Here is a 57671-nt window from a genome sequence, read left to right on the forward strand (position 1 = left end):
GGCGTAATCACACCCACCGTTCTCCGCAGCAAGCAGCGTTGTCAGTTGCCGCAAATACTGCCCTACGTTCTCCGACTGAGATCCCAACAGGGCCATCAAGCGGGACTCCACACCATCGGCCGAACCGCCTTGGCCAATTCTTTTATGGGCAAGATGCGCCAAGCTGCGGGCAAACGGCTGATCGCACTGTATGGGGTTCAAGGCATACAACCCGGCCGCCAAGTAATACGCTCGCCGACGGGCATCCCGATAGGGTTGTTCACTTCCCATAAAAGGCTCTACATAGGGAAATGCCCTGGGATAGGTGCCTGGATCAAATGACAGACTACGCCGCAGGGCCGCCATCGCCCCCCTATCACGTGGTCGAACACCCTTACCAGGAACTGTTTCTCCAACGGGCTCGCCATTTAGACGCTGCAAATGACGAACGAAGCTCCGTGCATGCTCACTCATGAACCCTCCCCTGTTGATCCACACCAGGGCTCACAGGCGCAAAGTCCCGAAGCTGCCGCCGGATAGCACTGAAGAAATACGGCGCCTGCCGAGCCTGCTCCCGCAACGCGTTCGGCGTGAAGCCCTGGTTTTTTTGCAAAACATTCCACATATGCTGTCCTGTCTGCCGCAGGGTATTTCCCCAGGTCGTCCGGGCCTCATCTACGAACCCTTCTTGCAACAAACGCAGCACTCTCGGCAGAGAACGCTCCACAGTTGAAAAGAAGCCAGCGGCATATTGCCCTACATCAAAACGCTGACGGGCGACAGCCTGACGTTCACGTGGCTCACCTTTGGGCATGGCATTGCCGATCAAACGTACGGCTACCGACCGTAATGCACCATATAAGGCATCCGCAACCTGCACAAAATCAAGAAAATCCCGGACATCGGCTTCGCTCAGCAGCAATTTCTCAGGCAAGATAATTTGTTCAAGACGCCAACGCAGCAGCTTGGCCTGATCGCTGGCCAAGCCGGCCACCCATACAGGCTGATAGGGGTTACCCATCGGGGCTTCCGCACGCAAGGTTGCGGCATATTCGAGTACGGAGGGTGCCTTACCGCCCTCTGCACCAACCGCCGGAAGTAATGCTGGTAGGTCACGCCACAACGCACGACCCCCAGTAAAGGTCAGGCGAACCAAACCCAGGGCGCCTTTCCGATACGCCGCCATAGGATCAGGTGCTTGGACATCCTCATCTAAAGCCACGCCCGCCCCAAAACGCAGCCAGCGAACCAAGCCATCGGGCTCGCGCAACAAAAGAACCGAGCGGGACACGTGCGTATAGCGATCATTAGGCCCCGTTGCCAATGTTGGGGCTGCGGCCAGGTCTTTGGTGGTAAGTGCGAGCCTTTCCCAGCAAGGAAGATCGTCGATGGCCCGATCCACGGCAGGAGCATGCAAATTCAGACATAAGGTCTGCCATAACATCGGGCCCACGGGAATGACGGCCGCGGTATTGGCCAACGGCCCTGCCTTATCTGAAGAACGAAAAACCTTAACCAGCCCGCCGGGAACAAAAGACTGATATTCCAGCAGCAAATTGACCGCATCTGCAGGGGTAATGGTTGTTGGCATCAGATCGCAGGCATGATCAAACACGATGGGGGTGTTACCGCTGGCGCTGGCTAGATCGATCTGCGTCCACGGCTTTACCTTGTCACGGGTTTCCTCTGCCTGCGACAAAACTGCGACCTGCATGAACGGAAAATCGGGGTCGAAGAGATTGAACCGCGAACGCCATTTTTCTAGATACAAGACAATCGCATCCGCTGGCAGGCCATCCCGATGCCAATTGAAACGATCGCGGACAGTCCAGCGCCCGGATGAACAGCTCAAGGCTCGATGCACGATGGCCAACAACAGCCGTATGACGCCCACCATAGTCGGCGGCCTGGAACAGGCCAAAGCAGCGATGTCTGATTGACGTCGAAACACATCCAACAGGCCAAGGCTGACAACCTCGCCCGAAGTCAACCGCACTGGAATCCAGCGCTGCTCCAAGAGACTGAAGTGATCCAATGCCAAACCTCCCAATGGAAGTACTGCTCGCCATAAGGAACAATACATTCATTATCGACGCTCAATGCTCCTCTGGCAGAAAGACTGTATCACACTTATAAAGCTTAGTTGTTGGGGAAAAAAATTACTAAATTATTCTTGAATTAAAATACATCAAATTATTTCAAAATCGATATGGCTACGTCGATATACTGCGTATACCCTATTTGGGCCCCCTTATTTCATAGGGATGAACCGCTTAGGTGTTGGGAAGTCATCTCACCTACAGCTTGTTCCCCACATTAGTGGGGATGACTAGGACTCAAGTCATATATGAGCCCCAACTTTTCGTCGAAGCACACACGTAGCCCCGAAACAATACAACTCCCTTCGCGCAACAGTAGGGGATACATATCACGCAACCATGGATGTTCCACAAAACAGGCTGGCGCTTCCTGCTCTCGAAAGCTCTCCACCAATTCTCTACGAGATACCTTGATCTGGCGTGCATACAGCATTCGGGCAACGTCGTCACCCAACACCGTGGACGAATCAAAACACTGACCATCCTGGCCAATGCGCCAACCAGCGAGCGTTTCCCACAGTGGAATCAGAGTGACAGACTCGGGGCCAAGTCGAGTTTTTGCTTCGATCCCCCTTCCCTGGCCAGCCTCATGGCCTTGCAAACGATCGGCATAAGCACTGGCTGGATCCTCGCGCGGATCCAGTGCCACATTTTTTGCCAGCTGGCGTTGATACTGAAGCTCGCCGAGATGCTCACCAAGAAGCTTGTCTTCCGCTCGCTCACTGAGTAGGAGATTCCAGTCATCAGGAAGCGACTCTGCCATGTCGTATACCGATTGAACATATCGATCAATGTCCAAGGGCAATTGCAAAACCGGCTGCTCTTTCAAAAACTCCCAAGTTCTCAAAAGAATCAAAGGGTCATAAACATACATCCACTTGGTTTCTTTGAGTTCTGGGAGGCGATCTCGCACCAGACCCGCTACCCGTAAACAGACAAACTCATGCTGTTTAGGCCGGGCGCGAGCATGCCGGTGCAAGCGCCCGGCACGCTGCAACAACAGATCGATCGGCGCCAAGTCGCTGAACATGAAATCAAAGTCCAGATCTAGACTCTGCTCAACAACCTGTGTGGCAACCAACAAGGCCTGCTGTGGGCGCTGGCCATTCACACCAAAAAGATTCAGTACCTGCTGCTCAATCGATACTCGTTGACTGGCAGGGAACCTCGCATGAAACAACATCAAAGTTACTTGGCCGAAACACCTCTCCGACAGTATTTGATATAAGGCTTGGGCACGATCCACTGTATTGACAATGATTGCTCCGCAGCCACCGTCCTGCAGAAGACTCAGACCCTCAACAGCAATCGCTTCCAAATCTTCCGGAACAGACGCCAAATATAAAGAGAAGCTGCGCTGCGCTTCAAACTCGCGGCTCTGGATGCCGCTTTCATCCGCCAGAGTGACACATGGATAACTTCGTACGGGAACTTCCACCTGATTGTTGTCGCACCATGCGGCCAAAAACTCTCGCTTACGCCTAGCTGGCAAAGTAGCGCTCATCAAGATGACTGAGCTTCCCAACTCCCGAAGCCAGCGCAGCAAAGTGACGATCAAATCAGAGGTATACGTGTCATATGCATGAACCTCATCAAAAATAACAACCCGATTTGCCAGCCCCCATAAACGAACGAAATGATGTTTCACCGGTAACGCCGCATATAGTGCCTGATCAACGGTACCGACTCCATACGGCGACAGCAGGGGCCGCCTGCGCTGCCCAAACCACGCAGAGGCTGACAAACTTTCGGCGGCAGAATCATCGACCCCCTGTGTACGTTGTATATCTACCAAACGTAGATGCGCCAAATCGTCATTTAGAAATGCCCCACCGTGTGCCAATTGAACATCTATATGCCGCTCGGCAAAGGCTTCCAGAAATTTCAATGTCCTCTCGAACATGGCGTTGCCTGTTGCCTGGGTCGGCATTGCAACATACACACCACGATGCTGATTTTGTCGTTGTAAGCGTAACGCTGCCAAAAAGGCTAACTCCGTCTTGCCCTCACCCATTGGGGCCTCGATAATCAACAGCGACGAACCGCGCGACTGTTGCAATAACTGATCGCCAACAATCTGAAGCGGTCTTGGTGAAATATTCTTTCGACCCGTTATACGCTCCAGTAAGCGATCAAGCGACTGGTCGTCAGCCAATAACGGCTGAAAATCCGACCAACCTATTTCTTTCAACGCCAGCCGGGCAAGCTCATGCGAATATTGAAAATAGGCACCCAGATCATCTTTACGCTCGCCTAGCGGAAACCATTCTGGGTTGGAGGCAATCCAATCCACGGCACTCGTCAAGCCTGCCAGCCAGTTGATGAAGGCGAATGACAGCGTATCAACACTGGGGTGCCGAACCGGCGCCAGCACTGAAAAGTAGGTATCCAGCAACGACTGTCGGGCTTGCTCCCAAGAAGCGGGTTCGCGGAGCGGTGTACTGCTATTGATCTCTTGCTGTAAAAAATGCCACCCGTGGTGCGCGCTAACAGCCCTCACAGAAGTCGATAACCAACCTCCCGCCAAAGGCCATATTCCGAAGAGCGGCCTCCCAAGCAATGCGGCTGTCGCACACGAATGCCTGTCCACTCGGCACGCAGAGGCCGGAAACTGAAACCCGGCTTGCTCATCTGCACGCATTCCTTGAGGCCATTTGGCCTGGAAACCAGGGATCGCCTTACCAAAATCATGCAAACCGACCATACAAGCCAACCAACGTAGTGCCTCATCAGGCAACATACCCAATTGGCCAGATACCCACAGCATCGTCGAAGGAGGCTCCAAAGCCAAAAGAGATTCAGTGGTCGCTGCAACATCCAGCATATGAGCCAACAAACCATGCCCGCCAGACTCACCGCTCTTCGCCCAAAGCGTGCGAACTTGAGTTGCAAGCTCTGAAAAGTAAAGCATGCGTGGCCTCCTCAATTCGGCATCTTCTAAGAATGAATAATCGCAATATATTTCCATACAAATAGGAGAAGCAACCTCACGCCATCGCATGGCCTACCCAACGGTAGCATCTATACCAACGTCGCCAACGCAGCTCAGGGCGTCGACATCCTGCCTACCGAACCGTACATAAGGTGATCTTTCCGCCATACGGAGAACACGAACATGATGTTCGAAGAAGATGAGGTAGCTTACAGTTCACCTCCGCATACGCGGAGAACACGAGAAATGGCGCACCTTGGCCATGCCAAACGCCGGTTCATCTCCGCATACGCGGAGAACACACGGCGGGAAGTGATCCATGGGCGACCTGGAGCGGTTCATCTCCGCATACGCGGAGAACGCTGATGACCAGTCGGAGAAACACTCCAAACAACCGGTTCATCTCCGCATACGCGGAGAACACCAGGGCCCCAGCTCGAGTTCGCCCGGGGCCGGCGGTTCATCTCCGCATACGCGGAGAACACCGGGGAAACGACTGCATGCCCTTGATGGGGATCGGTTCATCTCCGCATACGCGGAGAACACGATGAGCTCATGACCTACGCCACCGTCCTCGACGGTTCATCTCCGCATACGCGGAGAACACGCCTTAAGCGAATCAATAGTCGGGCCTAACGTCGGTTCATCTCCGCATACGCGGAGAACACCCGGATACCGATCATCGAGATTGAGTGCCATGCGGTTCATCTCCGCATACACGGAGAACACGCTGGCAGCCCTGTCACCCGCTGATCTGCGTGCGGTTCATCTCCGCATACGCGGAGAACACCGTTGGGTGTCATTTTTCCGGCGTCCACGGCGCGGTTCATCTCCGCATACGCGGAGAACACGCAGGGCACTGGGGATTTCAAGACGGATTCAGCGGTTCATCTCCGCATACGCGGAGAACACCGATCGCGGCCGCGGCGATCGGTTCGACCTGCCGGTTCATCTCCGCATACGCGGAGAACACATTCGGCCCCAGGTATCGGAATCCTCATCCGTCGGTTCATCTCCGCATACGCGGAGAACACCACCCCCGCAGACGAGTTAGCTGAACGATGGGCGGTTCATCTCCGCATACGCGGAGAACACACGCATGCTTCATAGCTGAGGATATTGTGGATCGGTTCATCTCCGCATACGCGGAGAACACGCGAACAAGATCACCGACGAATCCTGGTACTACGGTTCATCTCCGCATACGCGGAGAACACCTCTATGGCCGCCGGCTATGCGGGGCTGGACAAGGTTCATCTCCGCATACGCGGAGAACACATCCAACAAGGACACAATCGTGGCAGTAGTATCGGTTCATCTCCGCATACGCGGAGAACACGCCCGGGCCATGCGCCGGCCGTCCGACCTCGGCGGTTCATCTCCGCATACGCGGAGAACACAGGTAGATAGTCACGAACTCCATACCCAGGATCGGTTCATCTCCGCATACGCGGAGAACACGTGGCATACATCCTTCATGCGACGCTCTGGCACGGTTCATCTCCGCATACGCGGAGAACACCAACTGGTGACGATCGATGCGGAATCAAGCGTCGGTTCATCTCCGCATACGCGGAGAACACACATCATGTCATTCCACATTGAAAAACCTCTGTGGTTCATCTCCGCATACGCGGAGAACACGCGGTGAGCTTAGGAAGGGTGATTTCCGAAACCGGTTCATCTCCGCATACGCGGAGAACACACCATCGGAGCGGAAAAGAGAATGGGACGTTCCGGTTCATCTCCGCATACGCGGAGAACACGTATGCTCAGCCGTCCGGAGAAGGTGGGTATCCGGTTCATCTCCGCATACGCGGAGAACACCATAGACATCTGAAAAGAATCACCTGGAAGCACGGTTCATCTCCGCATACGCGGAGAACACACGAGCATGTTCGGCGTACCGTAGATATCAAACGGTTCATCTCCGCATACGCGGAGAACACGTCCTGATGCCAGGTTGCAGCGTCCGGAGTATCGGTTCATCTCCGCATACGCGGAGAACACTCTAAACATAAACCATTGATCTAACTAAAAAAAATAAGCATACAAAATTCTACCGATTTTTTTGTTAAAGAACAGCCGCCTAATGTCACAGGAAAAAAGCCCCTCGGCTTTCCTATGGCACATTCACAATGATATCTTTAGCAAAACGACTAGGCTACTTACAACAACTACCTTGGCACACCGATCCCGCATCGGACAATGATACTGCCTTACCCATACCAATCGGTACACCCTCTATTCGAAAAAGGCCTCCTGCGCCCACCCTCGCCATGAACGATAATACTGTCTGCTTCACCAATTTACACACATAGATTCCCCCGCATGGCCACCCCTGACCTTTCCAACCACACCCCCATGATGCAGCAGTACCTCAAGCTGAAGGCGCAAGCCGGCTCGTACTTGCTGTTCTATCGCATGGGCGATTTCTACGAGATGTTCTACGACGATGCGCAGCGCGGGGCGAAGCTGCTGAATCTGACGCTGACCAAGCGCGGTACGTCCAACGGGGCGCCGATACCGATGGCGGGGGTGCCGGTGCATGCGATGGAGCAATACCTGGCGCGGCTGGTGGCGCTGGGGGAATCGGTGGCGATTTGCGAGCAGATCGGCGACCCGGCGGCGAGCAAGGGGCCGGTGGAGCGCAAGATCGTGCGCATTGTGACGCCGGGCACGCTGACGGACGAGGCGCTGCTGCCGGCCAAGGCCGACCGGATGATCGCCGCGGTGCACGTGGCGCGGCACAACAAGACGCTGCGCGCGGGGCTGGCCTGGATGAATCTGGCTAATGGCGAGTTCAAGGCGACCGAGTGCGCCGCGGATATGCTGGATTCGGAACTGCACCGCGTGGCTCCGGCGGAACTGGTGTGCGGCGAAAGCCAGCGCACGGCCGCGGCGGGCGACGCCGACGGCATGGCGGTCAGCACGATTCCGGATTGGCATTTTGAGCTGGACGGCGCGCGCCAGGCGCTGCAGCAGCATTTCGGCGTAGATACGCTGGACGGCTTCGATCTGGCAGGAATGCCGCTGGCGACCAGCGCGGCGGGGGCGCTGCTGCGTTATGTCAGCCGCACGCAGTCGCAAACGCTGTCGCATGTGCAGTCCATTAGCGCGGATCGCGCCGGAGCGTATGTGGTGCTGGATCCGGTCACGCGCAAGAATCTGGAGCTGACCGAGACGCTGAGCGGCGAGGAAAGTCCGACGCTGTTGTCGACGCTGGATCATTGCGAAACGCCGATGGGCAGCCGATTGCTGCGCCGCTGGCTGCATAATCCGCTGCGCGACAATGCGGCCGTGCTGCAGCGCCAGGAGGCGATCCGTGCGCTGCTGGCGGCCCCGGGCCCCGAGGCGGCGCTGGAAGCCGACCCGCCGTTGGACGCGCTGCGCCGCCAGCTGAATCGCTATCCGGATATCGAACGCATTGCCACGCGGGTGGCGCTGCGCTCGGTGCGCCCGCGCGAGCTGGCCAGCCTGCGCGATGCGCTGGGCGAGCTGCCGGCGCTGGCCGAGACGGTGCGCGATGCCTTCGCGCCCGTGGGCAAGCTGCAGCAGTTTGCGGCACAAATGCAGCTGGCTCCGGCATTGCATGCTCTGCTGCAGCAGGCTATTGCCGCCGAGCCGGCGCTGCTGGTGCGCGACGGCGGGGTAATCGCGCCGGGCTACGACGCGCAGCTCGACGAACTGCGCCAGTTGGCCAGCGACAATGGCGAATTCCTGGTCGAGCTCGAGGCGCGCGAGCGCGCCCGCACGGGCATCGGCAATCTGCGCGTGGAATTCAATCGCGTGCACGGTTTCTATATAGAGGTATCGCGCGGCCAGGCCGATAAGGTGCCGGACGACTATCGTCGGCGCCAGACGCTGAAGAATGCCGAGCGCTACATCACGCCCGAGCTCAAGAGCTGGGAAGACAAGGTGCTGTCGGCCAAGGACCGCAGCCTGGCGCGGGAAAAGGCGCTGTTCGACGAGCTGCTGGATCAGTTGGCTCCCACGGTGCCGGCGCTGTCGCAATGCGCGGCGGCGCTGGCCGAACTGGACGTGCTGGCGGCGCTGGCGGAACACGCGCGGCAGAATGAATGGGCGGCGCCGGAACTGTGCGAGGCCAGCGAGATCGCTATCGAGGCGGGCCGCCATCCTGTGGTGGAGCGCAGCATCGAGCGCTTTACGCCGAACGACTGTGAACTAGGCCCGCAGCGGCGCATGCTGTTGATCACCGGCCCGAACATGGGCGGCAAGTCCACGTATATGCGCCAGGTGGCGCTGATCGTGCTGCTGGCGCGCACGGGCAGTTTCGTGCCCGCCGCCAGCGCGCGCATCGGCCAGATAGATCGCATTTTCACGCGCATCGGCGCGGCCGACGATCTGGCCGGAGGCCGCTCCACCTTCATGATGGAGATGACCGAGGCGGCCGCGATCCTGGCCGCCAGCACGCCGCAGAGCCTGGTGCTGATGGACGAGATCGGGCGCGGCACGTCGACTTACGATGGCCTGGCGCTGGCCTGGTCGATCGCCCATCGGCTACTGACCCACAACCAGGCGCTGACGCTGTTCGCCACGCATTATTTCGAGATCACGCGCCTGCCGGGCGAGGCCCCGTACGCGGCCAATATCCACCTGGCGGCGGCGGAATCGCCCTCGGGCATTGTGTTCCTGCACCAGGTGCAGCCGGGCCCAGCCAGCCGCAGCTACGGAATCCAGGTGGCGCAGCGCGCCGGCATCCCGCCGGCGGTGATACGCCGCGCCAGCCAGGAACTGAGCCGGCTGGAGGCACGCGGCGCCCCCACCCCGCAGCTGGATCTGTTCGCCGCGGCGGCCTCGCAGGAACAGGGCGAGGAATCGTCCGAGGCCGATACGTCGGGGCAGGAACAGCGGGAACCGGCCGCCGATGCGCTCAGGACAGAGCTGACCGCCATCGACCCCGACCAGCTCACGCCGCGTGAAGCGCTGGACGCGCTCTATCGCCTGCGCAATGAGTATCTGTGATTCGGGACATAGAATCCGACATGCTTCCGACACGGCCTGACACACCCCTCGCATGGCCTGACATGGCTCGACAAAATCCTGCGCCTGATCCGATGCCGTCCGCGCGGCCGGCCGCCACGGTGGTGCATAGCGAACGGCGCAATACCGCCGGCGTTCCGCCGCAAATCCGCGAAGCATCTCGTTGCGACATCTCTCACTCATGAACATCAATCGCCCCCTCGCCCTGCTGGGTGGGCTTACGCCGCAAGCCTTCATGCGGCGCTACTGGCAGCGCCGGCCGCTGTTGATCCGGCAGGCCATACCGGGCTTCCACCCGGGGCTGTCGATCGCGGACATACGCGCGCTGGTGCGCCGCGAAGAGGTGGAATCGCGCCTGGTGTGGCAGGACACGGCGGGCTGGCACATGAAGCACGGCCCGTTCGCCCGGCTGCCGGCCATGCGCCGCCCAGGCTGGACGGCGCTGGCGCAAAGCGTGGATCTGCATGACGACGCCACGGCCGAGCTGATGCAGCGCTTCCGCTTCATTGCGGATGCCCGGCTGGACGACGCGATGATCAGCATCGCCTCGGAGGGCGGCGGTGTGGGCCCGCACTTCGACAGCTACGACGTGTTCCTGCTGCAGGCCGAGGGCCGCCGGCGCTGGCGCATTGGCAGCCAGCAGGATCTGGACTTGGTTCCCGGGCTGCCGCTGAAGATATTGCGCGACTTTCGCCCCGAGACGGAATACGTGCTGGAGCCCGGCGATATGCTGTACCTGCCGCCGCACATCGCCCACGAAGGGGTGGCGCTGGACGCGTGCATGACGATATCTGTGGGTTTCCGCGCCCCTACCCTGGCCGTGCTGGCCCGCGGCATGCTGGAGGCGGCGGGGGATCAGATCATGGCCCGCGCAGGCGGCGACGGCGGCCTGTACGGCAACCCGCCGCTGCCCGGGCCGGATCTGGGCGGCCGTTTCCGCGATGCGGGCACGGCCGCAACGACCAGCCCCGCGCGCCTGCCCGACACGCTGCTGCGCGCCGCCTGCGAAGCGGTTCAGTGCGTACGCTTGGACGAGGCGCTGGCGGCCCGCTATCTGGGCATGTGGCTGAGCGAGCCGCCGCAGGCGGCGTACTTCGAACCGCCGGACGAGCCGGTGGAACTCGAGCCCGCCCGGCCCGCCACCGGCCGCCTGGAACTGGACCGCTGCACGCGCCTGCTGTATCGCGGCAGCAACATGTTCATCAATGGCGAGCTGGCGCCGCTGCCAGCCAGCGCGGTGCTGCGGCGCCTGGCCGACGAGCGTCGCCTGCCCCTGACCCCGGCCCGCCTGCGCGCCCTGGGCCCGGAACGGCGCGAAATGCTGAACGAATGGCTGAGCGAAGGCTGGCTGCACTATAGGGATTAGGGCAAGTTTGGCGCAGACGTTTACCGCCTTCCCACAGCGCCCGTTCCGCGCAGTGCTTCGCAGACTGCAAACACCTGAACCGCAAGTGCGCCGAAGCCTATAGCCGCCCAGAAGAGGTCGCATGGCCACAAAAAGGCTACTCCTGGGCGTTTTTATTCATGCTCGCCGCGGCGCCATCGCGGCCGCGTTTCGCGCCTCGGATGACAGGCCCACACGGCCACAGAGCATCCCGGCGGGCCATATACCCCGCGCAGAATAAACTTATACGCGCATAAGGAAATAAGCATCGCATCGTTCGTTTGAACGGCACACCTCCCTAGAATTAGGGCTACCCCTGATTCTCTCTGCGAGCGACCGATGCTAGCGCCTTCTTATCTGCCCGAAGCCAAACACAATCTGATCAACGAATTGCTGGAAGGGCTGGATCCTGGCGCCCTGAGCTGGCTGTCCGGCTACTTCGCCGGCGTGGCTCAGGGGCGGCAGCCCGCGAAGGCGGCCGCCAGCGTGGCAGCGGTGCCCGCAGCGGCCACGGCCAAGCGCCTGACGATTGTGTATGGCAGCCAGACCGGCAATGCCAAGCGGGTAGCCGAAGCCCTGGCGGAACGTACACAGTCCGTAGGGCTGAACACGCGGCTGGTGCGCGCCGACGGCTACAACACGCGCGAGCTGAAAGACGAGCAACTGCTGTATATCGTCATGAGCACGCAAGGCGATGGCGACGCGCCCGACGACTCGCGCGCCTTCACTGAATTCCTGGCAAGCAAGCGCGCCCCCAAGCTGCCGCAACTGAAGTATGCCGTGCTGGGCCTGGGCGACTCCAGCTACCCCATGTTCTGCGGCATGGCGCAGTCCATCGACGCCCGCCTGGCCGAGCTGGGCGCCCAGCGCCTGCAGGAAGTGGGCACCGCCGATCTCGACATCGACACGGTGGCGACACCCTGGCAGGATCACGCCCTGGAGCATGCGCAGAAGGCCCTGAAGCAAGGCGAAGCCACCACGGCCACCGTTACCGCGCTGCGGCCCAAGCCGGCCAGGGTTTCGCGCGATCAGCCGCACCTGGCCGAACTGCTGCTGAACCAGCCCATCACCCACGGCGGCGACAAAGACGTGCGCCACCTGGAAATTTCGCTGGAAGGCAGCAACCTCAGCTACCAGCCCGGCGATGCCCTGGGGATCTGGCCGACGCAGTCCGACAGCCTGGTGCAAGCCGTTGCCGCGGCATTCGGCCTGGATCTGGACGAGACGGTAGAAATCAATGAAGTGCGCCGCCCGCTGCGCGAGTGGCTGGGCAAGTACCGCGAACTCACGGTGCTGACCAAGCCCTTCCTGCTGGCGCATGCCCAGTTCACTGGCAATGCCGAGCTGCAAAAGCGCATCGCCGCCCCCGAAACGCTGCGCGCGCTGCTCGACAACTACCAGTTGCTGGATCTGATCAAGGAATATCCCGCGGCCTGGGAAGCGGCCCCGCTGGTGCAGGCGCTGCGGCCGCTGGCCCCGCGCATGTATTCCATAGCCTCCAGCCAGGCGGAAGTGGGCGCCGAGGTGCATCTGACCCTGGCGCACGTACGCTACGAACGCGACGAAGAAGAACGCTGGGGCTGCGCCTCGCATTTCCTGAGCGACCTGGAAGAAGGCGGCAAGCTGCCGATCTTCATCGAGGAAAATCCACGCTTCCGCCTGCCCGCCGACCCGGCGCGCGACGTCATCATGATCGGGCCGGGCACCGGTGTGGCGCCGTTCCGCGCCTTCGTGCAGGAACGCAGCGCGGCCGGCGCCTCGGGACGCAACTGGCTGTTCTTCGGCAACCCGCACTTCGATTCCGACTTTCTGTACCAGACGGAATGGCAGCGCGCACTCAAGGATGGCGACCTGCACCGGCTGGATCTGGCCTTCTCTCGCGACCAGTCCAAGAAAGTCTATGTGCAGGACAAGCTGCTGGCCGCAGCCAGCGATGTCTACCAATGGCTGCAGAACGGCGCGCATCTTTATGTGTGCGGCGATGCGACACGCATGGCCAAGGACGTGCACGCGGCGCTGCTGCAGGTGGCCGAGACCGAAGGCGGCCTGCAGCCCGAGGCCGCGCGGCAATGGCTCGACGGCCTGGCCGCGGAAGGCCGCTACGCGCGCGACGTGTATTGAACGCCGGCAGGCGCGCAAGCACAGCACAGAGCGTGCCGGCCTTGCGCGCCTCAAGACACACAAGACATAAAGACGTTGAAACATTGCGACGTCAGGACATACACACATGAACGTACGGAACGCATAAGTGTACGGACGCATATCGACTGAATCAGGAACACAATGAGCGGTAATCTTTCCCACCTCGAACACATCAAGGCGGACAGCAATTTTCTGCGCGGCACCATTGCGCAAGGACTCGCAGACCCGGTAACCGGCGCCATCAGTGAAGCCGACACCAAGCTGCTGAAGTTCCACGGCAGCTACCAGCAGGACGACCGCGACGTGCGCGACGAGCGCCGCCGCCGCAAACTCGAGCCGGCCTACGGCTTCATGATCCGCGCCCGGCTGCCGGGCGGTGTGATCAAGCCTGCCCAGTGGCTGGCGCTGGATCGCATCGCCACGGAATTCGCTACCCGCGGCCTGCGCATCACCACCCGCCAGACCTTTCAGTGGCACGGCGTGCAGAAGCGCAATCTGAAGAAATTCATGCAGGGCATCCACGACGCCATGGCCACCACCTTGGCCGCCTGTGGCGACGTCAATCGCCAGGTGGTGAGCTCGGTGAACCCCCTGCTTTCCAGCCAGCACGCCATCGTGCAGGAATGGACGGAAAAGCTGTCCGCGCATTTCCTGCCGCGCACCCGCGCCTATGCGGAAATCTGGCTCGACGGCAAGAAGGTCGAGGACGTGGGCGGCGAGCCCGACGAAGAGCCGATCTACGGCAGCACCTACCTGCCACGCAAGTTCAAGATCGGCATCGCCATCCCGCCCGTCAATGACATCGACGTGTTCGCCCAGGATCTGGGCCTGATCGCCATTATCGAAGACGGCCGGCTGCTGGGCTTCAACATCGCGGCCGGCGGCGGCATGGGCGCCACGCACGGCGACAGCACCACGTATCCGCGCCTGGGCAGCCTGATCGGCTTCATCGAGCCCGAGCGCATCGTCGAAGTCGCCGAGACCATCGTCAAGGTGCAGCGCGATTTCGGCAACCGCAGCGAACGCCAGCACGCGCGCCTGAAGTACACCATCGACAGCCGCGGTGTGCAGTGGTTCAAGGACGAGGTGCAAAGCCGCCTGGGCTACGAGCTGCAGCCCTTGCGGCCGTATCGTTTCGAACACAACGGCGACCGCTACGGCTGGATCGAAGGCGAAGACGGCCGCTGGCATCTGGGCCTGGCGATCGAGGCCGGGCGCCTGCTGGACAACGGCGACTATCGCCCGCAAACCGGCATGCGCGAGCTGGCCAAGATCCACAAGGGCGAATTCCGCCTGACCTGCAACCAGAGCCTGGTCATCGCCGATGTCGCGGCCGAAGACAGGGCGCGCATCGACGAGCTGGCGGCGCAGTACGGGCTGGACGACTACCTGCGCGACAGCGGCATACGCCGCCACGCCATCGCCTGTGTGGCGCTGCCCACCTGCGGGCTGGCCATGGCGGAAAGCGAACGCTACCTGCCGGTGCTGCTGCCCAAGCTGGAAGCCTCGCTGGAACGCCACGGGCTGCGCGACGCGCCGATACTGTTGCGTCTGTCGGGCTGCCCCAATGGCTGTTCGCGGCCCTACCTGGGCGAGATCACCCTGGTCGGGCGCGCGGTGGGCCGTTACGACCTGCGGCTGGCCGCCGACTTCATCGGCCAGCGGCTCAATACCCTGTACCGCGAGAACGTAGCCGAGCCGGAAATTCTGTCCTGCCTCGACGAGCTGTTCGCCGCCTATGCCGCCGGCCGCCAGCCCGACGAGAAATTCGGCGACTTCCTGATTCGCACCGAGGTCATACCCCCCCCCACGCAGAACCTGGTGCCCATCGTGCTGGAAACGATATCGTGAACCTCTTTCCCCTGTTCACGCAGCTGCGCGGCCGGCGCGTGCTGGTGGTGGGTGGCGGTATCGTCGCCCAGCGCAAGGCGCAGAGCCTGGCCGCGGCCGGCGCCGACGTGCTGGTGGGCGCCACGGCTTTTACCGAAGAGCTGGAGAAAATGGCCGCGCACGGCGCAGTACAGCTGCAGCGCGGGCCGTTCGAGCCCGCATGGCTGGACGGCGCATGGCTGGCCATCGCCGCCACGCAGGATCAGGCCGTCAACCGCGCGGTGGCCGGCGCGGCCGAAGCACGCCGCATCTTCGCCAACGTGGTCGACGATGCCGAGCTGTCGAGCTTCCAGGTGCCTTCGGTGGTGGATCGATCGCCGCTGGTAATCGCCATCTCGTCCGGCGGCACCGCCCCGGTACTGGCGCGGCGCGTGCGCGAGCGCCTCGAGACCCTGCTCGATCATTCCCTGGGGCCCTTGGCCACCCTGGCCGGCAAGTATCGCGCCGCGATACGGCGCCAGCGCCCCAGCCTGCGCAGCCGGCGCGAATTCTACGACTGGCTGCTCGACGGCCCGGTGGCAGCCGCACTGCGCAGCCGGCACGCCGCGCAGGCCGAGCACGAGCTGCAGCGGCAGCTGGAACGGCATCAGCCGGCGGTGCCGGGCAAGGTGATACTGGTGGGCGCGGGCCCGGGCGACCCGGGCCTGCTCACACTGAAGGCCCTGCGCGCCTTGAACCAGGCCGACGTGATTCTGCACGACCGACTGGCCAGCGAGGAAGTGCTGGCGCTGGGCCGGCGCGACGCGCTGCGTATTTCGGTGGGCAAGACTCCGGGCGAAGACCACGAGGCCACCCAGCGGCGCATCCACGAAACAATGCTCGAGCACGCCCGTACCGGCGCCTGCGTGGTGCGCCTGAAGGGCGGCGACGCCTTTGTCTTCGGCCGCGGCGGCGAAGAACTGGAATTCCTGCGCGCCCATGGCGTTGCCTACGAGGTGGTGCCCGGCATCACGGCGGCATTGGCCTGCGCGGCCTACGCGGGCATACCGCTGACGCACCGCGACCATGCGCATTCCGTTACCCTGGCGACCGCGCACGCCAGCGCGCGCGGCGACGCCGCGGCCTGGCATGCACCGGCAGGCCGGGGCCAGACACAGGCCTTCTATATGGGCGTAAGCCAGCTGCCCGGGCTGCGCACGCGCCTGCTGCAGCAAGGCCGCAAGGCCGACACCCCCTTCGCCCTGGTCGAAAACGGCACACGCAGCCAACAACGCGTGCTTTGCGGCAAGCTGGACGAATTGGTGGAACTGGCCCAGGCCCATGCCATCCAGGCCCCTGCGCTGCTGCTGGTGGGCGAAGTCGCGGCCATGGCGCCACGGCTGCACTGGTACGGCACCTTGATAGAAGGCAATACCGCGGCACTGGCGCGCGCCGCCTGATTCCATTTCAAATCAATCGCGCACTTTGTGTTTAGAAATGGAATGACACAGGCTTGCAGCACCAACGCAAACGGGCCGGGATTACCCCGGCCCGTTTGCTTGCACGGACTGCGCTTGTGCCGCCTTATTTCATGTGATTGCCCAGCACCGTGACAATGCGCTGCGCGGTCGGGCTGTTGTCGCGCTGGCCGTTCTTGTCGAGCACCGTGACCGTAGACCCGGCCCCTTCCTGCGCCACGTGGATACGGTAGCTGGCGGCCTCGGTAGTGTCCTTGGCGCCGAACATGCGCGTCAGGAAATTGCTTTCCTCGAGCTTGCGGCCGGTGTCCGTATCGAGATAACGGATGAAATAGTCGCCGCTGGAACGGTCGCGGTCGACGACCGAGAAGCCGGCCGCATCGATGGCCACGCCCACCCGGCGCCAGGCGCGATCGAATGATTCGTTGAGCTTGACTTCGGCCTGGCCGGTCGGCGCCTGGGTCACGGTCGGCTGGCTCGGGTCTTTCTCGGCCTGGGCCACCAGGGTACGCGCCTGCTTCACGTCGGTGCCCATGAAAACCATCAGACGAGCCAGCATGGCTGCATTCAGGCCCTGGTCTTCTTTGCCGTACACCCATTTGAAGGCCGCGCCGTCCGCCGTCGGGGTTTCGACCATGTGCTCGTGGCTGATGTAGACCTCGGTCTTGCCGTTGACGCGCTCGATGCGGGTGCGGAAGCGGTCGCGCTCGCCGCTGTCGTAGACCTGGTCGATAATGCTGCCCAACGCGCTGCGGATCCAGCTTTCTGGGATCTTGGCGCGGTTTTCGGCCCAGTCGGTCTGGATCAGGCCGGCCTTCGGATCCTGCGAACGGATGGTGAAGCCTTCGTGGCCCCAGAAATCGACAACCTTGGGATATACGTTCTGGGCGGGCTGGTCGATTTCCAGCCAGCGCAGGTCGCCGTCGCGCATGACCTGCACGCCGTTGGTGGCGGGCAGGATCTTGTCGCTGGGGCCCAGCGCCTTTTGCGCCTCTTGGTTCTGCTGGTACTGGCTATAAGTGGTGGTGCCGGCCGGCGCCTTGTAGTGGGCGTCTTCATTGGCCTGGGTGAGATCGGGCGGGATGCTCAGGGGCTGCCCCGCCACCGTGCTTTTGTAGTTGACGGACTCTTCGTTGCCCACGACCTTCTTGATCTGGGCGCAGCCAGACAAAACCAGCAGGCCGGCGGCCATGGTCATGCCAACGGCGTAGCGTTGTTTCATGCGCATATTCATCATGTTCAGATCAGGCCCACTTCTTTCAAGGAGGTGCGCAGCAGCGCGTGATACTGCTCGCTTAAGGAGGTTAGCGGCAGCCGGTAGCCGAGTTCCGTGAGCCCCATTTCGGCCACGGCCCATTTCACTGGAATGGGGTTGGACTCGACAAACAATACTTGGTTCAAATGCGCCAGCCGCGCATTGAGTTCGCGCGCCTTGGGCACGTCGCCGTTGATGGCCGCCATGCACAGTTCGTGCATCAGGCGCGGCGCCACATTGGCCGTGACCGAAATATTACCGCGCCCGCCCAGCAGCATGAGCGCGGCGGCAGTGGCATCGTCGCCGCTGAACACCTGGAAGTCGGCGGGGGCATCGCGCAGCAGCAGCGCGCCGCGCGCGATATTGCCCGTGGCGTCTTTGATGCCGATGATGCCCGGTACCTGCGCCAGGCGCAGTATGGTTTCGTTGGAGATGTCGGCCGAAGTGCGGCCCGGCACGTTGTACATGATGCAGGGCAGTTCGGTGGCCTCGGCCACCGCACGGAAATGCTGGTACAGCCCTTCCTGGCTGGGCTTGTTGTAGTAAGGCACCACCGACAGGCCCGCCTGCGCGCCCACCGCCTGGGAATGCCGCGCCAGGTGTATGGCCTCGGCCGTGGAGTTGGCGCCGGTGCCGGCAATTACCGGCAGGCGCCCGGCGGCGTGCTCGACCGCAATGCGGATCAGTTCCGCATGCTCGTCCATGTCGACCGTGGGCGACTCGCCCGAGGTGCCCACCACCACCAGCGCGTCGGTGCCCTGCTCAGCATGCCAGTCTATGAGTTTGCGATAGGCATCCAGATCCAGACTGCCGTCCGGGTGCATGGGGGTTACCAGGGCCACCATACTGCCCTGAAAGCGTGGAATTGCCGTATCCGTACTTGCCATGATGGGAACCATCTCCTCGGGCCGCCAGCAGGGGCGCGCACCGTCAAAACACCGTCAAATTGAACCTAACGTGCAAGTTTACCGGATTAGGGCCTGTTCACGCCAAAACTTATAGGAACCAGCGGATGACGGCCTGGCCGAGCGCCAGCAGGGGCTGCAAAAAGGCCCACAAGGCGCCGGTGATCATCAGCAGGATGATGATCAGCATGCCGTAGGGCTCGATGCGGGAATACTGCCAGGCCATGCGGCCGGGCAGCAGGCTGAAGACGATCCGTCCCCCGTCCAGCGGCGGCAGAGGGAATAGATTCAAGGCCATCAGCACCAGATTGATCTGTATGCCGGCTATGGTCATCTGCACCCAGAAGTTGTCCTGTGTAGCGCCGGACTCGGCCAGCAGGCGCAGGCCCAGGGCCCATATGACCGCCATGACCAAGTTCGACGCCGGGCCCGCCAGCGCCACCCACAACATGTCGCGCTTGGGGTTGCGCAGCCGCCCCCAATCGACCGGCACGGGCTTGGCCCAGCCGAACAGCAGCCCGCCACCGCCCAGCAGTTTGGAGCTGAACAACAGCACCAGCGGCACCACGATGGTGCCGATCGGGTCGATGTGGCGCACCGGGTTCACGCTGATGCGCCCGGCCAGATAGGCTGTCGGGTCGCCGAACAAGCGCGCCACGTAGCCGTGCGCGGCCTCGTGCAGCGTAATGCCGAACAGCATGGGCAGAGCGTAAACCGTGATGGTCTGAATGAGAGAGTCCATGAATTCCCGGTGCGCGGCGGCGGCCGATATCGGCGCCGTCGGTATATGAGAAAAATTCGATGAGAAAGTTCAGTCCAGGCCCAGGGCCGCCAGATTCCCCTGCCCGCGGCGCACCACCTGGGGCGCCGCGCCGGTAAGATCGATGACCGTGGTCGGCATGAGCGGGCACGCCCCGCTGTCGATGATCGCCGCCAGCTGGTTGCCGTAGCGCTCTCGGATCTGCTCGGCGTCGTTAAGGGGTTCGTCCTCGCCCTCGGGGATCAGCGTGGTGGACATCAGCGGCGAGCCGGCCTGCTCGATCAGGCCCAGGGTCACCTTGTTGTCGGGCACCCGTATGCCTATGGTCTTGCGCGAGGGGTGCGACACGCGCCGCGGCACTTCGCGCGTGGCTTCGAGGATGAAGGTCCAGGGGCCCGGCGTGGCCAGCTTGAGCAGGCGGTACTGGCGGTTGTCGACCCTGGCGAAATGGCCGATTTCGGCCAGGTCGCGGCATAGCAGGGTCAGGTGGTGGCGGTCGTCCAGCCCGCGCAGGCGCCGCAGCGCATCGGCGGCCGCCTTGTCGTCGAGACGGGCCAGCACGGCATAGCTGGAATCGGTAGGCACCGCCACCAGGCCGCCATCGGCCAGCAACTGACCCGCCTGACGCAACAGGCGCGACTGGGGATTGTCGGGGTGAACTACGAAAAATTGTGCCATGGAACGTATCCTAACATCATTATTGGAGCGTTCCAGTGCTGCGAGGTTCCGCATCGGGTTTGCCCGCAGGCCGCGGCCTTCCGGCCGGATTCCACTATCTCACGTCTATAATAATCAGTTGCAAATCAAATATATCTGACGGGGGACATAAGATTGCGGAGCGCCTCCGGCCGCCCGCAACGCGCTGCGCCTAATGGATCCGCAAACCGCTATCGTCCTGGCCACGATGATGATCCTGGCCAACAGCTGTGCACTTGCCCTGGTGCGACGCCGGCTGCTGGCCGCTGTGCGCCCCGCGGCGGACGCATGGCAGGCCGGGCTGTTGTACCTGGCGGCGGGCTGCCTGACGCTGCTGGCCCATGCCCATCTGCCCACGGTCGTACTGCTGCTGGCATCCAACGCGCTACTGATGTCGGGCCTGGCCTGCTACTGGCGCGCGCTGCGCCGTCTCTACGGCCAAGCGCCGAATGACAAGGCGCTGCTGGTGGCGGTGGGCGTGGCCACGCTGGGCATCCTGGTGTTCAGCGCCTGGCTGCCCAGCCCCAAGACGCGCATCTTCATCTCCACCCTGACCTGGATCTACATCCTGGTAGGCAGCTGCGTCACCCTGAAGCGGCACGCCGGCGAAGACGCGACGGCGGCCCGGCTGGTGCTGATGGCCCTGAGCGCCATCGTGGCCGCCTTCTGCATACTGCGGGCGGTCTACTTCGGCCTGTCGGTTCTGGCCCCCTCCTTCGACGTCACCGACGACACCAACTTCATGAACCGGCTCACGCCACTGGTCACTGTCCTGCTGCCGGTGATCGGCTCATCGATGTTCATGCTGATGTGCCACGATCGCGGGCGCCAGTTGTCCGTCGCGCAGGCCGGCGCCGCCGGCAAGCACGAAGCCGAGACCCTCAGCTACATAGGCCACGATCTGCGCGCGCCGCTGGCAAGCATCGTCGGCTATACGCGCCTGCTGCGCGAGACTGGTACCCCCGAACAAGCCGAGCACCTGCGCGCCATCGAGCGCAGCGCCAGCTATCAATTGACGCTCATAGACGAGATACTGGAATTCGCCACGCACGAACTCAAACCGCTCGACATCCAGCGCGCGCCCGTAGAGCTGGCCGGGCTGCTGGAAGACGTGGCACAGCAGGCCTATGTACTCAGCCTGCAGCATGACAATCGTTTCGAACTGTTGGCGGAAAATGCGCTGCCGGCCCGGGTATCGACCGACACGCGGCGCCTGCAGCAGGTGCTGCTCAACCTGATCTCGAACGCCGCCAAATTCACCCGCGGCGGGCTCATCAGCCTGACGGTAAGAGCCAGCGAAGGCCAGGACGAGGCAACACTGGAATTCACCGTGGCAGACTCCGGGCCCGGCATAGATCCGCAGCTGCAGCCCTCGGTGTTCGAGGCCTTCGTACAGGCCGAGGCGCGGCCCGGCAGCGCCGGGCTGGGCCTGTACATTGCCCGCAGCATCGTCAAGAACCTGGGCGGCGACCTACGGCTGGAGAGCCGGCCCGGCGCCGGCAGCCGCTTCAGCTTCGCACTGCCGGTCAAGCGCTTGTCGCGCGCAAACGTGGCTCCCAATGCCCTGCGCCAGGCGTTCCAGCAGCCCAGCGCGTCGGCCCAGACGGCACGCGCGCGGGACAAGGCCAGCATGCCGCCGCTGGAAGTTCGCGAAGACCTGGCCCGGCTGGCGCGCGCCGGCGGCCTGAGCGATATCGAGGACTGGCTGCAGCGCCATTCGGAAGCGGAATCCGGCCACCAGCACGCGGATTACTACGAGGCGGTGCGTACGGCGCTGCAAAGACTCGACTTCCAACGCATCGAATCCATAGCGCTGGCGGGCATGAATTAGGGCCTGCCCACAGAACATGCTAGAATCACGATCTCTTTGGCGCAGCCCCCGGCAGTCCGGGCATGGCGCACTAGGGCAGTGGTGACCGTAGCTCAGTTGGTAGAGTCCCGGATTGTGATTCCGGTTGTCGTGGGTTCGAGCCCCATCGGTCACCCCAGGAATACACAGCTTTCCATGCACGTGCGGGCTTATGCGCATTCCCGTGCACGGAAACAGAAACAAATATACAAGCATTGAAGCAAAGCCGGCCTTGCGCCGGCTTTATTGTTTCTACGGCCTGCCATGCCGGGCCGCTCCGGCCGGCTTTCCGGCCGCTTTCTATATATACTAGCCGCACTTGCCGCCCTATACCTTGTCGTGGCTGCGCATCTCGGGCGCCGCGACAAGCCGCCGGGCCGCGGCAGGCCGTTGCCGAATCCCGCCACTGCCCATTGACGCGCAGCCATGACCTCGACGCACCTGTATACACTGCACGACCTGATCGTACGGCATTGGCCGCATGTGGTTTTCGTGATCAGCGTGGTATCGGGGGCAGCCGCCGCGATCCACGCGGCCATGAACAAGAGCGACGTGCGGGCCGCCATCGCCTGGGTGGGCGTGATCCTGATGTCGCCGATCTTCGGCCCCCTGCTGTACCTGGTGGCCGGCATCAACCGCGTGCGTCGCGACCGCATATCCCAGCAGCGCGACAGCTCGCTGAAGGACTACACCAACCAGAAGGCCATCCCGGTCGCCGACGTGGCGGAAGACTCCGGCACGCAATTCATGTCGATGCGCACCCTGGGCGACCGGATCAGCGGCTTCCCGCTACTCGACGACAACCACATCCGCATCCTCAACGGCGGCGACGAGGCCTACCCTGCGATGCTGCGGGCCATACGCGCCGCACGCCGCACCATCGGGCTGCAAACATACATCTTCGACGACGACCGCAGCGGCCGTGAATTCGTCGATGCGCTGGCCGAGGCGCACGCCCGCGGCGTGGAAATCCGCGTGCTGATCGACGCGGTGGGCTCCAAATATTCGCGCCCCCCCATCATCCGGCTGCTGCGCAAGAAGGGCATTACCGCTGCCCTGTTCATGACCAACCCCCTGGGCATGAAGATGCCCTACGCCAATTTGCGCAGCCACCGCAAGATCCTGATCGTCGACGGCCGCCACGGCTTCACCGGTGGCATGAACATCCGCGAAGGCTTCGTCTCGGCGCTGGCCGGACGCAACGTGGCCTCGGACACGCACTTCCAGGTCGAGGGCCCGGTGGTGCTGCAGCTGACCTCGGTATTCGCCCACGACTGGGAATTCACCACCCACGAAACGCTGCCTTACGCCGTATGGTGCAGCGACGAATTGAAAAACGTGCCGCAGCCATCGGTGCCGGCGCGCTGCGTACGCTCGGGCCCCGACCGCTTCATCAACAGCACGCACAATATGCTGCTGGGCGCCTTCGCCGTGGCGCAGCGGCACATCCGCATCCAGTCGCCCTACTTCCTGCCCGACCAGATACTGCTGGGCGCCTTGAACACCGCCGCCCGGCGCGGCATACAGGTCGACGTGGTGATACCCGGGCACAACAATCTGCGGCTGGTCGACTACGCCATGACGGCGCAGCTCGACCAGATCATCCGCAACGGCTGCCGAGTATGGCGCGCCAGCGGCAATTTCAACCATTCCAAGCTGATCACCATAGACGGCGGCTGGTCTTACGTCGGCTCGTCGAACATGGATCCGCGCAGCCTGCGCCTGAATTTCGAGCTCGACATCGAGGTCTACAGCCACGAGCTGGCGGCGCAGATCGAACTGATGATAGACAGCGAGATCGAACGCGCCGACCCCTGCTCGCTGGCCGAGCTGGCCGCGCTGCCCTTCCGCAAGCGGCTGCGCAACAAGATCATCTGGCTGGCCAGCCCGTACCTGTAAGCAAGACAGGCGGCCGAGGGCGGCAGCCCGTGTTCAGGCAGGCGTATGATGACAGGGCCGCCGCCCGGCCATGGTTCACCACCGCGCCGCGCATAGATCCTGGAGCCCCGCATGACAGCCGCAACACCACCCGCCCCTGATACACAGCCCACCGACTGGCACGACGAGACCATCGCCCTGCACGGCGATGCGGCGCTGGCCCAAGATGCCGCGGTAGTAGCCCCGATCCATTACAGCGCCACGTTCCGGGCCGACTCGCCGCAAGCCTTCGCCGCCATGGCCAACGCAACGCGCCCCACCGGCCTGTACACCCGCTACGGCAATCCGGTGTACAAGCGCGTCGAGGCCATACTGGCCGAACTCGAAGGCACCGAGACCGCGCTGCTGATGGCCTCGGGCATGGGGGCGATCAGCACCACGGTGCTGGCCCTGGTGTCCAAGGGCGACCACGTCGTCGCCCAGCAGCGCCACTACATGAGCACGACCAAGCTGTTCGAGGAAGTGCTGCCGCGCTTCGGCGTGGAAGTCAGCATCGTCGAACAGACCGACACCGCGGCCATCGCTGCGGCGCTGCGGCCCGAAACGCGCCTGGTCATGCTGGAAACGCCCGCCAACCCGACCCTGTCGCTGACCGACCTGGCGGCCGTGGCCAAGCTGGCGGCGGCACGCGGCATTCTTACCATCGCCGACAATACCTTCGCCTCGCCGCTAAACCAGAAGCCCCACGAGCTGGGTATAGACATTGTCGTGCACAGCGCCACCAAATACTTCGGCGGACACCACGACATCACCGCCGGCGCCGTCTGCTGCTCGGAAGAACACGCCGAGCTGATCTGGAAGATGCACGTCACGCTGGGCGCGGTGCTCTCGCCCATGGACGCCTGGCTGCTGCTGCGCGGGCTGCGCACCCTGCCGCTGCGCATGGAACGCATCAACGCCAATGCACTGGCCCTGGCCGCCTGGCTGGAGCAACAGCCGCAGGTCGAGCGGGTGCACTACCCGGGCCTGCCCAGCCACCCGCAGCATGCGCTGGCGCTGCGGCAGATGAAGGGCTTCGGCGCCGTCATCGCCTTTTCCATCAGGGGCGGCTTCGACGCCACCAGCTCATTCGTCGCCTCGCTGCGGCTGGCCACGCACGCGGTCAGCCTGGGCGGGGTCGAAACCCTGGCGGTGCACACCGCCGCCATGTGGGCCGGCACCATGACCGAGGCGCAGATGCAGGCCGCCGGCATAGAGCCCAATTTCGTGCGCATGTCGGTGGGTGTGGAACATATCGAAGATCTCAAGGCGGACATAGGCCGCGCCCTGCGGGCAACGCAAGCGGCCTGAATCCGTCATCACGACACGGGGGAACAAGCAATGACTGCAAACCAGGGCAAGGCGCCGGCGGCGACCATGAAGGCCGCGTGGTACGAAGGCAGGGGCGCGGCGCGCGATGTGCTGCATGTCGGCGAGCTGCCCAGGCCCGAGCCGGGGCCGGACGAGGTGCTGGTGCACCTGCACGCCAGCGGCCTGAACCCTTCGGACGTCAAGTCGCGCAGCGGCCGGGGCTCGCGCCCCAACACCTATGCGCGGGTCATCCCGCACCAGGACGGTGCCGGCGTCATCGTTTCGGTGGGATCGGAAGTGGACGGCGCCAGAATCGGCCAGCGCGTCTGGATCTACGAGGCGCAGCTCGGCCGCGCCGAGGGCTGCGCCGCCGAATACGTGGCGCTGCCCTCGCGCAACGCCGTGGCACTGCCCGATCACGTCTCGTTCGAAGAAGGCGCCTGCCTGGGCGTGCCCACACTGACCGCGCACTACTGCGTCACGGCCGACGGCCCGGTCGCGGGCAAGCACGTGCTGGTAACCGGCGGCGCCGGCGCGGTCGGCAACTATGCCATCCAGTTCGCCCGGCTGGGCGGCGCCACGGTGTACGCCACAGTGCGCACCGAAGAACAGGCACAGGCGGCCCGGGAGGCCGGCGCGCACCACGTCATCTTCCGTCTCGACCAGGACGTAACCGGGCGTATTGCCGAAATCAGCGGCGTGCTCGATGGGCGCGCCATCGATCGCATCGTCGACGTGGCCTTCGGCGCCAATCTGGAAACCAGCCTGAAGGTGCTCAAGCCCAACGGCGTGATCGCTTCTTATGCCTCCGACCAGGTACCTGCGCCCGCCGTGCCCTTCGGACGGCTGCTGGCGCTGAACGCCACCGTGCGCTACGTGCTGGTGTATGTCATGGATCGCGCCGCCCACGAGCGCGCCATCGCGGCGGTTACCGAGGCCTTGCAGAAGCGCCAGCTGCGCCACCACGTCGCGGCGCGCTACAGCCTGGAGCAGATCGTCCAGGCCCACGAGGCGCAGGAGTCAGGAGCGACCGTCGGCAAGATCATCGTTTTGCCGGAGCCGGGCTCAGTATGATTTGGGCAGGCCCAGCACCTTCTCGGCAATGAAGCACAGGATCAGCTGCGGCGAAATCGGCGCGATGCGCGGCAGCATGGATTCTCGCAAGTAGCGCTCGACGTCGTATTCCTTGGCATAGCCCATGCCGCCATGGGTAAGCACCGCCGTCTCGCAGGCGTGAAAGCCCGCTTCCGCGCACAGGAATTTGGCGGCGTTGGCCTCGGCCCCGCAGGGCCGGCCCTGATCGTACAGCCACGCCGCTTTCTGGTACAGCAGCGTGGCCGCCTCCAGCTCGACCCAGCGCTCGGCCAGAGGATGCTGCACCCCCTGGTTCTTGCCTATGGGGCGGTCGAACACGATGCGCTCGCCCGCATAAGCGGCCGCCTTGCGCAGCGCCGCGCGCCCCAGTCCCACAGCCTCGGCCGCCAGCAGCACGCGCTCGGGGTTCATGCCGTGCAATATGTATTCGAAGCCGCGGCCTTCCTCGCCGATCAAATCGCCAGCCGGGATTTCCAGGCCGTCGATGAACAGCTGGTTCGAGTCCACTGCCTTGCGGCCCAGCTTCTCGATTTCGCGCACCTCTATGCGGCTGCGATCCAGGCCGGTATAGAACAGGCTCAGCCCATGCGTCGGCTTGGCGACTTCTTCCAGGGGCGTGGTGCGCGCCAGCAGCAGGATCTTGTGCGCCACCTGCGCCGTGGAGATCCAGATCTTCTGGCCGTGCACCACATAGCGGTCGCCCTGCTTCACCGCGCGAGTCTTGAGCTTGAGCGTGTTGAGCCCGGTATTGGGCTCGGTGACACCGAAGCAGGCCTTGTTCTGGCCGCTGATGATGGGAGGCAGCCAGCGCGCCTTCTGTTCCGGCGTGCCGTGCACCACCACGGGATGCAGGCCGAAGACGTTCATGTGCACGGCCGAGGCGCCCGACATGCCCGCGCCCGAGGCCGAGATGGTTTCCATCATCAGCGCCGCTTCGGAAATGCCCAGTCCCGCCCCGCCATATTCCACCGGCATGGCAATGCCGAGCCAGCCGGCGCCGGCTACAGCGGCATAGAAATCCTCGGGAAAACCCCCGGCCGCATCCTTCCTGCGCCAGTATTCATCATCGAAGGCGCGGCACACGTCCTCGATGGCGGCGCGGATGGCGAGCTGATCCGATGTCAGGTCAAAGTCCATGGTGTTCATTTCCTGTCTGTAGCGGGCGCGCCGCCGGCGTGCCGCGGCGCCTGTATCGTACCCGCCTGCAGCAGCGCCTCGATCTCGCCGCCGTCATAGCCCAGGCCGGCAAGTATCTCGCGGCTGTGTTCGCCCAGGCGCGGCGGCGGCCGGCGTATGTCATTGCGCCGGCCATCGAAGCGCAGGGGCTGGGCAACCATGCTCAGCGGCTGGCCGTCCTGCGCCGTGCAAGTCTGCAGCATGCCGCATTCGCGGGTATGTGGATGCGCCAGCATTTCGCCCACAGTCTGGATGGGGGCGCAGGGCACGCCCGCGCCACGCAGCAGCTCCAGCCACTCGTCGCGGCTGCGCCGCGCCAGTATCGCCTGCACCGCCTGCAGCACTTCGGCGCGATGCGATACCCGGTCGGCATTGACAGCATAGCGCACATCGGCGGCCAGGGCCGGGGCTTCGGCCACGCGGCAGAACGCCTGCCACAGGGCGTCGTTGGCAATGCCCAGCAGAAAGGGTTTGTCGCTTGCGTCGAAGGCCTGGTAAGGGCACAGCGACTCGTGGGCCGAGCCCCAGCGCTGCGGCTCGGTGCCGCGCTGCCAGTAGCTCTGCGACATGTAGGCCAGAAAGCCCAGCGAGGTATCAAACAGGCAGGCCTCGACCAGCCCGCCCTCGCCGCCGCGCATGCGGCGGATGAGCGCCGACAAGATGCCTATGGCGGCATGCATGCCGGTAGCCTGGTCGATCGGCGAATAGGGGCTGCGCGCAGCGGAGCCGTCGGGCTCGCCGGTGGTGGCCATCATGCCGCTGAAAGCCTGCAGGATCACGTCGTAGCCCTTGGCGTCTTTCATGGGCCCCTGCCGGCCGAAGCCCGAAATGCTGCAGTACACCAAGGCCGGGTTCAGCTCGCGCACGGCCTCGTAATCTATGCCCAGGCGCTGCGCGACGCCCGGCCCGTAGCTTTCCACCACCACGTCCGCGTCGGCGATCAGGCGCCGCACCACTTCGCGTCCGCGCTCGTGCTTGAGATCCAGCGCCAGACTGCGCTTGTTGCGGTTGGCGCTGAGAAAGACGGTGCCCTCGCCATCCCGGAAGGGCGGCCAGCGGCGCGTATCGTCGCCGTTGACGGTCTCCACCTTCACGACCTCGGCACCCATGTCCGCCAGATACTGAGTGCACAGGGGGCCGGCCAGCACTTTGGAAAAATCGACTACTCGTATCCCGTCCAGGGTGTTCATGTGATCGTCGCCTCGCATTTTCCTGTTCGTCTGATTTTAATGGTCTAACCGTTGACTAAAGCGATAATATTAACTATTCTTCTCTACGTCAATGCGGTGCACAGGTGTCGCCCGCATATCCACCGCCATAGGCAGCAAGGAATCCGCGTGAGCATCGACTTCTCTGTAGACGGCCACGGCATTGCCACCATTACCATCAACCGCCCCGAACGGCGCAACGCGCTCGACCGGCAGCACTACGACCTGCTGTCCGACGCCTGGCGCACCGTGCGCGACGACGACGCCATCCGCGTGGCCATTATCACCGGCGCGGGCGACCGGGCCTTCTGCGCCGGCGCCGACATCAAGAGCTTCCTGGCCGACGCGCCGCCGTTGGCGCAGATCGCACGCACCCAGCAATCGCAGTTGCTGAACCGCGGCCTGGAAGTCTGGAAGCCCATCGTGGCCGCCGTCAACGGCTACTGCCTGGGCGGCGGCATGACCCTGCTGCTGGCCACCGACATCCGGGTCTGCACGCAGGACGCGCAATTCGGCCTGTCCGAAGTACGGCGCGGCGCGTTTCCCGCCAACGGCGGCACGCAACGCATCTGCCAGCAACTGCCCCATGCCATCGCCATGGAAATCCTGCTGCTGGGCGACAACTTCGATGCCCAGACCGCCGGGCGCTGGGGCCTGGTCAACCGTGTGGTGCCCCGCGAGCAGCTGCTGGACACGGCGCAGCAATACGCGCTGCGCCTGGCGGCCAATGCACCACTGGCGGTACAGGCAGCCAAAGAACTGGCGATACGCAGCCGCGATGCCGACCTGGCCACCGGCCTGCGCCTGGAACAGCTGTTCCTGCGCCTGCTGCAGGAAAGTGAAGACATACAAGAGGGCTCGCGCGCCTTTACCGAGAAGCGGCCTCCGGCATTCCGGGGAAATTGATACTAAGTATCTACATAAATCAACTGCGCACTCATCAGAAAACACACATCGGCGAGGCAAACAGCATGACCCACCAGGCATTCCGATCCCTGCTATTCGTACCCGGCGATAGCGAACGCAAGCTCGCCAAGGCTGAATCCACGAGCGCCGACGCCCTGGTGCTAGACCTGGAAGACGCCGTCGAGCCCAGCCGGCTGCCGCAGGCGCGGGAGATGGTGCGCCAGTACATGCAGGCGCGGCCCGAACGCCGCCAGGCCCTCTGGGTGCGCATCAATCCGCTGGACTCCGGCCTGGCGCTGGACGACCTCGCAGCGATAGTGCGCGGTGCGCCCGATGGCATCCTGCTGCCCAAGGTGGCGGGGCCCGCGGCCACAGTGGCACTGGCCGGCTATCTCGACGCGCTCGAGGCGCGCGACGGCGTGGCGTGCGGCTCGGTGGGCATCATTCCCGTTGCCACCGAGGTTCCGGATGCGCTCTTCGCCCTGGGCGGCTACAAGCACAGCAGCCCGCGGCTGCAAGGCCTGACCTGGGGCGCGGAAGACCTGGCCTCCGCGCTGGGCGCGGCCACCAACCGCCAGGAAGACGGCGAGTACGACTTCACCTACAGGCTGGCGCGCTCGCTGTGCCTGCTGGGCGCGCATGCCGCGGGGGTGCGCGCCATCGACACCATCTGCGGCAACTTCCGGGACGACGCCGGCCTGCGCAGGGAAGCGGCGCAGGCGCGCAAGGCCGGGTTCTCGGGAAAGATAGCCATCCATCCCGACCAGGTTGCCGCCATCAACGAGGCCTTCACGCCGGACGCAGCCGAACTCGAGTACGCCCGGCGCATCGTGCAGGCCTTCGAGCAGGCCCCGGGCACAGGCACGCTGCAGCTCGACGGCGAAATGCTCGACCGCCCGCACCTGAAGCGGGCCATGCAGATTCTGGCGCAGGCCGGCTCCGCCTCGGGCGGCCCGGCCTGATGCGGCCCTGGCCACGCCCCGCGCCGCGGCCACGCACGAACAGGCTGTTTGCAAACCCGGCAGCACGAACCGTAAAGGCAGCACAACCCCACGCAGCACACGACCCACTATAGCAGCCGTTGCACAGGCTGCAGCCCAAACCGGAGGAGATCCGAAATGAAGAAACCGCTACGCAGGAAATTGCTGGTAATGTCTTGCGCGCTCGCAATGGGCATCGCCGGCACCGCCGCCAGTGCGGCCTATCCCGAGAAAGACATACGCTTCATCACCGCCTTTGCCGCCGGCAGCGCCAGCGACATCGTCGCGCGCCTGATCGCCGAACGCCTGCAGGCCGCGCTGGGCCAGCCTGTGGTGGTCGAAAACAAGGCCGGCGCCTCGGGGCAGATCGCCGCCAACTACGTGGCGAAGTCCGCCCCCGACGGCTACACGATCATGCTGGCGACCAACACCACGCACTCGGCCAACCCCTATCTATTCAAGACACTGCACTACGACCCGATCAAGGACTTCACGCCGATCGCCCAGATCTGCAACTTTCCCTTCGTGCTGGCCGTCAGCGGCAAGCTGCCCGTCAACAATGTCAAAGAGCTGCTGGCATATGGGCGCAAGCACGCCTCGAACCTGAGCTATGCCTACGGCAACAGCACCGGCCAGATATCGGCCGCGGCATTCGACAAGGCCACCGGCCTGCACGCCACGCCAGTGCCCTACAAGAGTTCGCCGCAGGCCATGACCGACGTAATAGGCGGGCGCGCCTCGTTCATGTTCGCCGACCTGGCCTCGGCCGGCAGCTATATCAAGTCGGGCAAGCTGAAGCTGCTGGGCGTCACCACCAGCCAGCGCAGCAGCCTCGCCCCGGCGCTGCCGACCATCGCCAGCGCCATCGGCCAGCCCGGCTTCGACCTGGCGGCCTGGGTGGGCATATTCGGGCCGGCGCACATGCCGCAGCCCGTCGTGCAACGGCTCAGCAGCGAGATCGTCAAGATCGTTTCATCGGCCGACATGCGCGAGCGCCTGAATCATCTCGGCGCCGAGCCGACCCCTGCGCCCGCCGGGCAGTTCGGGCCCTTCGTGGCCCGGCAGCTGGCCGTATGGGGCCAGAAGGTGAAGGAAGCCGGCATCCCGCCCCAATGACGCACAGCGGCCGCCGCCACGGCGGTGGCCACAAACACTGCCTCAGGATTCGTGGCCCGCGCGGGCCACGCGCACATTTTGCCAGCCGCGGGCAACGCCCATCCTTAATGTGAAAGAAGCCTCTTTCACCCTCGGGGGTGGCCGCAACTGCCATCCTCGTTAGGGCGTCTTCAGCATCAGCGCACTGCGCTTGCAGGTAGCCACCAGGGTACCGCGCTGGTTGTAGCCGCGGTGCTCGAACACCACGATGCCTTGGGAAGGCCGCGAACGGCTTTCGCGCAGCGACACCACTTCGCTCTGTACCCTGAGGGTGTCGCCATGGAACACCGGCGCGGGAAAGCGCACCTCGTCCCAACCCAAGTTGGCCACCGTGGTACCCAGGGTGGTGTCGCCCACCGATATGCCCACGATCAGCCCCAGCGTGAAGGCGCTGTTGACGAGGCGCTGCCCGAACTCGGTATGTTCGCGGCAGTATTCCTCGTCCAGGTGCAGTGCGGCCGGATTGTGCGTCAGCGCCGTGAAAAAGACATTGTCCGCCTCGGTAACCGTGCGCCTGATGGCATGGTCGAAAATCTGCCCGACGTGGAACTGCTCGAAATACAGGCCGGCCATTCAAGTCTCCGGGATTGTCTTGTTCCGCTTGGTCTGGTTTCGCGCGCGGTGCGGTGGATCAGAAAGCCACCTGGTCGCCGCCTTTGGTCTGGATCATGGCGCGCGCCTCGGCCGGCGTGGCGATTTCCAGCGAAAGGCGCTCCAGGATCTCGCGGATGATGGCCACCTGCTCGGCGTTGGACTGCGCCAGCCGGCCCTTGCCCGCGTACAGGCTGTCTTCCAGGCCGACGCGGACATTGCCGCCCAGCAGCGCGCTCATGGTGACGAAGGGCAGCTGATGCTTGCCGGCCGCCAGCACCGAGAGATAGTAGTCGTCGCCGAACAGCTTGTCGGCAATGGCGCGCATGTGCAGCAGGTTTTCCTGGTGCGCGCCGATGCCGCCCAGTATGCCGAAGATGCACTGCAGGAAAAATGGCGGCTTGATCAGCCCACGGTCGGCGAAATGCGCGACGTTGTACAAGTGGCCGACGTCGTAGCATTCGAACTCGAAGCGCGTGCCCATGGCCGAGAGTTCCGACACGCCGCGCTCGATCTGCGCGAAAGTGTTCGACAGAATGAAGTCGCGCGTCATTTCCAGGTAGGGCTTTTCCCAGTCGAACTTGAATTTCTCGATGCGCGCGCCCGCGCCCGAGATATTGAAGTTGAACGAACCCATGTTCATCGACGCGACCTCGGGCTGCGCCCACTTGGCCGGCGCCAGGCGTTCGTCCAGCGTCATGCCCAGGCCGCCCCCGGTGGTGATGTTCAGGATGGCATCGGACTGCTCTTTGATGCGCGGCAGGAACTCGGCAAACAGCTTGGGATCTTGCCGCGGCAGGCCGGTCTGCGGGTCGCGCGCATGCAGGTGCAGCATGGAAGCGCCGGCGCGCGCCGCGGCCACCGCGTCCTTGGCGATTTCTTCGGGCGTGATGGGCAGGTACGGCGACATGGAGGGCGTGTGTATGGATCCCGTCACGGCGCAGGTGATGATTACCTTCTTGGCTTGTTTCATCGATGTCTCCGGCTATATGCCGCCGGCCCCGCGAATATACGGAACCGGCTTGCAGCAGTGTACCGGGCACACCGCGACCGCATGCCGGCGCGCCGATGCTGCTTTGCTCTTCAATTTTGTCGCAATTCTCCGGCAAGCTTACCCAAAATGGTCTTTCCAGTCAATGGTCAAACAATTATTAATTTGTATATTTCATGGTAGACTGCATATACATAGAATACATACATATACAAGTTTCCGAACCTTAGTGCCATGAGTTCGCCCCCCCCCGCGTCCGGCACTGCCCGGCTGGACATCATCGAGGTTCCGAAGTCCTGCGACATGCTGGCCAACAAGCTGCGCGAGCAGATTCTGGGCGGAGCGATCGCCGACGGCGCCATGCTGCCCCCCGAACGCGACTTGGTGCAGCAGACCGGGCTGAGCCGCGGCTCGGTCAGGGAAGGCCTGCGCATCCTGGAGGCCGAAGGGCTGATCAAGACGCGTTCCGGGCGCTACGGCGGCTCCACCGTCACGCGCCCTTCCGGCGCCATGGTGTCGAACCAGATCAATCTGTATGCGCGCGTGCGCGGCATCCCTCTGGAATCCATCGTACAGGCGCGCGAAGCGCTGGAACCCTCGCTGGCCCGGCTGGCAGCGCTGAACCACACCGAGGAAGATCTGCAGCGGCTGCGCGAAATTTCACGCCGCATCGAGGCCGCCTACGACGACGTGCCCACCTACCTCGACGAGAACGTGCAATGGCACTGCGCCCTGGCCCAGGCCAGCCACAACGAGCTGCTGCATACGTTCACGGTGTCGATCTCGCAGCTTATCCGCGAAGCCACCGGCATCAAGGACATGGCGCCCACCGAAATACGCAGCACCGTCATCCAGGCCCACGAGCGCATACTGCAGGCCATCGCCGCCCGCGATGCAGACACAGCCGAGCGCCGCATGCAGCGCCACGTTCAGGCCTACGCCAAGCGAGTGCGCGAACTGACCAGCGCCAAGCCGCGCCGCCGCTGAATCCCAAGCCCGGCGCCGTCAGGTCACCATGCGGAAGACCCGCGCCCTGCGCAACAACATCACCGCGGCCAGCGCCGCCGCGAACACGCACGCGGCCGTAAAAGGTATGGCCCACCACGGCGAAACCCCCGCGCTCGGCAAGCCGGTGGCCGACTCGAAACGGCGCAGCACGAAGATGTGCACGCAATACACCCCCAGGGTGCACGCGGAAATCTGCCGCAGCCACCGGGCATAGCGCCGGGCACGCATGCCCAGGCCATACAGCGTATTGAAGGCGCAGGCCGACGCCGCCATCACCAGCGGCGACAGATAGTCGTAGAACAGCGGATCGGGGCCACCGGTCTGGCGCGAGCGCAGATAAGTCGCGGCCATGATGGCCAGCGACAGCAGCGCGAACAGCGCCGCGTTGCACGCCAGGTAGCGGGGCTCGTTGCGTACGTTCCGGTATGCCTCGTGCAGCCAGGCCCCCAGGAACAAGTACCCGCTCAAGCCAAAAAATGCGCCCAGGCTGTAGGTGCCCAGCACGTCGGCATCCACGCCCCAGGCTGCGCGCAGCGTAGGCCAGGCCGACACCAGGGCCCACAAGGCCAGATAAGCCTTCTTTTCAAGCGCCTGCGACGCATGCCAGATCGCGCGCAGAAAAGGTACGAACAAATAAATACCCAGCACCGCGTACAGATACCAGAGGTGGAATACCACCGGCCCGCTCGCCAGATCCGCCAGCCACTGTTGCCACGAGCCGTAATGCCGCCCCTGCCAGTCGTTCCATGCCATGTAGAACAAAGACCAGAACAGCAGCGGCGGCACCACACGCAGGAAGCGCTTCTTGACGAACACAGGCAAGGCCTCGCGCCTGTCCAGCAACAAAGCGCCCGAGATCATCAGGAACACCGGCACACAGGCACGGCACGCCGAATCATAGAAATTGCTGGCCCACCACCTGTCATCGAACACATGGAAGTCCACGGCGGCGACGTGCAGGATCACCACCATGAAACATGCGCAAACCCGCGCAAGATCCAGCGCCGTACTGTCGCGCTTGTCGATCATCGTCCTCCCGAAGCAGAAGTTGAATGAAGAGCGGGCCGCGGCCGGCTGCGCGCCGCCCGGCTCATGACCCAGGAATAACATGCTCAAACCCCGGCAATCGCCTGCAGATATTTCGGCATATTGCGGGAAGTAAACGGCACTGCCGCGCCCCCGCACATCACAGGCGGCGCCCGGCTGGCTCTATGATATTCGGGCGGCGGGCCTGCGATATTCAGGCCACAAGCCTGCGCACGGCAGCAAGCAGGCGGAACCCCGGCCTACCACGGCGCAGGCTCGCATGCATGGCATGAAGCTTACGTACGCAGCCTACGCACGCGCGGCGCACCACATTCTGTTGCTCGACAAGGATACAAAGGCATGACACACATCACCCTGATCACCACGGGCGGCACGATCGCCTCACGCAGTGTCTCGGAAGGCGGCCCCGTCGTGGCCGCCGTGGCCGGACAGGCCTTGCTCGATTCGCTGCATGATCTGCCGGCCGGCCTGGAAGTAGTGGTGGAAGACTTCCGCGCACTCGGCAGCTACGCCCTGGATCTGCCAACCGTGCACAGCCTGGTGGCTCGCATCCGCGCAGCGCTGGCCATACCCGGCTGCGCCGGCGTGGTTGTTACCCACGGCACCGACACGATGGAAGAAACCGCCTTTCTGGCCGACCTGCTGATCGACAGCGACAAGCCCGTGGTGTTCACCGGTGCGCAGCGCCATGCCGGCGAAGCCGATACCGACGGGCCGCGCAATATCGCGGACGCACTCACAGTGGCCGCCGCCGAGCAGGCGCGCGGCCTGGGTGCCATGATCCTGTTCGAAGGCGACGTGCATGCGGCACGCGACGCCAGCAAAACCCATACTTCGCGGGTCGACACTTTCCGTTCGGCCGGCCTGGGCAAGCTGGGCGAAGTGGATCGTGGCGCCTTGCACCTGTATCGCAGGCCGGCGGAACGCCTGGTGCTGGCCGACGCAGGGCTGGAAGAGCGTGTGGAACTCATCAAACTGAGTCTGGGAGCCCGGCCGCACTATCTGGAATGGTGCGCCGCTCACGACATACGCGGAGTGGTGCTGGAAGCCTTCGGGCGCGGCAACGCGCCGCAAGGCTATGCGTCGATAGCAGCCCGGCTGGTCGAGCGCAGCGTGCCGGTGGTCGTTGCGTCGCGCTGCGCCGAGGGCCGCACCGCGGCGATTTACGGGGCTGACAGCGGCGGCGCCACACTCGAACAGGCCGGCGTGATCTTCGCCGGCACGCTCTCTGCCATCAAGGCCCGGCTGATGCTTTGCGCTCTGTTGGGCGCCGGTGCGTCCATGGACGAAATGCGCGCCGCCTTTGCCGCAAAAAGCGCTTGATTCCGGGCCGGCCCACAGCTTCCCGCAGCACAGAAAGCCAACGACACGCCCCTGCCCGGCAACCGCTACGGCTGCCGGGGTATGATCTTCCCAGGAGCGCCTGCGCGAGCGCCAGCGCAATGCAGTGTGATCGATCTTACGGCAGAAAAACCCATCGAACGCACAACGCGCCTTTGCGGACACCCGGAGCTGGCATGGGCGCCTCCGCTCTTGAATAAAAATAAGTGTTGTTGAACCAGGAAGGAAGAGGCTGAAATATGAACATCGCAATAATCGGCACCGGCTTGATAGGCCAGGCATGGGCCATCGTCTTCGCCCGCGGAGGCTGCAATGTCAGGCTATGGGACGGCGATGCCGCCGCCCTGGAACGGGCTTCCGGCCTGATTGCACGCCAGATCGCGCAGCTGCAGGCCGAACACCTGCTGGACGACGCGCCGGCCGCGACCGCGCGCATCACCCGCTGCAGCGAGCTTGCCCAGGCGCTGCAGGGCGCCGACTATGTCCAGGAAAACCTGCCGGAAGTGCTGGACGTCAAGAAAGATATCTTCCGCAAGCTCGACGAACTGGCCGCGCCGCAGACGGTGCTGGCCAGCTCTACGTCCAGTATTCCCGCCTCGGCCTTTACCGAAGACCTGCCCGGCCGCGGGCGCTGTCTGGTGGCGCACCCCGTCAACCCGCCCTATCTGGTGCCGGTGGTGGAACTGTGCGGTGCGCCGTGGACGGACGCGGCGTCCATGGAAAAGGCCCGCTCGGTCATGCAGCAGATCGGGCAGAAACCCGTGACCGTCCACAAAGAGCTGGAAGGCTTCGTGCTCAATCGCCTGCAGGGCGCGCTGCTGCGCGAAGCCTTCAGGCTGGTGCAGAATGGCTATGTCAGCGCCGAAGACCTGGACGCCACGGTAAAGGACGGCCTGGGCCTGCGCTGGTCGTTCATGGGCCCCTTTGAAACCATAGACCTCAACGCTCCGCAGGGCCTGACAGAATATTGCGCGCGCTACGGCGGCATGTTCCGCTCGATCTCCGAGGAACAGATCGACACCGAAGCCTGGAGCCCCGAGCTGATCGCGGAACTCGAACGCCAGCGGCGCGAACTGCTGCCCAGCACCGAGCTGCTGCAGCGCCGGCTGTGGCGCGACCAACGGCTTATGGCGCTATTGCGGCACAAGCGCGAATCGGCGGACGAGGCCTGACCGGACACCGACCGCATATTATCCTCACCGGTTTGGCGCCGCCCGGCAAGGCTGGCGTAAACGCCTTTTATAAAACGCCGTTTATACGTTTATATATACCGCAGCCCGCCGTTCCGGCGCCAGCCTGCAATCCGCTGGGCAGCACAAGGCCGGCGCCCGATCAGTGCTCCAACATGCGCTGCATACGGCCCAGCGCATCCAGCAGGCGCGGGCGCACTTCGGTCAACAGGAATTCGCGGCTGGCCGCGGAGGCCGGAGCGCCACAGGTCATGACCATAATGGGCTGGCCCGGCCCGGGCCTGAAACCCGCCGCGATCGCATTGACGTTCTTCTGCCAATCGCCGAACGAACAGGTGCAGCCCAGGGTTCGATAATCGGTAATGGACTGCTGGATGCCGGCGCGGATCTGCGCCTCGGACCAGGCGTCCAGCTCGCTGAGCCGTTCGATGATTTCCTGGCGCTCGGACTCGCCGGCCAGGGCCAGATAGGCGCGCCCCATGGACGAAGTGACAATGGGAATGCGCGTGCCCACTTCCATGCTTGGCGTCAGGCCCGTCTGGCTGCGGCAGTTTTCTATATACAGCATGGACAGCCGGTCGCGCACGCCCAGCGCCACATAGGCCTGGGCGAAGTCGGCCAGTTCCTGCATCAGGGGGCGCGCCAGTTCGCGCACATCGAGCCTGGCCAACATGCCCACGCCCAGGGACATGGTGGCTATGCCCAGCCGATACCTGCCATCGGCCTGATCCTGCACCAGATACCCCAGCTTGGTCAGCGTATACGTCAGCCGCGAAACCGTGGACTTGGGCAGCTTGCAGCGCCGCGCGATCTCCTGGTTGCCCAGCATCCGGCCACCGGAGCGAAAACACGCCAGCACCTCCAGGCCGCGCGCCAGCGCCGTGACGAAGTGGCGGTCTTCCTTGGTGTTGCCGTGCGAGGAGGTAGGGGCTGTATTCAATTGGGAGTTCCGCTGTAACGTAGGCCGAAAACCCATGTCGGGCCTTGGCCTCTGCCTGGCCTCTGCCTGGCCTCTGCTTGGGCTTGGGCTTGGGCTTGGGCATCAATTATGGCTCAAATTTCTTCTTTATTGTTCTGCATTGCAGAATTTAGTGGCCGAAATACACCATGCCAGAGGCACAAAAGCCGTGCAGCACGCTGATTTCTCATCTCTTTTCCTAAAATAATCCAATATAAATCAATTGATTAAAACAAAAACCAGATCATGAGAAAAAAATCAGCCCCCACCACGGAATAACGCAGTACCTTTTTCTTTGTACTGCAAAGCAGAACATAAATTAAAATAGACCCATTCCACCTACGCCACTTCTCTTACAGGAACATGCCATGATCCGCGATCCCGAAACCCAGACCCTGCTGGAAGACAGCGTACGACGCTTCGTGCGCGAGGCCCTCGTGCCGCTGGAAGAGCAAGTAGCCGAAACCGATCAGATCCCGCAGGAAATCGTGCAGCAGATGAAAGAGCTGGGCCTGTTCGGCCTGTCGCTGCCCGAAGAATACGGCGGCCTGGGCATCACCATGGAAGAAGAGGTGCGCCTGGCCATGGAACTCGGCCAGACCTCGCCCGCCTTCCGCTCGCTGATAGGCACCAACAACGGCATCGGTTCGCAAGGCATCGTCATCGACGGCACGTCCGAGCAAAAGCAGCAATACCTGCCGCGCCTGGCCGCGGGCGAACTGATCGGCTCCTTCGCACTGACCGAGCCCGAGGCCGGCTCGGACGCCGGGTCGCTCAAGACCACGGCCGACAAAGACGGCGACTTCTACGTGCTGAACGGCACCAAGCGCTTCATCACCAATGCGCCGCACGCCGGCATCTTCACCGTCATGGCGCGCACCTCGCGCGAACTCAAGGGCGCCTCGGCCATTTCCGCCTTCATCGTCGAAGCCGGCACGCCCGGCCTGTCGCTGGGCAAGATCGACAAGAAGATGGGCCAGAAAGGCGCCCATACCTGCGACGTGATCTTCGAGAACTGCCGGGTGCCCGCCGCCAACCTCATCGGCGGCAAGGAAGGCGTAGGCTTCAAGACCGCCATGAAGGTCTTGGACAAAGGCCGGCTGCACATCGCCGCCGTGGCCACCGGCGCGGCCAAGCGCATGCTGCGCGACGCCGTCGCCTATGCCAGCCAGCGCAGGCAGTTCGGCCGCGCCATCGCCGAATTCCAGCTGGTGCAAGGCATGCTGGCCGACAGCCGCGCCGAGATCTACGCCGCCGAGTGCATGGTGCTGGACGCCGCACGGCGCCGCGACGCGGGCGAGAATGTGTCCGAGCTGGCCTCTTGCGCCAAATACTTCGCCACCGAAATGTGCTGCCGCGTGGCGGATCGCGCCGTACAAGTGCACGGCGGCGCCGGCTACATCTCGGAATACGGCATCGAACGCTTCTACCGTGACGTGCGCCTGTTCCGCCTATACGAAGGCACCTCGCAGATCCAGCAAATCATCATCGCCAAGCACCTGCTGAAGGAACAGGGCAACTAACACGAAGCGGGGCCAAGGGGCCCTTACGCGCGCGGCGGCGAACCACCCGAACGCGGCTAAAGCGAAGGCCTGGCCACTGTGCCAGGCCTTCGCTGCCTGCATCCATCGGGGAGGACGCAGCCTTCCGCCGGCCCTCGCCCGTACCGGGCCGGTAGATCAATGCGGCCGGACTCCCGCCAATTCGATCACCTTGCCCCACCGATCCGTGTCGGCCTTGATTCTCTGCACCATTTCCTGCCGACTCGAACCTACCGCCACCCAATCTTGTTCGGCGAGCTTTTTCTTCGCCTGAGCAGAATGCAGTATTGACTGTATGTCTCTGGAAAGACGCTCAGCGACAGCCTGGGGCATAGATTGCGGTGCATATACACCTATCCATAGCTCGGCGCTGAAATCCGGCAATTTGGCGGCCTGAGCTATTGAAGGAATGCCTGGAGCCACCGGCGATGGCTGCGCGGAGGTCACGCCAAGCACTTTGACTTTGCCCGCTCGAGCTTGTTCGAGCGCCCCCGACGGCGCCATGAACGCTGCCTGTATCTGGCCGCTCATGACCGCCATGGTCACTTGATGGAAGCCCTGATAAGGAACATGAGTCATGTGTATGCCGACGTCACGGTCGAACAACTCCGTTGTCAGGTGAGATCCAGAGCCCACGCCTACGGAACCATAAGCCAGGGCATCCGGCTTCTGGGCTTTGACATAGCGCAGAAATTCTCCCAGGGATTTCACCGGCAACTTGGGATCCACGATCAACAGTTGAGGGCTTACGGCGGCGACCGACAAAGGCTGCAAATCTTTGGAAACATCGTAGGGCAACGAGCGGTACAGCAGCTTGGACGTAGTCAATGGCCCCTGGGCGGTCACACCTATCGTGTAGCCATCCGTAGAACGGGCAACATTCGCCACAGCAATATTACCTGCAGCGCCCGACTTATTTTCCACTATAACTGGCTGCCCCAGATCGCGGGACAGCGGTTCGGCAAGCAAGCGTGCCACGAAATCCGGCGAAGTGCCCGCCGGATACCCCACAATAACCTTGAGCGGGCGAACCGGCCACTGCTCTCCCTCGGAGCCCGCGGCTCGCACACAGGCCGGCTGTAGGCTCAGAGCCCCAATTAGAGCAATGCCCAGCGCCACAAATTTCTTACGTGCATTGCTCTGCAATTCAATGTTTATATCCATGGATGGTCTCCCTTCTCCTTATCATCAATGCGTCGTGTCAACGTAGGCATAGCCACGGTGCATCAGCCTGTTTCCTCCTACATAATTTGCCGGAGATGCCGAATGCAAGGAAGCACGGTTGTCCCAGAAAACCAGATCGCCAACTTGCCATTTATGGCGGTATACGGATTCAGGCCGGGTAGCATGCTCCACCAGCAACCGAGCCAACTCCTGGCTTTCTACCTCGGTATAGCCACTTATCGTCTTCACTAAAGTGGGGCTGATAAAGTACAGTTGCCGCCCTGTCACGGGATGTGTTTGAACCAGATCATGGACTCGATCCTCCCATTTCGCCCGATCCGCTGGCGACAAAGGCTTGGCCGCGCCCTGGTTTCTAGCCAACAAATAATCATTGTGTTTGTTGAAGTTGTGTGTCACTTGGCGTCCTGCTATGCGCGCTTTGAGATCCGCAGGCAGCGTCTCATAAGCTTTGCTCAAGCTCACAAAGCACGTATCGCCGCCGACTTTCGGCGTCTCGACGCAGTACAGCATTGTCACCCCATCCAAATGATCGTCACTCGCGGTATCGCTATGCCATAGATCCCCATAGCGATCGAGAAAAGCGGCTGGTGTACCGTCCGGATTCTTCACATTGCCAACCCGACCAATCTCGGGCACTCCCGCCACGTGAAATTCCTTACGTTGGGATATTTTCGGAGTGCCAAAACTACGCACGAAAACAGCTTGCTGAATCGGCGTCAGACTTTGGCCGCGAATGACTACGACCGAGTAACGGTAATAAGCCTCCACCAACGCCTTGAAATCCTGCTCGGGTAAAGCACGACTCAGGTCACAGCCTGAAATCTGCACCCCCACGTCAGGATGCAACGATTCGAATGAAATGGGCATGCATGGCTCCTTTGAATGACCGTGGAAGCGAGTTTAATTTGCCTATTTTTAAATGTTAATCTACCAATTAGAGTTAACATCTTTCTCTAAAACAGAATAATTGAGGCGCTATAAGTGGATACGATTACAAACTTCCGCACTTTCATCGAGGTAGCCCAGGCCGGGGGGTTCTCGCGCGCCGCACGCAAATTGGGCCTGGCAACCTCCGTCATCACTAAACGAGTAGAGCAACTCGAATGGCAGACCCGCTGCAAGCTGTTCGAGCGCAGCACAAGAAAACTCGCCCTTACCGAGCACGGGCACCGCTTGCTACCCGTTGCCCAGCGCATCGTCCACGACGTCGACGATGCGCTGATCAACGCACGCGGGCATGCTCAAGCACTGCAGGGCCTCATCCGCATCAAGGTGCCCACGTCTCTGACGATCGTTTGCATGGGCGACATCCTCAGCCAGTTTCAGGAAGATCATCCGAACGTTGACATGGACATCGTAGTAATCGACCGGCCAGTCAACCCGGTTCAGGAAGGCTTCGACATTGCAGTCGGAATGATGCCGGCGTCCTACGACGGCGTTTTTGAATGCGGACTGTGCCCATTGCCGCGTGTTGTGGTGGCTGCACCGGATTACATCCGCTTGCACGGCAGGCCACTACATCCGACGGACTTGACCAAGCACCGATTGTTGAACTTCCAGCCCACAGGCCCCGTATGGACTTTCTCGGGAAAGAATGGGCCCATCGCGGTCGGTATCAACCCACACCTAAGCACCAACGACGGCCACGTACTGCTCAAGGCGGCCATAAAAAGCGGCGGCATCGCGCTTTTGTCTTCTTATATCGTCAGCGCCGCTCTGCGTAAGGGTCAGCTTGTCGAACTCCTCGACGACTTTCCCATTCCTCAATACTGGATCAGAGCATTAGTTCCCGAAAGCCGCTTGCACCTTGGCAGAGTGCAGGCATTACTCTCATACTTGCGTGACGCATTCTCGCCAACAACGCCCTGGGACATAGCCGCCTGAGCCAGCACCGGCGCCCTCGACAAAGGGCTGCACGACGGCATCATGCAGCCATCGGCCCAAGGCCCTCACCCAGCTGTGGAAGTGTCTGTTCCGTCGAATTTCAGGAACTGACTACACATATTTCAATTTGCCTTGCGCAGATTGTTTTCCTTGATGACCCGGCCCCATACTTCGGTGTCCGAATCTATGCGCTTCTGCAAGGCTGCGGCCCCTTCGAATGATGTGTAAGCACCCACGGCCTTGAGCCGGCTTATGACTTTCGGATCCTTCAACACTTCTTGAAGGGTGCCCTGCAGGCGGGACAAGGCCTCGGGAGGCAGCCCTCTTGGCGCGACCAACCCGCCCCAGGAAGCAGTTTTCGCGCTTTCGGCACCCTGCTGCGCCAAGGACTTGACCTGGGGCAGTTGATCGTAGCCGTCGATCGTCACCGCGATGGCGTTCAAAGCACCCGACTTTACCTGGGGCAGCACGGCCACGGAATCCAACAGCGCCAGAGGCACCTGGCCGGCCACGACTGCCGTGACCGCGGGCGCACTGCCCTGGTAGCCAATATGCGTTCCGCGCAGGCCCAGCTCTTTCAAGATCAGCGCCAGGGTCAAGTGGCCGATACTGCCGGTGGCAGGCGAAGTGTAGTTAAGATCCTTCCCGCGGCCGAAGGACGCCAGAGATTTCAGGTCGGTAACGCCCGGCATGGCATGCGAATTGACCACCAGCACCAGGGGAGTCAGGTAGGCCAGCCCGACCGCCTGTATATTTTTTGTCAGATCATAAGGCGGCGACTTCAGCATCAGCGGCGCCAGCAGGCTCGGCCCTGCCAGGGTACCAATCGTATAGCCATCCGGCTTGCTGGACACGATTTGCCGCATGCCTATGCTGCCCGAAGCGCCGGGCTTGTTGACGACCACGAAAGACTGGCCCAGCGCTTGTTCGAAGGCATGGGCAAGCACACGCGATGCCACATCGGTCGGCCCTCCGGGCGGAAACGGCACCACCCATGTCACCGGACGCTCCGGATATTTCGCATTGGCCGGGCCAGCCATGAGAGCCAGCAGGCCCGCAGCGACTACGGCAATGAGCTTGCCGCCATGTTTACCAAGCAACTTCAAGTTTTTCTCCTTAACGAATCGGAAAGATTGCTGCAATCATGAGATAAACGACAGGCCCTCAACGCCCCAGATATCCATCAAGGCTTTGAACCAAGGCCAGCAACTGAGGCACAACCTCCTGCCTCCGGTCTTCAAACACGCCATCGCTTGATGGGACGCCGCAATTGAATATGAAAGTCATGGAGTCGATCTGGCGTTCCAGCACCGTGGCAAAGCCGTAAGAGTCTTTGCGCCACTGCCCCTGATTCGAGCAGCAGCGCGTCTGCTGATACTCGACTTGTGCCGCGGGGAATTGCTGAATGCAAGCCTCGTAGTACGCGGGATCCCGCACCCGCAGCTGGTTAAGCACGCTCTCGCGCTGGCCGGATGGCGCGTGGCACAGCCAGGCCTTGCCCGCTGCCGTACTCAGCATGGGCATCCAGGCCCCGATATCCGGATGGGTTTCCAGAAGCTCATTGGCGCGCGAGGTTTCGACATAGACCATGCGGTAGCGATCCCGCACCACGATGGACACCGCACCATTGACGCGCTCGGCCAGGTCGCGCATCAGGGGGCGCGCCAATTGCCGCAATTGCATATCCGCCAGCATGGGATAGGCCGTCAGCAGCAGCTTCAGGCCGGGCCGGTACTTGGGCGAACCCGGCATGCGCCGCAGAAAACCCAGCTCGACCAAGGTATAGGTAAGACGGGCCACGGTGCTGGGAGACAGGCCGGTGCGCTCGGCAAAGTCTTTATTGCCGAGGAACTTTTCGCCTCGCTGGAAGCAGGCCAGTATTTCGATTCCATTGGCCAGCGTATAGGCATACTGCGGATCGCTGTCTCTTTGCTGGCCGCTCATGACGCCGCCTTGCCCCGAGCCGCCGCGGCACGGCGCCCTCGTTTCGCCAAGCCCGAGCACTCGGCCGCCAATGCGCAGCGCACTTTCTGGATCATGTCTAGCAGCCTGGCGCCATACAGATCGCCCACCGAGCGGCCGCGCAGCAAAGAGGTCTTCACGCCGCAGTTGAAAACAAACAGATCGCCCTCGACCAGTTCCTGCATGGGAGCCGCAACCGCGTGGACATCGGGATACCAGTCGCCGCAGGACACGCTATAGCCGCGCTCGCCGAAATCCCGGCAAGCCTGCTGCAGGGCTTCCTTCAGGAAGGGATACTGTTCCGGGTAGCTTTTTTGTGTCGCCTGCAGCGCGGCATTGCGCGCCTCCTGGCCGGCCTGCGCGTACCAGGCGCGCCCCATCGCCGTCATGGCCACCGGCAGAAACGCCCCGATCTCCGGCCGAAACGCCCGCAAATCATGGCTGCGGATCGTTTCCACATACACCATGCAGCCCGACTCATACAGCCCCATGGAGACCGTCCCCTTGCTTTCCCGGGCAAGCGCCTGCATGAAAGGCCGGGCAAGCTGGCGCAGGCTCAGGCTGGACAGCAATGGATACGCCAGCGCCAGCACTCCCGCGCCCAGGCGATATTGCCTGGTTCTGGGATCATGAATCAACAAGCCCTGCTGGGCGAGCGTGAATGTCAATCGGGAAATCGTGGCCTTGGACAGGCCCGTGAGCTCTACCAGATCCTTATTGGTCAAGGCGGGCGACAGCATGCGAAAACATTGCAGTAATTCCAGCCCGTGCGCCAAGGTGGTCGCAAACGCCGGATTGCGCACAGCCTGCGCGGCAGGCAGGTCTGCCGCGCAGGCCTGCTTATCGTTCAATAAATCGGCATGTCGTTGCGTATTCATCGGGCATCATCGGCGGCGTCTGGATCGATCCGGATACGAGGCTATCAGGACAGCAGTATACGGAAGAAGGCCTCATAAAAATTCAACATATCAAAACCTAAGTAATGAGATACTGAATTTTTGATACTCTCGCAGCCTGAAGACCGGCAACAGTTTTCGCTTGCCCACGCCCTGGATGCAGCATCGGGACAAGCCCGCGGAACAAAGAATGAATCAAGACATCGACACCCTTCGAATCCACCAGCCGAACGTCGACCGGCTGACGCAAAAGGCCTCCGGCCATCAAGTAGCCCGCTGAACCAACCAGACACAGATAATCATGCAAAACCTCCCTCTCGCGGGCGTCCGCATCCTGGACATGGCCACGGTGCTGGCCGCCCCGTTTTCAGCAACACTGTGCGCCGACATGGGCGCAGACGTCGTCAAGCTGGAGCTGCCCGACGGTAACGATACCCTGCGCACACTCGCACCGGTGCACGAAGAACACGCAATCTTCTGGAAAACCGCCAATCGCGGCAAGAAAGGCATATCGCTGGACGTACGGCAAGCCGAAGGCTGCAAGCTATTTCTGGAGCTGATCCAAGGCTTCGACGTCCTGGTGGAAAATTTCCGTACCGGCACGCTCGATCGCTGGGGGCTGGACATCGCCACCCTGCATCGGCACAATCCGCGTCTCATTGTGCTGCGCGTGACAGGCTACGGCCAGACGGGCCCGCTGGCGCGCAAGCCCGGCTTCGCCCGCATCTTCGAAGCCATGAGCGGTTTTGCCCATCTGATCGGCGAAACCGATGGCCCGCCACAACACATGAACTATCCGCTGGGCGATGTGATGACAGGGGTATTCGGCGCCTTCGCCATCACCACCGCACTGATAGGCCGCAATTCGAAACCCGTCGAGGAACAACGCGGCACAGAGATCGACCTTTCAGCCACCGAGGCCATGCTGCGCCTGCTGGACGCCCTGCCCGCGGAATACGCACTGTCCGGAATCCCGCGCAACCGCGCGGGCTCGAGGGCGACCTACACGGCACCTTCAAATGTATATAAGACGTCCGACGGCATCTGGGTTACCGTCGTAAGCTCCGGCAATGCTATCTTCAAACGCCTGACCAGCGCGATGCAGATGCCCGAACTGGCAACCGACCCGCGCTTTTCCAATAACCTTCAGCGCATGGCCAACCTGGAGGTGCTGGACGGCATCATTACAGACTGGTGCGGTGCGCAAACGCTGCAGCAGCTTGCCGAACGGCTCGACAGCATGGACGTTCCCTACACCAAGGTTTACTCCATTGCCGATGTAATGGAAGACGCGCATCTGCAGGAGCGCCAAGCTATTATCGAACTGCAGGATCCCGTGCTGGGCCCTCTTCCAGCCCCGGCGCCGGTGCCCAGGTTCGCCGGCCAGAAAACCCCGACTCCCACCGTCGGCCCGAGCACGGGCCAGCATAATAGCGAAATCTTCGGCAAACTGGGCCTGACGGACGGCGAGATGCAATCGCTGAAATCGCGCGGCGTCATATAGGCAGATCGCTTCAAGCGGGCGACGGCGGCAAGCGCCGCGCCCATCTTCCGCTCGAGACCAAAGATTCGTCTCACGCACCCGCCGGGCTGCAGCCCCCTATCCGTTATTTCTTTTGCACACAGGCTAGATCATGGATGCCAATCACGCTGAACACCCGCCCACGGCGCCCAAGGCGCAGCCCACGGGACACGCCATCGTCGACCGACAAGGCCCGGTCACCATCATCACCCTGCATTACCCCAAGCGGCGCAACGCCCTTTCGATGGCCTTGCGCGCCAGCCTGATCGCGGCTCTGCAAGGCGCGCACGACAGCCCCGACTGCCGCGTGATCATTCTTACGGGCAGCGAGGGGAATTTCTGCTCGGGCGGCGACATCAGCAGCTTCGAAGGGATTACGCCCGCCGGCGGGCGCGCGCGCATGCGGCAGGTGCAGCCCGTCGTACGGCTGATCGCCCAGAGCGAGAAGCCCGTCATCGCCGCCGTAGAAGGCCACGCCGCCGGTGCCGGCATATGCATCGCATCGGACTGCGACATCGTGGTCGCCGCGGACGATGCCAAATTCACCTGCTCATTCAACAAGATCGGGCTTTTCCCCGATCTCGGCGGCCTGTGGTCGATTCCAGCGCGCGTGGGCGTGGGCACGGCGCGCAAGCTGATGCTGACCGGCCGCACCATAGACGGCCAGGCCGCTTATCGCTGCGGCCTGGCCGACGAACTGTGTCCCTCCGGCAAGGCGCTGGAAGTGGCAATCGAGATGGCCCGGGAAATCGCCGCCAGGGCGCCGCTATCGAACGCAATGATCAAATCGGCGCTGCTGCAGTTCCCCCTGGGACTGGAAGAGGTGATGAACATGGAAGCCAACAACCAGGGCCTGCTGTACGCCACCGAAGACTTCCAGGAGGGCAAAAATGCCTTTCTGGAGAAAAGGCCGCCGGAATTCAAGGGGCGGTAGCGCCGGCTATAACGCTCGGCCACGCCGCGCTGGCGTTTTAGTCGCGATGAATGGCTCGGCGGAGGGCTCACCGGTGTATCACGCGCCAACGTCTGGCCACTACAGCATAAGTATAGGTAACTCGTAATTCACGTTTTCTAATATGAGTTTTTTCATTCCCTGAATCAACAGGCGCTTATCATCCACTCTCCACTGAAAATAATAGTCGAGCTTTTGTAATGGCTCCCGATCACGTACGGCCTTCACTATATTTTTTTCCACCAACGGTGCAATCCAGCCTTTCGGGAAATAGCTGATCCCCAATCCTGCGGCGACCAATCCGGCTATGGCCGACATATTGTTGCAGGTCAGTATTTTCAGATCATCCCATTCCGCCGTTTTTTGCCAGCGCTCGAGCACCTGATTCGATCCGGCATTTTTGTGCATGCTGATGACCGGCAACAGCCTGGTGAGCTCCCGAACAGGGCTTTTCGCTGGGCACGGCTGACTGGCTGCAACGATCCAATCAAACTCGACCTGAGCAATCAATTCAGATTGTATGGACGGATGCGAGGATTTTTTTGCAATAAGCGCGAAATCCAGTTCGCCATCGATCAGCTTCTGTTCTAGATCTCTGCCCAATTCGACGTAAGGTTCCAGCGACAATTCGGGATAGTTTTTCTTGACGCTGACGACGAATCGAGGCAGCCACGACGATGCGGCGATTTCGCCCGTACCGAACCTACACCGCCCCTTCACGGCAGTGTCCTTGCCTATGGTAGCGATAATGTCCTCAGAGGCACTGAGCAGCGCTCTGGCTCTGGGCAACAGGTTTTCGCCGGCGGCAGTCAAGACTGACCTGTGGCCGCTGCGATCGAATAACGAGCAGGACAGACTTTCTTCCAGCTCGGTGATCCGCTTGGATAACGACGACTGAGACAGATGCAGCCTAGTGGCGGCAATAGCGAAACTTCCGCAAGTCGCCGCCCAATAAAATGCTTCCAGCTGTTTGAGAGTCATGGACATCGTCAGGCCCTGCATTCATGCATTCCAGGCCAGGCTGGACAGCCCAGGCCGTTCATTCGGTCACCACATGCGAGCCGTGGGCTCAGTGTTTTCATATTAATCCAAAAAAGCGATAGTTTTATATCCAATAAATTCACTTTTAATCAACAACGGATCTACTTACCATGGCAAAGAACGGCCAGTCGGGCACGTACCCGCATGACTGTTGCGCATCCGTTCCATGGCCGCACATTTCGCGCGAATCACAATAGCCCGCCACCCCTATGAGCGGGCCGGCCAGGACAGCATTGGAGGAGACTTATGAAGCGAACCAAATCCCTGCTGGCCCAAGCACTGCTGCTGCTCGTCGGGGTAATGTCTTACCGCGCTGCTGCGGCGGCCGATACCTACCCGAGCAGGCCCATCCACATCGTTGTTCCTTATGCGCCGGGCGGCGGTACCGATGCTATCGCGCGCCTGCTCGCCCATAAAATGAGCACGGCGCTCAACCAATCGGTCATCGTCGAAAACCGGCCGGGGGCTGGAACAGCCATCGGGACGGAAGCCGTCGCGAAAAAGCCCGCCGACGGCTATACCCTGCTACTGGCGCCACCCGCATTTTTAATCAACCCAAGCTTCATCAAGAATTTGCCCTATAACACCGAGAAAGACCTGGTGCCTATTACATCGCTTGCCGCGAGCCCGCTGGTACTGGTTGTCAATCCATCGGTGCCGGCGAAAACACTCGGGGAATTCGTCGAGTACACACGCAAACATCCGGGAAAAGTGAATTACGGCTCTCCAGGCAACGGCAGCTCTCCTCACCTTACCGCCGAAATGCTCAAAGCGGCAGCGGGAATCGACATGCAACACATCCCCTACAAAGGATCCGCGCTGGCTGCCACAGACTTGATCGGCGGACAGATTTCGGTAGTCATAGACGTAATGATGCTTTATCTGCCGCACATCCACGCGGGTAAGGTTCGGGCGTTGGCAGTCACGACGAAAACGCGCTCGCCACTGCTGCCCGACGTTCCGACGGTTGCCGAATCGGGCTATCCAGGTTATGAAGCGGTGGCGTGGTATGGACTGGTAGCCCCCAGCGCCACACCTAAAGAGATCGTACAAAAACTTAATAGCGTGGTGGTGCAGATTTTGCGCACAGACGAAATGAAATCGGCGTTCGAAAAGCAGGGTCTTGATGTTATTTACGACGACACACCCGAGCGCGCAAAAATACGAACCGCACATGAGATTGCCAAGTGGGCCAAAGTAATACGCGACTCGGGGATACATATGGATTAATTGAGCTGATGGCGGGCTCTTCGGCGGCCCTAGGCCATGGGCAGAAACATCGGGCAGCCATGCTTGCGCCATAGCTGCCCGAGAACAATCAGCCATTGTAGAAGCGCCGCCCATTGTTCCGCAGCCACAAGCGCACTAGGTGACGCTTTCGCTCGGGCTCGGGGAAGTCGATAATTTCAGTACGACGATGCCCGCATCGAGTGTTGTCGAGTATCTGAATCTGCCCGGGCTCGAAGAAGAATTTCCGCTCCAGATTCGTTTCATTCATTATGCCCTCGAGCACCGTCAAGGCTTCGCGGGACTCATCGTCCATTTCTACGCCGGCCAAGCGGTAGCCATTGACGACCTGCAGATACGACAGGCGGCACACGAGCCGCTCATCGTTATATTGGAATAGTGGATGGCTAAGCACCTTTGCATCGCCGGGAGCGTGCTCCAGCTGCCGGTTGAACAAATATGGGCGGTGCAGCCGATCCAGCAATTGTGGATGGCGTTCCAGCATTTCGTTGTAAACCGTGTAGAAACTGACGATGCTACTGATGCCACCTGCCATGGCCGGCTTCAGGCACAGCAAGCCAACATAGTCGGGCGGATAAAGGTTATAGCTATTGTCCGTATGAAAATTCTGCTCAGCGGTAGTGACATCGGGCCGCACCCCATTGCCGGGCGGGCGCCCCTGATCCCTGACGTCATAGATCATCTTGCCATCCCAACTCTGGGCAACGGGGCGCGCTACCAACTGCGCCAATATCCAATATATTGCCTTGGATTCTTCCACGGTGTAGTTCTCAACCGGAAGCCGATCGACAATCACAAAGCCACACCCGGCATCCAGCTCTTGCTTGGCTCGTGCCATCGCAGCACGGTTTGCGGGAAGCTCAAAGTCGTCCGGATCCAATAATAGAATCGGCAAGGGATTGGCTCTGAGGGCTTCCAGAAGAGCGTCGATCTCTCGCAGGCATGCCGTGTCCAGCCGAATAACCCCATCTTCGCTACTAAGCGAATCGCCGCTCCAAACTATAGGGCCGGTGAATGGCTTGTCACGTACTGCTGGGGATATGCTCGGGTGCTCTTCCATAATGATCGACTCGCGCACCATATCTCTCTCCTCTTCCCAAGATTCATATCGCTTCGATTACGCCCGCAGCACCTCGCTGTCATGGCATCCGGATACTAGTCTAGTGGAGAGTTTTTATTAATAATAGCGATTAATTTTCAATTATCTTTATCGCTAAAATAGATATTCATAGCTAAAAAGTCTACACGAGCTTATGACCCGCGCTACGCCCACCTTTTCGCCCCCGGATTTACTTACACGCGAGCGGCGGCCCGCAACCGGGCACCTGATGCACGCTTCACCAAATCTGGCGCCAAATACACTTGGCGGCTTGCCGCTTTGCCGGCGTCGCCGGTCGAAACAAGCTCTTTCAGTGGCATGACAATACCCGCTCGACGCTTTGTGCAAGCGAGAGTAGTGCGGCATCTTGGCCGGCGGGGGCAGCAAGCTGCAAGCCAACGGGCAAGGGCACCCCGGGAATAGGCACGGACACCGCGCATTGACCAAAAAGGTTGACCGGCTGGGCGTTGCGCATCGCCCTTCTGTTTAGCGCGGCGATCTCATCCACTGTCGTGAAGTTTGACACAGGGGGAGCAACAAAAGGCACCGTCGGGGCGAGCCAGGCATCCAGCCCCTGCAAGCGTGCCTTTATGACTGTACCGAGCTCACGGTGCCGCTTCAGCATAGCTTGATATTTCACCGCAGACAGATCAACTCCGTGCATGACACGCGCCCAGGCCACTGGGTCAATTTTCTGTTCGTTCTCGAGGAGGCGACGTTTCCCGACCGCCGCCACCAATTCTGCCGGCACGAGTTCGGCAAACACCGTACTGATTTCTCGGGCCTCATCCAGGTCGCAGGCCACACTCTGGGCGCCAGCGTCCTCAAGCTTGCGCACTGCCCAAACACATGCTCGAGCCACGTCATCGTCTAGATCATCGAAAAAATACGTTTTCGGACAACCAAAGCGCAGGCCTTTCAGAGGCCTGGGTGGCGGGACTGTCCGAGCGGCAATCCCCTCGAACACACAAGCCGCATCGCGCGCCGACGCAGCGAAGAATCCAATACTGTCCAAGGTCGGACTCAAAGGGAAAATGCCATCGGCAGGCCACAGGCCCGGGCTTGCCTTATAGCCGAACACGCCGCATAACGCTGCCGGATTACGGACGGAACCACCGGTGTCAGTGCCGACGGTGAAGGCCCCCAATCGGGCAGCCATCGCCACCGCCGAGCCGCTGCTGGAGCCCCCCGGCATGCGCGCAATCCTGGCGTCGCAGGGATTCCACGGGGTTCGGTGCGTAGGGTTATAAAGCCCCAGCGCAAACTCTGTGGTGACGGTCTTGCCCAAGATGACGCACCCCGCCCGCTTGAGCCGCGTGATGAACGAGCCCTCTGGTTCGACCAGGCCGGAAATGTCGACCCGAGAACCTGCGGTGACCGGCGCCCCGGTAACAGTGAACAAGTCCTTGACAGCCACGGGTATTCCCATCAGCGGCCCCAGATCCGTGCCTGCGGCCAGCAATTCGTCCATGGCCCTGGCACAGCGCAATGCCTGCTCGCCCATCACATGGACGAAGCTGCGCAGCTTATCGTCCAAGTCATGGATACGATCGAGGTATGCCTGGGTCACTCCCAGAGCCGTAATTTCGCGCCGGCGCAGTTTTCTTCCGAATTCTTTGATTCCGAGCTGGTCAAACAGGCTGAAAGGCAAACTCACGGCAATTGCTCCCGAGCAATATCGTCATACACCGAGGGCAGGTTCTTACCTTGAATCGCCCCCTGGAATAGCATCTAGCCAACACGCAGATCTACCCACATGGCCCGCCAAAGACCGAAGCCCTTGCACGTACGGCGTCGCCCGAGCCTTGAAGGAAAAGGCGCCCGCTTTCGAGGCTCACCACCATGCATCAAACAGAAAGCCGGAAATTTTCATTCGGAAAGAATTTCTCTAACCTGATGTCAGCGGTACGCGCGTGCCCCTCCATTCCCTCCAGGCGGGAAATTCGTGCGGTCGCCGCAGCGATAGGCCTGGAACCGTCCTTCGACGCGCGCTGCCATGTCACCGTCTTCATGTACTTGTGCACAGACAGGCCCCCCGTGTAACGCGCCGAACCAGAAGTCGGCAGAACATGGTTCGGCCCTGCCGCCTTATCGCCAAAGGCGACGGTTGTTTCCTCACCCAAGAAAAGGGAGCCATAAGAACGGAGCTGCGACAGCCACCAATCCAGATCGGCTGCCTGAACCTGGAGATGCTCTGGAGAATAACGATTCGCTACTTCGACCATCTCGTGGCGGTCACCGCAAAGAATGATTTCGGCATAGTCCCGCCAAGCGGCCCTGGCATTTTTGGCATTCAGCTCGGGAAGTTCCTCGATCAAACTCGGAACCTGTCGAATGACTGCTTCTGCCAAGGCCCGATCGGTCGCCACTAGCCATACCGGAGAGTTGTAGCCGTGTTCGGCTTGCCCCACAAGATCCCAAGCAACCAGGTACGGGTCGGCGGTCTGATCAGCGATGATCAGCAAATCGGTTGGGCCAGCTACCATGTCGATACCCACAGAGCCAAAGAGTATCCGCTTTGCCTCCGCGACATATTGATTCCCCGGCCCCACCAGCATATCGGCCTTAGGGGCTCCAAACATCCCATACGCCATCGCGGCAATTCCCTGTACCCCGCCGAGGTTCAGTATTCTATGCGCACCGCATAAATCCATCGTAAATAGCGTCGCTGGGGCAATGCCTGTTTCATGGCTCGGGGGAGAGCAGGCAGTGATGTGGGAAACCCCGGCAACTGCTGCTGTCGTGATGGTCATCATCGCCGACGCAATATGGCTATAGCGCCCCCCAGGCACATAGCAACCCACGGATCCTACCGGAATCTGCTTCTGCCCGGCCCAAAATCCCGGGCTTACCTCAATCGAGCAGTCCGAAGTCGTTGCTTTCTGCGCTTCTGCAAATCGTCGAATATTGTCGTGTGCAAAGCGAATGTCATCCTGGAGCTGCTGGGGAACAAGCTTCTTTGCATTTTCAATCGCCTCTTGCGAAACGACGATTTCTCCAACCCACTTGTCGAAATCGCGGGCATAGATACGCGCAGCAGCTTCACCTTCGCGTTTCAGGCGGTCAAGCATTTTCTGAACTTCCGAGCGAACCTGTTCCTGGTCGCTTTCTGCCGTTCGGACAGCTTTTTTCAGATATTTAATTGGCACAAAAAACCTCTCAAAGATACAGTTCTGATTTTTTATGCCTTGCCCTTCCACGGCACCAATTTTCGTTCCAGACCGCGCATGATCAAATCGAAAATGTACGCGATTATGGCGATCACAATAATGCCCATGATAACGACCGCAGTCTGGAGAAATTGTGATGCCGAAAGAACCATGTAGCCGATACCCATCTTGGCAGCGACCATCTCTGCGGCAACCAAGGTGGTCCAGCCAAAACCAATACCCACACGCATCGCGGTCAGAATCTCTGGAGTTGCCGCGGGCAAGACGATATGACGCAATATTTGCCAGCGGCTGGCGCCGAAGGAATAAGCGGCGTGGATCTGTTCAATAGCGGCGGAACGCACGCCCGCCCTGGCTCCGAGCACTATAGGTGCAAAAACCGACAGAAAGATCAGAAGGACTTTTGAGGTTTCTCCAATTCCAAACCAGATGATCATCAAAGGCAGATAAGCCAAAGGAGGAATTGGCCGGTAAAACTCGATGAATGGGTCAAAAATCCCCCTAAGAAGGCGGCTGGTTCCCATGCTCAAGCCAAGAGGAATCCCGATCAAGCATGCAAGCAAAAATGCACCGAATACACGGGCCGTCGAGATCACGATATGCAGCCAGAATGGGGTTCCCGTAAACCCGTGGTTCCAGACACTGACAAAGCTATCGATAATCGCCCCTGGTGCCGGCACAAACAGCGGTTTCACCCAATGCTGGGCGGTCACAAGCCACCAGACGAAGAAAAAAACAGCCATCGCCAGCAGGCTCAGCCAGTATGTATCGCCTGAGCCTGGCACACCATAAGTCTCTCCCGGTTTTGTGGGGCGCTGGCGCAATAGTCTTGCATAGTACCGGCGCAATCCGCCAAGCCTGGTTGGTGCCAGCGGTGGTTCTTGGGTGTTCGCGAATTTCATGCCGCCTCCTCATCCGCAAAAATCATTCTCAGGACTTCTTCACGCAACGCAATGAACTGACTGGACGCCTTGACCGAGCGCGCACTTTGCCCGCCGAGGAACATCCGTGAAAAAGGCAAATCAAAAGTATGGGCAATCCGGCCGGGTCGCGGTGACATGACGACTAGTCGGGTACCCATGAACAGCGCCTCTTCGACACTGTGCGTAATGAAAAAAATCGATTTGCGGGTGTCTCTCCAGACTTGAAGGATCAATTCCTGGGCTTTTTCCCGTGTCAGTGCATCCAGGGCCCCCAACGGCTCGTCCATCAACAGCACCTTCGGGTCGCATGCAAGTGCACGCGCGATTCCAACACGCTGCTGCATGCCGCCAGAAAGCGCATAGACCGGAGAGTTTTCAAACCCATTCAAGCCGAGAAGCCCAATGTATTTGTCTCCGATCTCGTAGCGTTCCTTCTTGGCACACCCCTGTAGCATCAATCCGAACGCGACGTTGTCACGTACATTCAACCAAGGTAGAAGAGCATGCTTCTGAAATACGACAGAACGATCCGCCCCCGGCCCTTCGATCTTGGAATCATTGAGCAGCACCTCACCACTCGTAGGTGAGAGGAAACCCGCAATCAAACTCAGGAGTGTCGACTTGCCGCAACCAGACGCCCCTAACGCGACAATGAAGTCGCCGTCATCGATTGTCAGATTTATACGCCGTAAAGCTTCAATTTTTTGACGCCCCTCGATCCCCGGATATACCACCGACGCGTCTTGTATTTTTAGAGCCATCTTGTTTCCTTGCACTGGTTCAAACCGCTCTGGCGCCGTCGTCCGGCACCAGAGCGGTTTGTTTCCGAACGATTGGGATCTACTTCATCGCCTTGTTCAGATATTTGAGATCCACCACGTTGGAATAGTCATCGGATGCATGCGCCAATCGGCCCGCAGACACGAGAAAGTCAGCTGTCTTTTTGATGGTTTGTGGGATGGCTTTGCCAAGCCATTCGGGTGTAGCTTGCTCGGCCAGCGGCAGAAATGTATACCCCTTGATTACCTCGACGACCTGGTCTGGCTGCGCGCCTGTTTCCGCCGCGATCGACTTGACGGGCT

Annotated in this window: 45 protein-coding genes, 1 tRNA gene and 1 CRISPR repeat array (2 of these 47 running past the window's edge); of the genes, 21 read left to right on the forward strand and 25 right to left on the reverse strand. The window is 61.7% G+C overall.

What is annotated here, in order from left to right:
* The 3 genes from casB to CEY11_RS10800 form a co-directional block, all read right to left on the reverse strand.
* Nucleotides 1-453, reverse strand: the 5' portion of a protein-coding gene (casB, locus tag CEY11_RS10790; RefSeq protein WP_088603409.1) for a type I-E CRISPR-associated protein Cse2/CasB. Its footprint begins 120 nt before the window's first position; only the first 453 of its 573 coding nucleotides appear in the window; it begins with the start codon at nt 451-453; its stop codon lies beyond the left edge, outside the window.
* Nucleotides 446-2014, reverse strand: a complete 1569-nt coding sequence (casA, locus tag CEY11_RS10795) for a type I-E CRISPR-associated protein Cse1/CasA (RefSeq protein WP_158215280.1) — start codon at nt 2012-2014, stop codon at nt 446-448. The genes casB and casA overlap by 8 nt, the downstream gene beginning before the upstream one ends.
* Nucleotides 2015-2295: 281 nt before the next feature.
* Complete coding sequence (locus CEY11_RS10800) at nt 2296-4989, reverse strand: CRISPR-associated helicase/endonuclease Cas3 (RefSeq protein ID WP_088603411.1); 2694 nt, start codon at nt 4987-4989, stop codon at nt 2296-2298.
* Nucleotides 4990-5222: 233 nt separating this feature from the next.
* Nucleotides 5223-7020: a CRISPR direct-repeat array (repeat unit 29 nt; unit sequence CGGTTCATCTCCGCATACGCGGAGAACAC).
* Between the two features lie 321 nt (nt 7021-7341).
* Here CEY11_RS10800 and mutS point away from each other — a divergent pair.
* The 5 genes from mutS (at nt 7342) to cysG (ending at nt 16809) form a co-directional block, all read left to right on the forward strand.
* Entirely contained in the window at nt 7342-9996 is a 2655-nt protein-coding gene (gene mutS / locus CEY11_RS10805; RefSeq protein ID WP_408608113.1) for a DNA mismatch repair protein MutS, read from the forward strand.
* Between the two features lie 199 nt (nt 9997-10195).
* Entirely contained in the window at nt 10196-11380 is a 1185-nt protein-coding gene (locus CEY11_RS10810; protein ID WP_088603413.1) for a cupin domain-containing protein, read from the forward strand.
* A gap of 357 nt (nt 11381-11737) precedes the next feature.
* Nucleotides 11738-13519: an assimilatory sulfite reductase (NADPH) flavoprotein subunit gene (locus CEY11_RS10815; RefSeq protein WP_088603414.1), complete on the forward strand. Its 1782-nt coding sequence runs from the start codon at nt 11738-11740 to the stop codon at nt 13517-13519.
* Nucleotides 13520-13681: 162 nt separating this feature from the next.
* On the forward strand, nt 13682-15391 hold the full coding sequence (cysI, locus tag CEY11_RS10820; protein ID WP_088603415.1) for an assimilatory sulfite reductase (NADPH) hemoprotein subunit: 1710 nt from the start codon (nt 13682-13684) through the stop codon (nt 15389-15391).
* Nucleotides 15388-16809 (forward strand): siroheme synthase CysG, encoded by a 1422-nt coding sequence (gene cysG / locus CEY11_RS10825; protein ID WP_088603416.1) that lies wholly within the window; start codon nt 15388-15390, stop codon nt 16807-16809. The genes cysI and cysG overlap by 4 nt, the downstream gene beginning before the upstream one ends.
* Nucleotides 16810-16933: 124 nt before the next feature.
* Here cysG and bamC read toward each other — a convergent pair whose 3' ends face one another.
* The 4 genes from bamC to CEY11_RS10845 form a co-directional block, all read right to left on the reverse strand.
* Nucleotides 16934-18049 carry an outer membrane protein assembly factor BamC gene (gene bamC, locus CEY11_RS10830; RefSeq protein ID WP_198958882.1) on the reverse strand — a complete coding sequence of 372 codons (1116 nt, stop codon included), beginning with the start codon at nt 18047-18049 and terminating at the stop codon, nt 16934-16936.
* 17 nt (nt 18050-18066) lie between these two features.
* A complete protein-coding gene (dapA, locus tag CEY11_RS10835) occupies nt 18067-18969 on the reverse strand; it encodes a 4-hydroxy-tetrahydrodipicolinate synthase (protein WP_088603645.1) in 903 nt (300 codons plus the stop codon).
* Between the two features lie 109 nt (nt 18970-19078).
* On the reverse strand, nt 19079-19729 hold the full coding sequence (locus tag CEY11_RS10840) for a site-2 protease family protein (protein WP_088603418.1): 651 nt from the start codon (nt 19727-19729) through the stop codon (nt 19079-19081).
* 69 nt (nt 19730-19798) lie between these two features.
* On the reverse strand, nt 19799-20425 hold the full coding sequence (locus CEY11_RS10845) for an L-threonylcarbamoyladenylate synthase (RefSeq protein WP_088603419.1): 627 nt from the start codon (nt 20423-20425) through the stop codon (nt 19799-19801).
* 193 nt (nt 20426-20618) lie between these two features.
* Here CEY11_RS10845 and CEY11_RS10850 point away from each other — a divergent pair, with 193 nt between their 5' ends.
* The 5 genes from CEY11_RS10850 (at nt 20619) to CEY11_RS10870 (ending at nt 26594) form a co-directional block, all read left to right on the forward strand.
* Complete coding sequence (locus CEY11_RS10850; RefSeq protein ID WP_088603420.1) at nt 20619-22274, forward strand: sensor histidine kinase; 1656 nt, start codon at nt 20619-20621, stop codon at nt 22272-22274.
* 81 nt (nt 22275-22355) lie between these two features.
* Nucleotides 22356-22431 (forward strand) — tRNA-His (locus tag CEY11_RS10855).
* A gap of 287 nt (nt 22432-22718) precedes the next feature.
* Nucleotides 22719-24191 (forward strand): phospholipase D-like domain-containing protein, encoded by a 1473-nt coding sequence (locus tag CEY11_RS10860; RefSeq protein WP_088603421.1) that lies wholly within the window; start codon nt 22719-22721, stop codon nt 24189-24191.
* A 111-nt stretch (nt 24192-24302) separates the two neighbouring features.
* Nucleotides 24303-25520 (forward strand): trans-sulfuration enzyme family protein, encoded by a 1218-nt coding sequence (locus CEY11_RS10865; RefSeq protein WP_088603422.1) that lies wholly within the window; start codon nt 24303-24305, stop codon nt 25518-25520.
* A gap of 30 nt (nt 25521-25550) precedes the next feature.
* On the forward strand, nt 25551-26594 hold the full coding sequence (locus CEY11_RS10870) for an NADPH:quinone reductase (protein ID WP_233154831.1): 1044 nt from the start codon (nt 25551-25553) through the stop codon (nt 26592-26594).
* Here the strand turns inward: CEY11_RS10870 and CEY11_RS10875 are convergent.
* Entirely contained in the window at nt 26586-27752 is a 1167-nt protein-coding gene (locus CEY11_RS10875; protein ID WP_088603647.1) for an acyl-CoA dehydrogenase family protein, read from the reverse strand. The genes CEY11_RS10870 and CEY11_RS10875 overlap by 9 nt on opposite strands.
* A gap of 5 nt (nt 27753-27757) precedes the next feature.
* Nucleotides 27758-28981: a CaiB/BaiF CoA transferase family protein gene (locus tag CEY11_RS10880; protein WP_088603648.1), complete on the reverse strand. Its 1224-nt coding sequence runs from the start codon at nt 28979-28981 to the stop codon at nt 27758-27760.
* A 147-nt stretch (nt 28982-29128) separates the two neighbouring features.
* Here CEY11_RS10880 and CEY11_RS10885 point away from each other — a divergent pair, with 147 nt between their 5' ends.
* The 3 genes from CEY11_RS10885 (at nt 29129) to CEY11_RS10895 (ending at nt 32001) form a co-directional block, all read left to right on the forward strand.
* Nucleotides 29129-29905: an enoyl-CoA hydratase/isomerase family protein gene (locus CEY11_RS10885; protein ID WP_088603423.1), complete on the forward strand. Its 777-nt coding sequence runs from the start codon at nt 29129-29131 to the stop codon at nt 29903-29905.
* A 65-nt stretch (nt 29906-29970) separates the two neighbouring features.
* Nucleotides 29971-30867 carry an HpcH/HpaI aldolase/citrate lyase family protein gene (locus tag CEY11_RS10890; RefSeq protein WP_088603424.1) on the forward strand — a complete coding sequence of 299 codons (897 nt, stop codon included), beginning with the start codon at nt 29971-29973 and terminating at the stop codon, nt 30865-30867.
* A 156-nt stretch (nt 30868-31023) separates the two neighbouring features.
* The gene (locus CEY11_RS10895; protein ID WP_088603425.1) at nt 31024-32001 is read left to right on the forward strand and encodes a Bug family tripartite tricarboxylate transporter substrate binding protein; all 978 of its coding nucleotides are present in this window, start codon (nt 31024-31026) and stop codon (nt 31999-32001) included.
* 159 nt (nt 32002-32160) lie between these two features.
* Here CEY11_RS10895 and CEY11_RS10900 read toward each other — a convergent pair whose 3' ends face one another.
* Both CEY11_RS10900 and CEY11_RS10905 read right to left on the reverse strand, forming a co-directional pair.
* Complete coding sequence (locus tag CEY11_RS10900; protein WP_088603426.1) at nt 32161-32613, reverse strand: MaoC family dehydratase; 453 nt, start codon at nt 32611-32613, stop codon at nt 32161-32163.
* 58 nt (nt 32614-32671) lie between these two features.
* Nucleotides 32672-33604 (reverse strand): BKACE family enzyme, encoded by a 933-nt coding sequence (locus CEY11_RS10905; protein WP_088603427.1) that lies wholly within the window; start codon nt 33602-33604, stop codon nt 32672-32674.
* A gap of 252 nt (nt 33605-33856) precedes the next feature.
* Here CEY11_RS10905 and CEY11_RS10910 point away from each other — a divergent pair, with 252 nt between their 5' ends.
* On the forward strand, nt 33857-34609 hold the full coding sequence (locus tag CEY11_RS10910) for a FadR/GntR family transcriptional regulator (protein WP_088603428.1): 753 nt from the start codon (nt 33857-33859) through the stop codon (nt 34607-34609).
* Between the two features lie 18 nt (nt 34610-34627).
* Here the strand turns inward: CEY11_RS10910 and CEY11_RS10915 are convergent, their stop codons facing one another.
* On the reverse strand, nt 34628-35740 hold the full coding sequence (locus CEY11_RS10915; protein WP_088603429.1) for an acyltransferase: 1113 nt from the start codon (nt 35738-35740) through the stop codon (nt 34628-34630).
* Nucleotides 35741-36016: 276 nt separating this feature from the next.
* Between CEY11_RS10915 and CEY11_RS10920 the strand changes: the two genes are divergently transcribed.
* Entirely contained in the window at nt 36017-37000 is a 984-nt protein-coding gene (locus tag CEY11_RS10920) for an asparaginase (RefSeq protein ID WP_088603430.1), read from the forward strand.
* Between the two features lie 257 nt (nt 37001-37257).
* On the forward strand, nt 37258-38190 hold the full coding sequence (locus CEY11_RS10925; RefSeq protein WP_088603431.1) for a 3-hydroxyacyl-CoA dehydrogenase: 933 nt from the start codon (nt 37258-37260) through the stop codon (nt 38188-38190).
* A gap of 160 nt (nt 38191-38350) precedes the next feature.
* Here CEY11_RS10925 and CEY11_RS10930 read toward each other — a convergent pair whose 3' ends face one another.
* On the reverse strand, nt 38351-39184 hold the full coding sequence (locus CEY11_RS10930; protein WP_088603432.1) for an IclR family transcriptional regulator: 834 nt from the start codon (nt 39182-39184) through the stop codon (nt 38351-38353).
* 350 nt (nt 39185-39534) lie between these two features.
* On the opposite strand from CEY11_RS10930, the gene CEY11_RS10935 reads away from it, so the two are divergent.
* Complete coding sequence (locus tag CEY11_RS10935; protein ID WP_088603433.1) at nt 39535-40689, forward strand: acyl-CoA dehydrogenase family protein; 1155 nt, start codon at nt 39535-39537, stop codon at nt 40687-40689.
* Nucleotides 40690-40845: 156 nt separating this feature from the next.
* On the opposite strand, the gene CEY11_RS10940 is transcribed toward CEY11_RS10935, so the two are convergent.
* Together CEY11_RS10940 and CEY11_RS10945 are read right to left on the reverse strand one after the other, a co-directional pair.
* A complete protein-coding gene (locus CEY11_RS10940; protein ID WP_088603434.1) occupies nt 40846-41871 on the reverse strand; it encodes a Bug family tripartite tricarboxylate transporter substrate binding protein in 1026 nt (341 codons plus the stop codon).
* A gap of 24 nt (nt 41872-41895) precedes the next feature.
* Nucleotides 41896-42759 (reverse strand): TauD/TfdA dioxygenase family protein, encoded by an 864-nt coding sequence (locus tag CEY11_RS10945; protein WP_088603435.1) that lies wholly within the window; start codon nt 42757-42759, stop codon nt 41896-41898.
* A 114-nt stretch (nt 42760-42873) separates the two neighbouring features.
* On the opposite strand from CEY11_RS10945, the gene CEY11_RS10950 reads away from it, so the two are divergent.
* Nucleotides 42874-43776 carry a LysR family transcriptional regulator gene (locus CEY11_RS10950; protein ID WP_088603436.1) on the forward strand — a complete coding sequence of 301 codons (903 nt, stop codon included), beginning with the start codon at nt 42874-42876 and terminating at the stop codon, nt 43774-43776.
* A gap of 122 nt (nt 43777-43898) precedes the next feature.
* Here CEY11_RS10950 and CEY11_RS10955 read toward each other — a convergent pair whose 3' ends face one another.
* Genes CEY11_RS10955 through CEY11_RS10965 form a run of 3 tightly spaced genes read right to left on the reverse strand, consistent with a single transcriptional unit; the run spans nt 43899 to nt 46616 of the window.
* Nucleotides 43899-44882, reverse strand: a complete 984-nt coding sequence (locus tag CEY11_RS10955) for a Bug family tripartite tricarboxylate transporter substrate binding protein (protein ID WP_088603437.1) — start codon at nt 44880-44882, stop codon at nt 43899-43901.
* Nucleotides 44883-44940: 58 nt separating this feature from the next.
* Entirely contained in the window at nt 44941-45720 is a 780-nt protein-coding gene (locus CEY11_RS10960) for an IclR family transcriptional regulator (protein WP_088603438.1), read from the reverse strand.
* The gene (locus tag CEY11_RS10965; protein ID WP_088603439.1) at nt 45717-46616 is read right to left on the reverse strand and encodes an IclR family transcriptional regulator; all 900 of its coding nucleotides are present in this window, start codon (nt 46614-46616) and stop codon (nt 45717-45719) included. The genes CEY11_RS10960 and CEY11_RS10965 overlap by 4 nt, the downstream gene beginning before the upstream one ends.
* A gap of 313 nt (nt 46617-46929) precedes the next feature.
* On the opposite strand from CEY11_RS10965, the gene CEY11_RS10970 reads away from it, so the two are divergent.
* Nucleotides 46930-48138, forward strand: coding sequence for a CaiB/BaiF CoA transferase family protein (locus CEY11_RS10970; RefSeq protein WP_408608120.1), 1209 nt, complete (start codon nt 46930-46932; stop codon nt 48136-48138).
* Between the two features lie 130 nt (nt 48139-48268).
* Nucleotides 48269-49090, forward strand: a complete 822-nt coding sequence (locus CEY11_RS10975) for an enoyl-CoA hydratase/isomerase family protein (RefSeq protein ID WP_088603441.1) — start codon at nt 48269-48271, stop codon at nt 49088-49090.
* A 99-nt stretch (nt 49091-49189) separates the two neighbouring features.
* On the opposite strand, the gene CEY11_RS10980 is transcribed toward CEY11_RS10975, so the two are convergent.
* On the reverse strand, nt 49190-50110 hold the full coding sequence (locus tag CEY11_RS10980) for a LysR family transcriptional regulator (RefSeq protein ID WP_088603442.1): 921 nt from the start codon (nt 50108-50110) through the stop codon (nt 49190-49192).
* Between the two features lie 285 nt (nt 50111-50395).
* On the opposite strand from CEY11_RS10980, the gene CEY11_RS10985 reads away from it, so the two are divergent.
* Nucleotides 50396-51379, forward strand: a complete 984-nt coding sequence (locus tag CEY11_RS10985) for a Bug family tripartite tricarboxylate transporter substrate binding protein (protein ID WP_088603443.1) — start codon at nt 50396-50398, stop codon at nt 51377-51379.
* An 88-nt stretch (nt 51380-51467) separates the two neighbouring features.
* Here CEY11_RS10985 and CEY11_RS10990 read toward each other — a convergent pair whose 3' ends face one another.
* From CEY11_RS10990 to tauA, 6 genes are all read right to left on the reverse strand, one after another.
* Nucleotides 51468-52478 carry a TauD/TfdA family dioxygenase gene (locus tag CEY11_RS10990; protein WP_088603444.1) on the reverse strand — a complete coding sequence of 337 codons (1011 nt, stop codon included), beginning with the start codon at nt 52476-52478 and terminating at the stop codon, nt 51468-51470.
* Nucleotides 52479-52806: 328 nt separating this feature from the next.
* The gene (locus CEY11_RS10995) at nt 52807-54153 is read right to left on the reverse strand and encodes an amidase (protein ID WP_158215281.1); all 1347 of its coding nucleotides are present in this window, start codon (nt 54151-54153) and stop codon (nt 52807-52809) included.
* 190 nt (nt 54154-54343) lie between these two features.
* Nucleotides 54344-55696 (reverse strand): histidinol dehydrogenase, encoded by a 1353-nt coding sequence (gene hisD, locus CEY11_RS11000; protein ID WP_269845279.1) that lies wholly within the window; start codon nt 55694-55696, stop codon nt 54344-54346.
* On the reverse strand, nt 55678-56568 hold the full coding sequence (locus tag CEY11_RS11005; RefSeq protein WP_088603446.1) for an ABC transporter permease subunit: 891 nt from the start codon (nt 56566-56568) through the stop codon (nt 55678-55680). The genes hisD and CEY11_RS11005 overlap by 19 nt, the downstream gene beginning before the upstream one ends.
* Entirely contained in the window at nt 56565-57350 is a 786-nt protein-coding gene (locus CEY11_RS11010) for a taurine ABC transporter ATP-binding protein (protein ID WP_088603447.1), read from the reverse strand. The genes CEY11_RS11005 and CEY11_RS11010 overlap by 4 nt, the downstream gene beginning before the upstream one ends.
* Nucleotides 57351-57429: 79 nt before the next feature.
* On the reverse strand, nt 57430-57671 hold the final stretch of the coding sequence (gene tauA / locus CEY11_RS11015; RefSeq protein ID WP_198958883.1) for a taurine ABC transporter substrate-binding protein. 757 nt of this gene lie beyond the right edge of the window; the window shows 242 of its 999 coding nt (coding positions 758-999); the start codon falls outside the window, past its right edge; the stop codon is at nt 57430-57432.

It is taken from the genome of Candidimonas nitroreducens, from assembly GCF_002209565.1.
Taxonomy (GTDB): Bacteria; Pseudomonadota; Gammaproteobacteria; order Burkholderiales; family Burkholderiaceae_B; genus Candidimonas; species Candidimonas nitroreducens.

Excerpts from the sequence above, each read along its gene's own strand:
- CEY11_RS10800 (WP_088603411.1), bottom strand. The coding sequence starts at position 4,989 with ATGCTTTACTTTTCAGAGCTTGCAACTCAAGTTCGCACGCTTTGGGCG.
- mutS (WP_408608113.1), top strand. The coding sequence starts at position 7,342 with ATGGCCACCCCTGACCTTTCCAACCACACCCCCATGATGCAGCAGTAC.
- CEY11_RS10810 (WP_088603413.1), top strand. The coding sequence starts at position 10,196 with ATGAACATCAATCGCCCCCTCGCCCTGCTGGGTGGGCTTACGCCGCAA.
- CEY11_RS10815 (WP_088603414.1), top strand. The coding sequence starts at position 11,738 with ATGCTAGCGCCTTCTTATCTGCCCGAAGCCAAACACAATCTGATCAAC.
- cysI (WP_088603415.1), top strand. The coding sequence starts at position 13,682 with ATGAGCGGTAATCTTTCCCACCTCGAACACATCAAGGCGGACAGCAAT.
- bamC (WP_198958882.1), bottom strand. The coding sequence starts at position 18,049 with ATGAAACAACGCTACGCCGTTGGCATGACCATGGCCGCCGGCCTGCTG.
- dapA (WP_088603645.1), bottom strand. The coding sequence starts at position 18,969 with ATGGCAAGTACGGATACGGCAATTCCACGCTTTCAGGGCAGTATGGTG.
- CEY11_RS10840 (WP_088603418.1), bottom strand. The coding sequence starts at position 19,729 with ATGGACTCTCTCATTCAGACCATCACGGTTTACGCTCTGCCCATGCTG.
- CEY11_RS10845 (WP_088603419.1), bottom strand. The coding sequence starts at position 20,425 with ATGGCACAATTTTTCGTAGTTCACCCCGACAATCCCCAGTCGCGCCTG.
- CEY11_RS10850 (WP_088603420.1), top strand. The coding sequence starts at position 20,619 with ATGGATCCGCAAACCGCTATCGTCCTGGCCACGATGATGATCCTGGCC.
- CEY11_RS10860 (WP_088603421.1), top strand. The coding sequence starts at position 22,719 with ATGACCTCGACGCACCTGTATACACTGCACGACCTGATCGTACGGCAT.
- CEY11_RS10865 (WP_088603422.1), top strand. The coding sequence starts at position 24,303 with ATGACAGCCGCAACACCACCCGCCCCTGATACACAGCCCACCGACTGG.
- CEY11_RS10870 (WP_233154831.1), top strand. The coding sequence starts at position 25,551 with ATGACTGCAAACCAGGGCAAGGCGCCGGCGGCGACCATGAAGGCCGCG.
- CEY11_RS10875 (WP_088603647.1), bottom strand. The coding sequence starts at position 27,752 with ATGGACTTTGACCTGACATCGGATCAGCTCGCCATCCGCGCCGCCATC.
- CEY11_RS10880 (WP_088603648.1), bottom strand. The coding sequence starts at position 28,981 with ATGAACACCCTGGACGGGATACGAGTAGTCGATTTTTCCAAAGTGCTG.
- CEY11_RS10890 (WP_088603424.1), top strand. The coding sequence starts at position 29,971 with ATGACCCACCAGGCATTCCGATCCCTGCTATTCGTACCCGGCGATAGC.
- CEY11_RS10895 (WP_088603425.1), top strand. The coding sequence starts at position 31,024 with ATGAAGAAACCGCTACGCAGGAAATTGCTGGTAATGTCTTGCGCGCTC.
- CEY11_RS10900 (WP_088603426.1), bottom strand. The coding sequence starts at position 32,613 with ATGGCCGGCCTGTATTTCGAGCAGTTCCACGTCGGGCAGATTTTCGAC.
- CEY11_RS10905 (WP_088603427.1), bottom strand. The coding sequence starts at position 33,604 with ATGAAACAAGCCAAGAAGGTAATCATCACCTGCGCCGTGACGGGATCC.
- CEY11_RS10910 (WP_088603428.1), top strand. The coding sequence starts at position 33,857 with ATGAGTTCGCCCCCCCCCGCGTCCGGCACTGCCCGGCTGGACATCATC.
- CEY11_RS10915 (WP_088603429.1), bottom strand. The coding sequence starts at position 35,740 with ATGTTATTCCTGGGTCATGAGCCGGGCGGCGCGCAGCCGGCCGCGGCC.
- CEY11_RS10920 (WP_088603430.1), top strand. The coding sequence starts at position 36,017 with ATGACACACATCACCCTGATCACCACGGGCGGCACGATCGCCTCACGC.
- CEY11_RS10925 (WP_088603431.1), top strand. The coding sequence starts at position 37,258 with ATGAACATCGCAATAATCGGCACCGGCTTGATAGGCCAGGCATGGGCC.
- CEY11_RS10930 (WP_088603432.1), bottom strand. The coding sequence starts at position 39,184 with ATGGGTTTTCGGCCTACGTTACAGCGGAACTCCCAATTGAATACAGCC.
- CEY11_RS10935 (WP_088603433.1), top strand. The coding sequence starts at position 39,535 with ATGATCCGCGATCCCGAAACCCAGACCCTGCTGGAAGACAGCGTACGA.
- CEY11_RS10940 (WP_088603434.1), bottom strand. The coding sequence starts at position 41,871 with ATGGATATAAACATTGAATTGCAGAGCAATGCACGTAAGAAATTTGTG.
- CEY11_RS10945 (WP_088603435.1), bottom strand. The coding sequence starts at position 42,759 with ATGCCCATTTCATTCGAATCGTTGCATCCTGACGTGGGGGTGCAGATT.
- CEY11_RS10960 (WP_088603438.1), bottom strand. The coding sequence starts at position 45,720 with ATGAGCGGCCAGCAAAGAGACAGCGATCCGCAGTATGCCTATACGCTG.
- CEY11_RS10965 (WP_088603439.1), bottom strand. The coding sequence starts at position 46,616 with ATGAATACGCAACGACATGCCGATTTATTGAACGATAAGCAGGCCTGC.
- CEY11_RS10975 (WP_088603441.1), top strand. The coding sequence starts at position 48,269 with ATGGATGCCAATCACGCTGAACACCCGCCCACGGCGCCCAAGGCGCAG.
- CEY11_RS10980 (WP_088603442.1), bottom strand. The coding sequence starts at position 50,110 with ATGCAGGGCCTGACGATGTCCATGACTCTCAAACAGCTGGAAGCATTT.
- CEY11_RS10985 (WP_088603443.1), top strand. The coding sequence starts at position 50,396 with ATGAAGCGAACCAAATCCCTGCTGGCCCAAGCACTGCTGCTGCTCGTC.
- CEY11_RS10990 (WP_088603444.1), bottom strand. The coding sequence starts at position 52,478 with ATGGTGCGCGAGTCGATCATTATGGAAGAGCACCCGAGCATATCCCCA.
- CEY11_RS11005 (WP_088603446.1), bottom strand. The coding sequence starts at position 56,568 with ATGAAATTCGCGAACACCCAAGAACCACCGCTGGCACCAACCAGGCTT.
- CEY11_RS11010 (WP_088603447.1), bottom strand. The coding sequence starts at position 57,350 with ATGGCTCTAAAAATACAAGACGCGTCGGTGGTATATCCGGGGATCGAG.